This window comes from Enterococcus sp. DIV0436a (genome assembly GCF_051711605.1).
Lineage (GTDB): Bacteria > Bacillota > Bacilli > Lactobacillales > Enterococcaceae > Enterococcus_B > Enterococcus_B faecium.
In genome coordinates, this window is sequence record NZ_JBIONA010000001.1 from 2500001 (window position 1) to 2557671 (window position 57671).

A 57671-nucleotide genomic window follows, 5' to 3' on the forward strand; every position below is an offset into this window, starting at 1 on the left:
TGATGATTTGACGTCATCCCCACCTTCCTCCGGTTTGTCACCGGCAGTCTTGCTAGAGTGCCCAACTGAATGATGGCAACTAACAATAAGGGTTGCGCTCGTTGCGGGACTTAACCCAACATCTCACGACACGAGCTGACGACAACCATGCACCACCTGTCACTTTGCCCCCGAAGGGGAAGCTCTATCTCTAGAGTGGTCAAAGGATGTCAAGACCTGGTAAGGTTCTTCGCGTTGCTTCGAATTAAACCACATGCTCCACCGCTTGTGCGGGCCCCCGTCAATTCCTTTGAGTTTCAACCTTGCGGTCGTACTCCCCAGGCGGAGTGCTTAATGCGTTAGCTGCAGCACTGAAGGGCGGAAACCCTCCAACACTTAGCACTCATCGTTTACGGCGTGGACTACCAGGGTATCTAATCCTGTTTGCTCCCCACGCTTTCGAGCCTCAGCGTCAGTTACAGACCAGAGAGCCGCCTTCGCCACTGGTGTTCCTCCATATATCTACGCATTTCACCGCTACACATGGAATTCCACTCTCCTCTTCTGCACTCAAGTCTCCCAGTTTCCAATGACCCTCCCCGGTTGAGCCGGGGGCTTTCACATCAGACTTAAGAAACCGCCTGCGCTCGCTTTACGCCCAATAAATCCGGACAACGCTTGCCACCTACGTATTACCGCGGCTGCTGGCACGTAGTTAGCCGTGGCTTTCTGGTTAGATACCGTCAAGGGATGAACAGTTACTCTCATCCTTGTTCTTCTCTAACAACAGAGTTTTACGATCCGAAAACCTTCTTCACTCACGCGGCGTTGCTCGGTCAGACTTTCGTCCATTGCCGAAGATTCCCTACTGCTGCCTCCCGTAGGAGTTTGGGCCGTGTCTCAGTCCCAATGTGGCCGATCACCCTCTCAGGTCGGCTATGCATCGTGGCCTTGGTGAGCCGTTACCTCACCAACTAGCTAATGCACCGCGGGTCCATCCATCAGCGACACCCGAAAGCGCCTTTCAAATCAAAACCATGCGGTTTCGATTGTTATACGGTATTAGCACCTGTTTCCAAGTGTTATCCCCTTCTGATGGGCAGGTTACCCACGTGTTACTCACCCGTTCGCCACTCTTCTTTTTCCGGTGGAGCAAGCTCCGGTGGAAAAAGAAGCGTACGACTTGCATGTATTAGGCACGCCGCCAGCGTTCGTCCTGAGCCAGGATCAAACTCTCATAAAAAGTTCGAACAATCTTGCGATTGTTAAGCTCAATTTGTTTGCTAGCATATTGCTTGCTTGTTAAAAATGTTTGTTGTCTTGAATTGAATCAAGACGCCCTACACATTTGGTTTGTCTTACTTTGTTCAGTTTTCAAAGGTCTACTTCATCGAGAGTGTTTCCCGATTTGTTTTGGCTGCCGTAGCAACTTTTATATCATATCAGAGCGGCAAGTGATTGTCAACTCTTTTTTTAAAAGTTTTTTTCGATTTCGTTTTTCGAAATCTTTCAGCAACTCATTTATCATAACTTGTTGTTTGTTATTTGTCAAGAACTTTTTTGAAGTTTTTTTCGATAGAATCAAGCTTCGCAAGCTGTTCTTTTTTAACGACTCAGTTATCTTATCACGTCTAAAAACATGTGTCAACTCTTTTTTGGAAATTTCACAAAATGTTTCAATCAGATGCGACAACGTTGTTTAATATATCATTTAAAAAAATAAAGGTCAAGCTAAAATAATATTTTAGCTTGACCTTATTATAATTTCAACGATTGTCAAAAGTATTGTTTGCAACTGTGTTCCCTGTTTCTATTGATAGAATACAGCTTTCGAAACATAAGTTTTGAACTGCTTCGATTCGTCCAAATTCTTTTGCAGTTATTGTACAATGAGTAAAGCAGACATCTTCTATAGTTTTTTCAGGAAATGCTACCAAGTCAAAAGCCCGGGAAGGAAGTGGATAGCCTGGAGAAAGACTTGCCTGTACATTTTTGACATGTATGTTTCTGACTTTTGTCATTTGTTTTGATTCAGGTATTTCTTCAGCCACTGCTTGCCAGCTTTCTGGCATTCGTTCAAGATCATTGCTATTTTTTCTATTATATTCATTATGCCAGTCCATTATCCAAGAAAACGGAAATTGTACATCCATCATATTCAGGTTTTCTACCCTGATATTTTCAATCACTCCCCCTCTTTCTCTTGAAGATTTCATTCGAATACCACAGTCTGACTGAAAAAAATCGATATCGTGAATATACACATCACTAACTCCAGCACTAACTTCGCTACCAATAGTTACACCGTAACCTGAACGAATGTTACATCTCGCAATCTCGATTCTTGATGATTTTCGATTGACTCTTGCACCGTTACCGTCCCTGCCAGATTTAATAGCGATACAATCATCACCACAGGCCAAATCACATTCATAGATACGCACATCTGTTGAAGAATCAATATCAATCCCATCTGTACTTGGCCCATCATTATGACGGATGATTACTTTTTCTACTAATACATCGTTAGAATAAGTGATTTGCAGGTTCCAAAAACCTGATTTTTGAAAAATCAAATCACGAATGACAACATGTTCTGCATGATACAGTAAACACGCCCGCGGACGCTTAATAGCATAATCTGCAATCCAACGCAGTCCCTTTCGATCATATTCAGCTCTTGTTCCGCTTTTTTGGTCTTTCCCCCAATATAGTTCCCACCAATGCTCTCCTTGACCGTCGATTATTCCTTTTCCTTCTATAAGAATATCTTTTGCTGAGAGAACATTCAAAATCGCTGCTGGCCATTTCATTTCTACTCCAGCAACTCGTGTATCAATCTCTGGAAATGCTTCGATCTCTGTTTTTCCCTTGAGAACAGCCCCTTCTTCGAAAATGAGATGGCTCTTATCTTTTAAAAAAAGTGCGCCGACTAAATAAATACCTTTTGGAATAAATACAGGTAAGTGTTCTTTCGCACCTTGATCGATTGCTTTTTGCAGTATTATTGTATCATCTTGTTGAGTGTCGTTTGTTTTAAAGTTCAAAGCATTGATAATCCCTTTTTTTGTCCGCAATACGTTTCTCCCTATCTTTCATTGATTTTTTTCAATTCTTCACCAATAAATACAGTTTTTGAACGATTCAGTGGGTAACCTACTAGCAAAATGATTGCGGATACAAATAAGCAGAATGCTGGTAACAAGTTTGCCATCGTATAAATCCTTTCTTGTACTAAAACTGATTGGATGGCTCCACCTGTTGTAGACGATTGGTAACCAATGAGTGCCAGCATAAATCCGCCTACCGCTCCTGCACATGCTTGTCCTACTTTTCTCGCAAAAGAATTTACTCCATATACTGTTCCATCTTCTCTTAAGCCTGTCTTATATTGATGATAATCAATCACGTCAGTAATGAATGCCCAGACCATCAAATTGAATAAACCAGATCCTAAAGTAGCGATAAATAAAAGAATCAGATATACCCATGCATTTGTTATATGAAGGAAATACATCAGCAAGTACATACATGAAGAAGCAAGTAACGCAAATACGCTTGCTTCCTTTTTACCAAATAATTTTGTCAGCTTTGTAGCAAATGGTGCTAAAACTACTACTGTTCCGTAAGTAAATAAAAGAGCAACAGACATTGCTTGTTTATTATGGAAGTAATCATTGAATAAATAAGTCATATTCGTCCCAGCTAAAATCTGATTGATCACAATGAAAATGTCAACAATGACTAAAATAATCAGTGCTCGATTAGCTAACAAACCTTTTACCAACTGAGAAGCAGATACTTTTTCGTTTTTGACAACTCTTACTCTTTCAGTAGTCAATTTACAAGTTAACATATATGCGACAAATGCAATTGCAGCACATCCGATTGAAATCCAAAAGAAATGATTCCCTGAAACGACTTGTTGTCCACTCTTGTTATGGGTATACATTAAAATCGGAATGAAGAATCCTGTAGTTGATCCGCCAATCGCAGAACCAATGCTTCGGAAAGTGGACAACGAGGTGCGGTCATTAGGATTTGAGCTAATTGCTGCTGCCATTGCTCCATACGGGATATTGATTGTTGAGAGAAAAATCCCATAAACAATGTATGAAACAAAAATATAAGCAATCTTCACCGTCATTGGAAGATGTTGGACGAATGGCAAAAACAAAATGACAGTCACTAAGCAAAATGGATACTTCATTTTTCTGATCCAAGGAATAAATCGGCCAGCTTCTGTTAACTCTGAGACATCACATAATCTTCCAACCATCACATCAGCAAACGCATCCAAAATTCTCGAAAACAAGAATAACGTACCTACGATCGCCCCTGAAACGCCAAGAACATTCGTATAATAAATCATCAAGAAACTATTGACTAAACCTAAAATAAAACAGTTACCTAGATCACCGAACATGTAGCCTATCTTATCGGAAATCCCAAATTCCTTTTTTTCTTTTTTTACTGTATTTGCTGTAACAGCATTTTGTGAAAGCATTTGAATTCCTCCTCCCTCTTCTAGTAAACGTTTTCAAAATTATAACTCTTTTTTCCTTGTTTTTATATTCACAATGTTGGCTTTTTATTGCATTATCTTGACAGATAAAAAACAAAAAATAATCTAAAAACATTGATGCATAAGATTGATAACTTTTTTTACATAACAATATATACAAACAAAAAAATTCACTAACTAGTGAAAATAAGTTAGTGAACCTCATTTATTAAAGAATTAAATTACAGATGATCTTTTCCATCATACTTGAAAAACTCAAAATCAGCATAACTTCCTCTTTTTTTATTTAAATCATGCACTGCTATCCCGATAAAATTTCCAGTAAACCCTCCTGAGAGTATACACATGTTTTTTTGCGGACCTACTTTCTTCCATTCTTCAGTTGATACGTCTTTCAAATGAAACTGTGCTGTCTCTTTCTTTACAGTGACTTTCAAAAAAGTCTTCTTTTCTGTGAGTGGAATCGTCCAATCTTCTATTTGTGCTACTCCGTTTTCTGATTCTATCATACGTAGGCATTTTCCCTTGTCCTCATTCCAAGTAACATAACAATAAATATAATTGGACTCATTTAAGTACAGTACCAGTCCAGCCATCTGATTAAAATTATTAGGCATGTATTCAAATGCTGTCTCCGCATCAAAAGTAAAATCCGTTTGCCGAATAGCTAACAAATGATGTTCGAAGGTAGATTGAAGAGATTCACCGGAAATCAGACGTAAAAAACCTGGTCTACATTTTGTATCACACCAATCAGCATTTGGCAAAATGCGTCTGGCATTCCAGTTCTTCTTTAGCTCTCCTTCAAATGTATCCATAAACTGATGATCTTTTTCTTGTTGTACCTCTTCATTTGTCTCAATCATTATTTCTTCCATCGGAGTTGTCTTGCTATCTTTAAGTCTTAACCAATCGTCGGACGTCCAATACACTTCTTGAATAGCGGTTTCTCTTCCCAAAATAGCCGCACCGTTTAATGGTCTGGTACAAAGATATGTCATGTACCATCTTCCTGACGGGGTTTGTACTAAGCTCCCATGTCCTGTACATTGCAATGTAGAAGCAGGTTTGTCACTAGCTGTCAGCATAGGAAAACCAGGATCAAGCTCGTAAGGACCAGTAATATTCTTTGCTCGGCAAACTGTAACTGAATGTCCTCTTCCTGTACCGCCTTCTGCCGTCATCAAATAATAATACCCGTTACGAAAATACAAATGTGGTGCCTCCGTTTTCGCTAATTCTGTACCTGCAAATATTTTATAGATGGGACCATCAAGCTTCTTCTTCTCTGCATCATATTCTTGTAATACGATACCGCTGGATTTATTCGGTGTGTCCAGACGATAATCCCATAGTTCATTGACAAGCCATTTTTTTCCCGTTTCAAGATCATGGAACAAAGAAGGATCAAAGCCGTTACTATTTAAATAAATTGGTTCGGACCAAGGACCTGTGATCTCAGATGCAGTGATCAAATAATTGTGGACATCTTTAAACGGACGGCCTGCACTTTTGACATCTGTGTAAACAAGATAAAACAATCCATCAGCATAACTGATCTGTGGCGCCCATATACTTCCATTTGTAGGATTTCCTTGCAAAGATACTTGAGTGGTCAAAATATCCGTTGTATGTGACCAGTTGACTAAATTTTTCGACTCATATACTCGGATTCCTGGAAGCCATTCAAAAGAGGAGACAATAATGTAATACCGCTCTTTCACTCTTAATATATTAGGATCTGGATTGAATCCTCTTAAAATAGGATTTTTCACTTTGATAGTCTGCATGATTCAGGCTCCTTTTCTCATTCTTACTCGATATAAACTGAATGCCCCAGCTGCGAAATAAAAAAATGTAAAAGGAAACGCAATAAACTGAGTGCCAATCAACAATATGAATCCTGTTATAAAATACAAACCAGTGGCAGTTGTTAAGTATTTTCCTTTAGCAGTCAAAAACAATGCTACTGCTAAAAAAGCAAGTGAAATAAACAACACAACGGCAAACAGACCAGTCATGTCCTGTAATAATCCAAATGTATTTTCTAAAGACAAAGTTGGATGATCTACAGCAAGCGACTGATAACTTTTTTTAAACTCTGACGCAGACATATTACTTAAAGTAACTGCTAACCCGCCAAAGAAAATCAAAGATAGACTGCCACCGACCATTCCTAGCAATAGTTCCCATTTTCTTTTCATTTCTGAACCCCCTGCTTTTCTAAATGTATCCATTCAGGTCTTTTGATCGATGTTTCATAATTGTTATTACGTTCAGAGAATTTGACAGTCTGTTCATTTTTCTTGTCATCCCAATTATCCCAACCAGTTGGGTGAACATGCTCACCTATCTTACACGCTTCAAATAAGACATTTGCATACGGACGCCACGGTCTTCCTAAATAGACGTTTCTAGTATCAGGTTCTGCAGTCAAGGTACAGCTTTCAAAACGATACCCTGTTTTTTGATTTTTCGGCGTAGATGCTGCTGTGATGTATCCAGGATTTTTACTGGCTAAGCTATGGATATGACACTGATGAAAAACGGCATCTGCCCCACCAAATATGAAATCCACCGTTCCTTCAATCCAGCAATATTCATAGGTCTGACGACAATACTCAGGATTGGCAGAAGCCGGTGTACAAAAAGGAGTACCATCTTTTTGCAAATCAGGCAACGGACCCGTGCATAAGGTATCCTGATAACCAGATAGTCGACAGTTTTTTAAAGATACGCGATCTCCTGAATTGAATAAAGCAACAGCCTGTCCTACCTTTTCTCCTGGACCTGCTGTATTTTCGATGTGAAGATTTTCTAATACGACATTCGATCCTTCTAAGAAAAAAGTAGCACTTCGGAAAGTCCCTAACTGGCTACCGTCAAGATACTCCTGTTTTGCAAAACGATTACCGGAGATCACTACTGTTCCTGCTCCCACAAGTTTAAAATTGGATAATCTGCTTTCTATATATTCATCATATCTTCCTTCTTTTACTATCAAGACCTTTGGATAGCTATCCGGCAGGCCTGCCAAATAATCGATTCCTTCTTGGATAGTTTCAAAATCCGTCGGGGTATCTATAGCATTTTTTCCAATTATCAGTTTGTCTTTCATCCTCATAAATGCTCCCTTATGAATTGTTTCCAGATGTTTCTCATTTCTTGTGTTTCCATATGACCGCCTGTTAAAGAAAAAGAAGAAAAGTTTTCTGGACTACCCATTGATTGATACTTTTTGTCCAGCCCTTTTCTCAGCTTCAGTACGCCTTCGTCCAAGCACATCGTATCGTTTTTTCCAACTAAGCTAAGACGAGGGCGCGGAGCGATTTTTTCTTGGATTGCTAACGTTGTATAAGCTGTCAATAGATTTGGCACATAGTAATAAAACCCATGATGATCTAGGCGGCGATGTAGCAAAAGTGTTTCGATGTCCACCTGTGCCGCTAGATCAATACAAACTTTGACACGAGAATCCAATGCTGCCACCCACCAGCTTAATAAGCCTCCCATAGAAAGACCAATCGTTGCGAGCCGTTGAGTATCTGTGTCTTCCCTTGTCTCCAAATAATCGATCAAGCTGATCACATCATAAATACGCATTCCCCATAACGTTTTTCCTGTTAATAAAAATTGTTTGAACAACTCGCTTTCAGAAATACCTCCGCGTTCTTCAAATCCCCAAGCATCAATCGACCAAACAGCATATCCCATTCCTGTCAGTACTTCTGCAAAAGATGGAGAAGCTAAGTAAGGAGCACCATGGATCAATTCACTTTTCCCGACTGAAAAATCTCCGCCGTGAGAATGCAGGTAAAGGACCGTCGGAAACGGTCCTTCTTTTTCTGGATAAGCATAGAGGGCTGGTACTGTTTCCAATTCATTTAAGTACAATTGATAGTATTCAAGCATAAAACCGTTTTGTTTTTCTCGGTATAATCGTTTTCCACTAGGGGTAAGTCTGCTAGATGGAGCACCTAAAAAATCATTCAACTGCATAAGCAAAGTTTTTACGAACAACCAGTTCATCCATATTTTCTGATTGATTTGATTGGAATTTCTCAATACTGATTTCTTTCGTATTTTCTAATAGAAATGCTGGTCCCTCGTGATTTTCAATCGACATCTGGTTAAAGGAAACCTTACCCGCAAAGCCAATATAAAATCCTTGTCTGCTCATTTCCTCTATTCCTGTCATCATAGCAGGAACACCGGGAACTGCATCTTGGGCCATCGAGACATCGATATTGTCAAATGTGATTTCTTGTATGAATTGTTCCGCTAATCCATAAATAAAACCTGCAGAAGCATGGACATTCCTTGCCGTGATATTCGAAAAATGGATCCTTCTGAATGCTGGTGTCCGTTCATCTATCGGATAAGCCTTTTTTTCCCATACATACGGTTCTTTCCCTCGCGGACCACAGAAATAATAAAGATTCAGTATAAATGGACACATCACATTATCCATGACTATATTGGATACTCGAATATCTTCAACGATCCCGCCTCGACCTCGTCTAGATTTCAATCGTATTCCTCGATCAGTTTCTTGGAAGATACAATTTGAAATGGTAATATTACGAATACTACCACTCATTTCACTTCCTAATACGACACCGCCATGTCCATGGACCATCGTGCAATTTGTGATCGTGATATTTTCGCAAGCGATCCTTTCGTACGTATCTTCAGTCCCTGCCTTGATTGCAATACAGTCATCTCCCACGTCAATATGGCAATTACTAATACGCACATTTTTGCATGATTCTGGATCAATTCCGTCTGTATTTGGTGAATCCGCTGGGTTCAAGATCGTCAAGTTATCAAACGTTGCATTACTGCAAAGAATCGGGTTGATCGTCCAACTTGGTGACTGGATCAATTTAATATCTTTCACAGTAATTCGATGACAGTTATGGAAACTCATCAATTTAGGACGAGGATAAGCGAGATTATCTGGTTCATTTCTAAAAGTATGCCACCATTTTTTTCCATTTCCATCTAATGTACCGAAACCAGTGACAGAGATGTTCTCTACATTTTGAGCATAGATACAGGAAGCATAAACTTTTCGATGGACTCCTTCCCAACGTGAATGAACAACAGGATAATCTTTTGGATCGTCAGAGAATTTCAGAACCGCTCCTGCGCTTAAATGAAGTTCGACATTGCTTTTTAAAAATAAAGCTCCTGTTAGAAATTCACCTGCTGGAACAACTACGGTCCCGCCTCCGTCACTTGCTGCAGCATCAATGGCTTGTTGTATTGCTTCAGTATTCAATTCATCAATTGATGCGCCAAATGTCAAAATATCATACATATTTATAATGCCTCCACTTCAATCAATGCTTGCAAGAATGCACCAACGCCTTTTTGATCATTACAAATAATTGGTTCACTGATGTAGTAAGCATATGAACCATCTCGCTGATCTGCTCCGCCTAACCCTGCTACTTGACAGTTTTTATTCAAGTTCAGCCAGCCTTCTTTTGTTTCCAGAACAAATTCATCAAGTAATCCTTGATGTGATTTCTTCACTTGTGGAAGCCATTCTTCTTTGTTCAGCAGTCCCAAACGTATTCCTTTAGCCATTGCGTAAACAAACATACTACTGCCGGAAGCTTCCAGATAATTTCCTTTCCGTTTTGTTTCTGTTGTTACTTGATACCATGTCCCGCTGTTTTCTTCTTGATATGGAAGTAATGCAGCCAGTGTCTTTTCTAGAATTTCTTTCAGCAAAGAACAATCTGTTTCTTCATGAAGTAATTCATAGGTATCTGCTGCAGCCATCAAATACCAGCCAATCGATCGGCTCCAAAAATGATGGGATAGACCTGTTTTTGGATCAGCCCATGGTTGGACCTTCTTTTCATCCCATGCATGAATCAGCAAATTTGTTTTTGGATCGAATAGATGTTTATAACTGATTTCAAACTGTCTCAAAACATCTTGGTAATCTTTTTCTTCACTAAAATTCTGGATAAATTCAGCATAAAAAGGAGAACCCATATATAAGCCATCCAACCAAATTTGATAAGGATAAATTTCTTTATGCCAAAAAGCTCCTTCGGATGTGCGTGGATGGTTTGCCAACTGCTGTGTAAGGAGTGCTGCTGCTTTTTTATATTTTTCTTCGCCTGTTTCTTTGTACAATAAAAAGAAAAGCTTTCCTGTATTTACATGGTCGATATTGTATTCTTCAACGCTGTAGCCACGGATCGTTCCATCTTCTTGCACGAAATAGTCGATATTGTCTTTTATGAAATCAAAATAATTTTTTTCTTGTGTTTGTTCCCAAAGCAATTGGAATCCTTTAAGTACGACACCATAGTCATAAGACCATTTTCCTTTATACCACTTTTCTTCATATAAGCGAGGTGTTCTTTCCATGATACTTTTTGCTAATTTCTTTGACCAGTTTTCCATTATTTGCTCTCCTTTAAAAATTAAAATAGGATTTGGGACAAATACCAAGAAGTATTTGTCCCAATCGTCCATATTATTGTGCCGCTTTGTATGCTTCTTCGTACTCTTGTGTGATTCGATCGCCTCCTTGTGCTTTCCAGTCTTCTACAGCTTTTTTGAATCCATCTTCGTCAATCTGTCCCATGATATATTGGACAGTTGCATCAATAATGATTTTTTCGATTTCTGATCCTACTTCATTGTTCGTCGTTGAATCCAATGGTACAGAAGGATCCAATACAGCAAATTCTTCATTTTCTTTGATCAATTGATTAGAGAATTCTTTTTCAGGGTCTGTATCTTTGAAAGAGAACGTCACTTCACTAGGACGAGAGCTTGATAACGGTTGCACCTCCTGCTGCCAAAGATCCATATCGATAAATTCGATAGAGCCATCATCATTCAATTCATAATGCGTTCCTTCGATACCGCCAGTCATCAACTTATACACATCTTCTTCTAAAAGATCATCAACAAATTGAAGTAATTTCTTCAATTGTGCTTCGTCTTTTACTTGAGATTTGGGAAATGCTAGCAAGCCGCCAATACCATTTCCTTCTGACCAAACATGATAACCGCCGCCTTCACCATCTGATATCTTGTTTACAGGCACTAATTCCATATCATCTTGAATACCTTGACCCATCGTCTTCAGATTCTTGATATCCACCATTCCAGTGTAGATTCCAGTTCTTCCTTGTGCAAATTGTTCTTGCTGATCAGTCTTTTGGGTAACTGCAAAGTCTTGTGCCAAATAGCCATTCTCAAATAGATCTCTTGAAAAATTCAAAGCTTTCATATACTCTTCTGTATCAAATTCTGGAGTGAATTTGCCATTATCGTCTACAGCCCAGCCATTTGGTGCTCCAAAATAAGAAGTGAAAAGTTTAAAGCTGGTATAACGAATATCACTAGGCGCACGATCGCCAAAACCAACTGTGTCGTCCACACCATTTCCATCAGGATCGTTTTCTGTAAATTGTTTAGCTACTTCATAAAGCTCATCCATGGTAGTTGGAACATCTAGTCCTAGATTATCCAACCAGTCTTTTCGAATGACTAAGCCAGCACGAGCGTAGTCTTTTTGTATCGGTACGCCGTACAAGGCACCGTCGATACTCGCAGCTTCGATTCTATCTTCAGAAATTTGACTTAAATTTTTATAGTCTTTTAAATATTCTGATACATCCCAGAATACGCCTGATTTTAACGCATTGCGGACAGAAGAGTTTTTCAACATCGCAATTTGAAGTGTAACGATATCTCCTAGTTCATCAGAAGCCAATGCAGTTGTTAATCTTTCTTCTTTTGAAGCATCAGGAATCCAGTTGAATGTCAGTTCCGTATCGGTTTTTTCTTCGATCAAGTTCACAATCGTGTCTGTAGGCGGTGAAGCATGATGCAAAATATTTAACCAAGTGATTTTAGCTTTTCCATCTTCTGTCTCTGAAGAACTGTTACTTGAACTGCTGCCGCATGCGGCAAGTGCTAGAATTCCTGCAAAACTAAGACCTAATTTTACGAGCGTTGCTTTTTTCATAAATTTTCTCCTTCACTGTTTTAATAATATTTTTGTTTTCTTCTGTTTTTTCTGTATATGAGTTCTTCCATTCCAAATGGCAAAATATAGAATTTGCTGTCCACGTGACTGCGGAAAAGAAGAGACTGCCACCGATAAAGGTTAAAACACCTGGCATTGTTTGTATGATCATCAGATAAATCCCTACCATACTTAATATCAAAACTAATGAGTAATGAAGATGTGAGAATCCGAATAAAAATGCCATTTTCATTTTGAAAAGATATCCTTTCCAATCATAATGAGCCATGATTGGGAAAATATAGAGTGCTGAGAGCACATATATGAACGCAGCAATATACAAAGCGATCCTAAGATACCAATTGTGTATGAAAGAAAGATCCACAAGTAAAACAATCCCGATGGCGCCATATATCCAGCTCATCAGCAAGGTTTCACGATAGTTTTCTTTAAAATATGTGAAGTACGTTTTCGTCAAAGGAAACGTTTCTTTTGAGCGCAGCCATTTTCTAATCACTGCAACCATCGCATACGATGCAGGACCGAAAGTAAAAACTCCCAAACCTGCGATGACTAAACCGCCCCACAGAAAATTCAAATAAACCAACTGTAAAATACGATTTAGCCTTCCGTTTATTTTATCTAATGACTGCAGCATATCTTTCCCTCTCTTTCTATCTTAGTAAACGCCGTCTTCTCCTAGCTTTTTGGCAATCTTGTTAGCTAAAATTACCATAAACAATCCTACGACCCCTTTAAACAATCCCATTGCTGTACTGAAACTTAACTGTCCATTCTTCAATCCAGCTGTATAAATATAGGTGTCGAAAATTTCTGCAACGCTTCGATTCAATGAATTCAATAACAAGTACATATGCTCGAACCCTAAGTCTAATGTCTGACCGATTTTTAGAATCAGCAAGGTAATGATTACTGGACGAATTGCCGGCAATGTAACATGCCATGTTTTGCGTAAGCGTCCTGCTCCATCCATTTCTGCAGCTTCATACAACTGTGTATCGACTGCAGTTATCGCCGAAAGATAGATGATCGTAGACCAGCCCAACTCTTTCCAGATCACTTGGCCGATATATACTGTGCGTGTCCATTCAGGGGATGTTAGAAAACTGATTTTTTCAAATCCCATTGTTGCAAGGAATTCATTCAATACCCCTCCGTCAACATTCAAAAATACATAAGTAATCGAAACAATGATTACCCAAGACATGAAGTGAGGGATGTAAATGATCGTTTGAATCCCGTTTTTCAACCGTTTGTTCGTTACTTCATTTAATAGTAAAGACAAGATGATTGGCATCGGAAAAAACACGAAGATATTTAATCCGAACAAGATCAACGTATTTCTTAATAATGTAAAGAATGTCGGTTCTGTAAACAAACGAATGAAATGTTTGAAACCGACCCAAGGACTTCCCATTATTCCTAAAAATGGTTGATAATCTTGAAAAGCAATAACGAGCCCCCCCATAGGAAGATACCTAAAAATCAAGAAATAAAGGACTCCCGGCAGAATCATCACATATAAAAATTTATTCGTTTTGATTCCTGCAATTATTTTTTTTCGTCTTCTGAGCTTTTCTTCTTTTTTCGATAGCGTCAGTTGAAATGGTTCTTGTTTCTTTACACTTTCCATAAGCCCCTCCTTAGTTTTGTGAATGTTTGCTGCTTATGACTTCATGATAGATAACTATCTGAATTACGTATATAATCATTTTTATCGTATGTAAAAACGCTTACATATCAATGATCTTTGTGCTATGCAAAACGATAAAGTGTATTTTTTCACAAATAAACTACGCATAGCAAACCTTCTATTTTTTTCTATCTGACACTTAGCATAGGAAATGATTATATACGTAATCTTTCACCGATGATAAATTGAACATATAGAAACAGAAACATTTAATTTATTTTGAGGAGGAGCCTATCTATATGAAAAAGAAAGTCTCTATAGGAGAAAGAAGTTTTACACTTTTCAACAATACGTTTCTAATTTTGCTAGCTTTGATCTGTATCGTTCCTTTTTTAAATATCATCGCTACATCTTTTGCTTCTACACAAGAAGTCGTCGCGAAAAAGTTTATCCTTTTTCCTACTACCTTTTCTTTAGACGCGTATCGCTACATTCTTTCTACGCCGACCATTTTTAGAGCACTTGCTGTTTCGATTGGTGTTACAGGTGTCGGAACGATCGTCAGTATGTGTGCAACTTCACTGATGGCCTACGGTCTTTCCAGAAAGTATTTGTTTGGTCGAGGTTTCGTCAACTTTCTTGTTGTATTTTCTATGTTGTTCAGCGGGGGGATGATTCCAACGTTCTTAGTTGTTCGTTCTCTAGGGCTGGTCAATTCTTACTGGGCCATGATCCTGCCTGTGGCTGTTAATGCAATGAATATGATCATTATGAGAAACTTTTTCCAAGCCTTGCCGGATAGTTTGGAAGAATCAGCAAAAATGGATGGTTGCACAGATTTTGGTGTATTTTTCAAAATTATGCTGCCATTAGCGTTACCGTCTATTGCTACTATCTCGCTTTTTTATGCTGTTACTTACTGGAACACTTATATGACTGCTATTTTGTATATCAACGACTCATCTAAATGGCCGATACAGATTCTTTTACGCCAAATCGTCATTGTATCAAGTGGGATGCAAGCAGAAAGTAGTGCCGTTGATGTGATTCCACCAGCACAAACAGTTAAAATGGCTGTTATCGTTATTGCAACAGTGCCTATGCTGATTGCTTATCCTTTTGTTCAGAAATATTTTGTCAAAGGAGCACTCGTAGGTTCTGTCAAAGGGTGATTATGTACTGAACGCAAAATGGTAGTTGTGTCAGAAGTGGTCAGCTTCAAGAAATAAGAAGGCATTTACGAAAATTGCTTCTTAAATTTTTGTGAAATTTCGGCTTATTTTTCGAAGAATCTACTCCTGGAACACCGTGTATCAGAGGTTGTGAAAGAGACGTTCAGCCTTGAGCGATGATAAAAACTCTCACAAACATTGCGACGAGTAACCCACAGGAGCAATAAGAAGCGATTTTGAAAAATAGCTTCCCATATTTCACAAAATTATGCCTTATTGTCGATAGGCTGTCTCTTGAACGCCATTTATTCGTAAAAAAGAACTGTGACAAGACTTTTGTCACAGTTCTTTTTGCGTGCTTAGCCTTGAAATTTAACTATCCATAAATACAAATACTAGGGTTATTCTAACTTCTTTTATTGCTTGAATCAGTCCACAAGAAAAACAGCCTCTTGATTAAACGGCGTTTATCTTGTTGATTCTGCGGCAATAAAATCAGCCAGCAGCAAAACATGAAGTGCTGTTTTTTGCTGTCCTCTTTTATTGCTTGAATCAGATCACAAGAAAAACAGCCTCTTGATTCACAAATATTTTTTTCGATATTCTCCCGGCGTAATCGACTCCTTCTTTTTAAAGAAACGAATAAAATTTTGCGGATTTCGATATTGCAATCTTTCTGCAATCTCTTTTACGGAGAGGTTAGTCTCTTTCAACCATTTTTTCGCTACCTCTAAACGATGATTTTGAACAAAATCACCAAATTTTTCTCCTGTTTCCTTTTTAAATACATTACTTAAATAGTTAGGGTTATAATGCAACCTATCAGCGATCACATCTAAAGACAGATCACGATCATATTCTGTGTAGACGATATGCATAATATTCTCCGACAAATTTTTAAATTCATGATCAGTGATTGCTTGAGAGCATTCTGTGATTGGCAGAACTAATTGTTCTAAAACAAGTTTTTCTAGTTCTTTGGGATGATAATTGTTCAGTGCTTTTACATAAATTTGTTTCATGTTATCAAAGTTTTTTGAATCTACTCCCAATAACTGTCCTAATTGAACGAGTTCATTGATCAAGCGGACCGAAACTACTTCCCGACTCAAAGGATTTTTATTTTGTGCAAACAATGCATCAATCAATTCATGTACTAAATTCTTCACTTCCTGATTTCCAGAACGAATGGCTTCAAACAATCGATTTTGTTCTTCTATCGGATATCTAATAAGTGTTTTTTCATGAGCAGCAGGAACGATTTCCTGATAAAAAATAATTGAACTTGGACCAGTATTTACACGATAATACAGGGCTTCTTTTGCCCGATTAACCGATTGCTTGCTTTCATTCAGCGTTTCGAACCGGTTACTGATGCCTATACTGATAGTTAAATTCAAGTATTCTTTTACACGTTTTTGAATGAGTCGGCAATACTCCATGACTTTTTTGCTTGCTTCTGCATCATCTTTATCCATTCGATAAATAGTGGCTTGCATTTCTTCATTCAAAACGATCGGCAGCATTCGATTTTCCTTTGGCACAATTTCCGTGATCATGTTGTTGATCGCTAAAAGTAGCAAATCACGCTCCCCACCGTGACTATCTTCTAACAGATCGATTTGTACCAAAGCTGTGTAATAACAGTCATTTTGAGAACTATATCCAAATTGCTGCAACCGCTGATCTAGTTCTCGCCTTTCTACTCGATTTCTAAATAAACTAAGTACAAATAGCGTTTCCAGCTGTGGCTTTTGGGTAACTAAGTGTGCACTTAACGCTTCTTTTTCTCCTATGATCCGACTGACTGATTGAGCGACCAAATCTAGTTCTTTCCCACTGAATCCTTTTGATTTAAGATTCAGACGTTCCTGTATTTGAGAAATCGGACGGGCAAATCTGTCCGAAAATAAGTAGGACAGAAGACCAATGAATCCTACCAGTGTTAAAGACACTGCAACTAGCCCGATTCTCAGATTGCGGATCATTGCGCCAATTGCACTAGAGTCAACTTCTAATCTGTAAATCCAATTATTATAATCTGATTTCAGTACTATATACGTTTTATCTTTTTCTCTTATCACTTTCAGCTGATTGTAATCTAGATCCACGTCCGTTAATACAGTTGGTTGCTCTTTATTTTTTACTGTCTGAGTAGTAAAAAGGTTGCCAACTTCGTTTTCAATAGAAAGTATGTCTTCTCCACTTTCACCAACAACTTGTTCTATTGTATGTTTCTCTATCGTAGCAATTCCCAATGCATATTTTTCTTTTTCAAACATTGGCAAAGTAATCACCATTTCGATTCCTTTGTTTTTCTTTTGCCAAAATAAATTATTTTTGTAATTTATGTACTTCTGTTGATACTTTTCAACTCGCCGTTTGTATAATTAAGCGAGACAAATAAAAAAGCCATTTATGTTACACTCAAATTGTAATACCCGCTAAAGCATACAAGGAGAGTGAACATAAATGACTTATACCCATCTTACACCAAACGAGCTTGTAATGATAGAAGCATATTTTCATCAAGAAACTCCGGTTGCTATCGTTGCGAAGCAGCTTAAACGTGGACGCCAAACAATTTACAATGTCTATAACTTTCTCAAATGTGGTGGAACAGCACTTGAATACTTTGAACAATACAAAGAAAATAAGCGACGTTGTGGGAGAACCGAAATCATTTTTCCTGCTGAGGAAAAAGAATACATTGAAAAAAGATCAACTGAAGGTTGGACCCCAGACGTCATTATTGGCCGTGCAGAGCGAACCTTCTCTTGTTCAGTAAGTACCCTCTATCGCCGGTTTAAGACGGGAGAATTCAATGTTTTACATTTACCGATGCAAGGAAAACGAAAACCAAATGGTTATAAGGAAAAACGTGGAAAACAGGCATTCAAAAGAAATATTTCTGAACGTAAAAAAGATTATGTCGTTTTCGAAGAAGAATTTGGACATTTAGAGGGTGATACGATTGTCGGCATCCACCATAAAAGTGCCGTCATCACACTCGTTGAGCGACTTTCAAAAGCCATTATCGCCTTGAAACCAGAAGGCCGTAAGGCAGTTGATATTGAAAATTCGATTAATGAATGGCTTCAATCCGTACCCAAAAATCTTTTCAAATCAATTACCTTTGATTGTGGAAAAGAATTCTCTAATTGGAAAAGTATTAGTAATACGAATGATATTGATATTTATTTCGCAGACCCAGGAACGCCTTCCCAACGGGGATTAAATGAACATTCAAACGGACTCCTCCGAAAAGATGGACTACCAAAAGAAATGGAATTCAACCAAGTCAATCAAGGATTCATCTCATCCGTTGCGTCCAAAAGAAACCATATCCCTAGAAAATCACTAAATTACCAAACACCATTAGAAGTTTTTTTGAGTTACGTAAATGGAAAGTTTTGTCTCGCTTAATTTGACAAATAATAACTTCCTCTTCGGTCAGTTGACTCAACGATCCATTGATTACTCCCCATTTACCAGCCAAACTGACTAAATCATAATTATTATCATCCATAACAATCGTTTCTATAAAATTTAGTTCTTTCCTGATTTCAGAATAAGTGGAGTAATCTGTATATGTCAGCGGATGCTTGAATATGTCCGAGAAATTTTTGGTCGAACCATACGTAGAAAACGAATATTCAATCGTTCTAATTTTCCATTCAACGTTAGTTTTAACTTGCCTGAGCAAATTCTTTTTGTCTGTTAAATAACTCGATTCGATCGATTCATAGGTATTCTGGTAAATGAATAAACTAAATCCTATGACAAGTACGGCTCCTAATAAAAACATCGGTAAAAATATTTTATAAAATACTGTACTTTTCTTCATTTTCTTCCTCTCCTCCTTTTAAAATAAAAGGCTTTCATTTTTCTGTAAAATTGATACTCATCTAATTAAATGAGCATTCCCCGCTTTCAAGAATAGCATAATTAAAAATAAAAATCCAAGTAATTTTTAACGTGTGCAATCTTTTCATATCAAAGATCTATTGACTTATCGTAGTTATCGTAATATGATGAATGCGTTAACAAAAAGTGAAAAAGTAAGGAAAATGATGGAATGGTAACGATCAAAGATATCGCTAAAGCAGCTGGCGTTTCTCATACGACAGTTTCTCGTGCTTTGAATAACAGCAGTTTAATAAAAAATGAAACAAAACAAAAAATACGACAACTAGCTAAGGAAATGAATTATTCGCCAAACTATAGTGCAAAAGGTTTAGTGAATCAAAAAAAATATCTAATCGGACTATTTTTCTCAAGTTTGCATAAAGGAACTTCATCAAATTTCCTAGCAGATTCCATTGCAGGCATCCATTCAGTATTAGACACAAATTACAGTTTATCTGTTGAAAGTATCGATGTTGTTGATTTAACAGAAATCAACCTGCAACGCTACGATGGACTGATCGTTATGAGTCAAAGTGATGATGATCAGCCTTTCATCGACTATCTCAAAGAAAAAAAATTTCCTTTCGTTGTTGTCAATCGTCACATCAATGATCCAGCGGTTATCAACGTCACTGCCGATGATGCGGCCGGTGTTATGCAGGCAGTAGATTACGGTATTGGATGCGGACATACGAAGATCGCTTATATTGGCGGAAAGAAAAATTTTCGTTCGACAAAAGAACGGGAAAAAGGGGTATTGAAAAGTCTAAAAAAAGCGAGCATCCCTGTCAATCCAGCCTATTTTTTAACAGGAGATTACAGCTTAGAAAGCGGCCTCCAAAACATGGAATACCTATTATCACTTTCTGACCTGCCTACTCTGGTTTTTTGCGGCAACGACGACATAGCGATTGGTGCATTGAGAGCTGTACATTTAGCTGGCCTCCGTGTTCCCCAGAACATTTCTCTGATCGGGTTCGATGATTCTCCAGTCGTCTCCTATCTCAATCCGCCGCTTACCACCGTACGTAAGCCTTTGAAAGAAATGTGTCAAGAAGGAACAAAGCTTTTACTAGATTTGATCGAAGGCAGGACGATCGAACAATCTAAAATTGAGCTCTCCACCTTGTTGATGCTTCGTGAGTCGATCAATTACTTGTAAACTACAAGTAATTTTATATAAAAATGTTAACGTGTGCATAACACAGAAAGGAAGTTTATATGAAAAAACTGACAAAAGAATTAGTGAAAAAAAACGAAGCACCCGTAAAAGTTCTTCAGTTTGGCGAAGGCAATTTTATGCGTGGATTTATTGATTGGCAGATTCAGCAGCTGAATAACCAACAATTGTTTAAAGGTAATGTTGCAATCATTCAACCTTTAGAACAAGGTCTTGGGAATATGATGAACCAGCAAGACAATTTATATACGGTCATTTTACAAGGACTCAGCAATGGCGAAATCGTTGATACTTCCGAGATTATCACCGTAGTAGAACAAATGATCAATCCTTATGATGAATGGGATGCTTATCTATCTCTAGCAGAAAATGACGACTTGGCCTATATCGTCTCCAATACAACAGAGGCAGGAATCCAATTCGTGGAGACTGATAATTTAACAGATACTCCCCCACAGAGCTTCCCGGGCAAACTGACAGCCTTTTTATACCGACGTTTCAAATTAAACAAAGCTGGCTTTACCATCATTCCTTGCGAACTGATTGACAGAAACGGCGAACGTCTAAAAGAAATCATTTTACGCTACGCAGAAAAATGGGATTTAGAACCTGCTTTTGTTGAGTGGTTAGAAAAAGAAAATGTTTTCTGTTGTAGTTTAGTTGATCGCATCGTCCCAGGTTATCCTCGCGAAGATGCAGGTGTTTTCAATCAACGGCATAACTATGAAGATCAATTGATAGTCAAAGCAGAACCATTCATGCTTTGGGTGATCGAAGGGCCTAAAGAATTGGAGAATCAACTACCATTCAAACAGGCTGGCTTGAATGTCATCATCACAGATGATATGACTCCTTATCGTGAACGTAAGGTGCATTTGCTTAATGGACCGCATACAGCGATGGTCCCTCTTGCTTTGTTGGCGGAATTGGAAACTGTAGAAGAAGTAATGAAAGATCCTTTATTCTCCGCATATGTTGATCAGTTATTCAATCTAGAATTGATTCCTATGCTTTCTTTACCTAAAGATGAATTAGCCATTTATGCTGACCAAATCAAAGAACGTTTCTTGAATCCTTTTGCCCATCACAAATTAGAAGCGATTTCATTAAATAGTGTTTCAAAGTTCAGCACCCGTCTGCTTCCAGTGTTCAAGAAGTATATCGAAGAACAAAATCAGGTACCACCGTTAATCACTGTTTCACTAGCTGCGCTACTTCTTATGTATCGAGGCGATCAAGTAAAGCCACATGATGATGAAAAGACGATAAGCGAATTTACTGATGCTTGGTCTGATAATGGAACAGCTATTCCTCGATTATTGCAAAACGCTGCGCTTTGGGGAGAAGATTTGTCTCAAATACCGAATGTGACAGATACAGTTCAAGAAATAGCTGCAAAGATCGATCAAAAAGGTGTCCGGTCAGTATTACAAGAAATGAAAGGAACGATGGTCCATGCTTGAAACCCTTCAACCAACAATGAAATTAAATCGACGAGACAGTGTGGTCGTCGCATTAACACCTATTCCAAAACAAACACAACTGACGATTGATCAGCAAACGATCACCACTCTTGAAGATATCCCGCAAGGACATAAGATTGCATTGGGTGATTTGAAAGCTGGAGACAACGTGATCAAATATGGCTATCCAATCGGTCATGTGACGACAGACGTAACTGCCGGTCAATGGCTGCACATTCATAATGTAAAAACCAATCTTTCTGGTGAATTGGATTATCGATATGAAAAAGATGTCCATCCAAGTCATTACCCTTTTGAGAACCGAACATTTCAAGGTTACTTGCGAAAAAATGGAAAAGTAGGGATTCGTAATGATTTGTTTTTAGTACCTACCGTTGGGTGTGTGAATGGCATTGCTGAACTGATCGTCAAACAGTTCAAGGAAAAACATCCAGATCTGGGACAGTTTGACCATATTACGATTTTAAAGCATCCTTATGGCTGTTCGCAGCTTGGAAAAGATCATCAAAATACTCGAGAAATTTTAGCGGACGCAGTAAATCATCCCAATGCCGGAGGAGTTTTAGTATTTGGATTAGGTTGTGAGAACAATACAGTTCCTGAATTCAAAAAAATTTTAGGTGAATATGATGAAGAACGAGTGAAATTTCTAGTGGCTCAAGATGTTTACGATGAGATCGAACAAGGTGTGGCTCTATTAGAAGAGCTTTTAACAGCGGCGGAAAATGACCAGCGCATACCAGTCCCACTCTCTAAGTTGAATGTCGGTTTGAAATGCGGCGGTTCTGATGGTCTATCGGGAATAACTGCTAATCCTTTACTTGGTGCATTTTCTGACTACTTGATTGCTCAAGGAGGCAGCACGATCTTAACAGAAGTGCCAGAAATGTTTGGTGCAGAACAAGTATTGATGGCACGAGCGGAAAATGAAGAAGTTTTTGACTCAATCGTTGACTTGATCAATGACTTCAAACAGTATTTCTTGTCTTACGGGGAACCAGTTTACGAAAACCCATCTCCTGGCAATAAAACAGGTGGAATCACTACATTAGAAGACAAATCATTAGGCTGCACACAAAAATCAGGAAACTCTCCTGTCGTTGATGTGCTGCAATATGGCGAGAAAATCAGAAAACCAGGGCTTAGCTTGTTGCAAGCTCCCGGAAATGATCTTGTAGCTGCTTCTGCTCTTGCTTCATCCGATTGCCAGTTGGTCTTGTTTACCACAGGAAGAGGAACTCCGTTTGGCTCATATGTCCCAACGGTCAAGGTATCTACAAATACGACTCTTTTTGAACGTAAAGGTCATTGGATGGATTTTAATGCAGGCGTCTTATTAGAACAACCAATGGAAGTAATCTTAGAATCGTTTGTTCAAAAAATCATCGCTGTAGCTAGTGGAGAAGAAACGAAAAATGAACAAAATGACGTTCGAGAAATTGCCATTTTTAAAAACGGAGTAACACTTTGATTTTCATAAAACAGTATAAAAAGAAAGAAGGAAGATTTATGTTTTTATCTGATGATTTTTTATTAAAAGACGATTGGGCGAAAAAGCTTTACCATTCCTACGCAAAAAACATGCCCATTATTGATTATCACTGTCACTTAGATCCAAAAGAAATTTACGAAAACAACAATTTCAGCAATCTGACAGAAGCTTGGCTGGGAGGCGATCATTACAAATGGCGCTTGATGCGAGCTTGTGGCGTGCCTGAAGAAAAAATCACAGGAAATGCTTCTGATTTTGAAAAATTTTTAGCTTGGTGTCAAACCGTACCAAAAATTATCGGAAATCCGCTTTACAGTTGGTCACATCTTGAATTGAAGCGTTTCTTCGGTATTGACTTGTTGATAAATGAAGAAAATGCAGAGAAAATTTGGACACAAGCAAATGAAATTTTAGCAGCTCCTGATTTTCGCCGTCGGGAAATCGCAAAAAAATCGAATGTAGAAGTGATTTGTACAACAGATGATCCCGCAGACGACTTGCACTATCATCAGTTGCTTGCTCATGAAGAACCAGATTTGAAGGTTCTCCCTTCATTCCGTCCAGATAAAGCACTCAATATTGAAAAAGAAGGATTTAATGCATGGGTCACACTACTGGAAGAAGCAGCTGACCAAACGATCACCACCTATCAAGAACTGATAGAAGTCTTAGGGCAGCGGATAGAATACTTCCATCAACATGGATGTCGTGTTTCCGACCACGCTTTAGACATCTTACGCTATAAAGAAGCGGATGAAACAGTATTAGAAGAGATTTTTCAAAAAGCACGAGCTAACAAACTATTATCTTCAGATGAAATCGATGCTTATCGTACAGAAACACTGATACATTTGACCCACTTCTATCATTCTCATAATTGGACGATGCAGCTGCACATCCATGCTTATCGTAACTGTAATACACAAATGTTGGAAAAATTAGGGCCCGATACCGGCTATGATGGAATGAATGATCTTTCTTTGACTATTCCTCTGCAAAAATTATTGAATCGTGCAGAAGAAACGGATCAGTTGCCAAAGACGATCCTTTATTCATTGAATCCGAATGACTATCCTGCGATTTTAGCTTTGATGGGCTGTTTCCAAAAAGAACAGAATGGAAAACTGCAGTTAGGTTCTGGATGGTGGTACAACGATACTCGAGCTGGTATGCGCGATCAATTGACACAATTTGCTGATGGTAGTGCTTTGGGGAATTTTGTCGGCATGCTGACAGATTCAAGAAGTTTCCTGTCCTACACTAGACATGAATATTTCCGTCGTGTTCTTTGTGAATTTTTAGGCGAAATGGTCATGCGAGGAGAAGCACCTGAAGATGAACAACTTTTAGGAAGTCTAGTTCAAGCGATTAGTTATACAAATGCTAAAAATTACTTTGGCTTTTTTGCCTAATTGATTAATAGTAACAGTAACGAATCAAAAACAGGATAGCGAAATAACGGAATTCGTTTATCCACGTTTTAGAGAAGAAGACGGACCAAATTTGCTCCGTCTTCTTCTCTTGCTGTTCTGCTTCATTGCCTATAAACCTTTATGAAAGAAGAGATAACATGCCTACTATCCATATTGCCGGTGATTCTACTGCGGCAGAAAAAGATGAAAACAAGCGTCCCGAGACAGGTTGGGGAGAAAAAATCTCTGCTTATTTTTCACCCGAGATCCAGATCAATAACCAAGCAAAGAATGGACGCAGCACCAAATCATTTATCCAGGAAGGAAGGTTAGCCCGTCTAGCTTCACAGTTTCAGCCGAATGATTTCTTATTTGTACAATTTGGACATAACGACCAGAAAATCCAAGAAGAAAGAGGTACGCTTCCCTTCGGTAGCTATTTAAAAAATCTGCAGATATTTTTTGAATGCGCAAAAAAAGCGAACGTCCAAATGGTCTTACTGACATCTGTGACGCGACGAGATTACTTAGAAAACGGAACATTGAATCCAGATATACTTGGAGACTATCCAAAAGCGATGCGTGCATTTGCTGAGAAACACCATATTCCTCTTTTAGATGTGTTCTCAAGATCACAAGAATTGTTCCAGACCTTCTCAAAAGAAGAGACAAAAAAATTCTACCTGCATCTTATGCCTGATACTTGTAAAAATTACCCAGAAGGACTAAAGGACAATACCCACTTTAGTCCAGAAGGCGCTGATAAAGTTGCCCGAATAATTGTTGAATTGATAAAAGAATCCCGTCTGCCTCTTGCTAATTATTTACAAAAAGGAGTTTGAGATGTTTCCATTAAATTTAGGCATCCGTGCCCATGATCTAGATGTTCGAAATCGTGAAGAAATCGTTCAAAAAGTATCACAGCTTCACTTGTCCCATATCCAATTTGCACCACAAAAAGCATTTCCTGAACAACTTAAATTAACTGACATGACACTTGGGAGTGCTGCCTATTTTGGTGAATACTTCCAAAAAAACAATATCGAACTTTCCATTTTAGGATGCTATATCAACCTATCCAGCAAAAATCAAGAAGTTCGTGCACAAGCATTGGCAACTTTCAAACAGCAAATTGCTCTGTGCTCTGCCTATCAAGCCAAGATGATTGCTACGGAAACCGGTAGTGTCTCTGTCGGTTACACAAAAGAAAATTTTACTGAAGAAGCTTATCAGATCGCCAGAAATTCTATCATTGAATTAGTCGTTCATGCAGAAAATTTTGGCGTAACTGTTGCTGTTGAAGCAGGGATCAATCATCCAATCTATAACTATCAGTTAGCTAAACCTTTAATCGATGAAGTAGCTTCACCAAATTTAAAAATCATTTTAGATTGTGCGAATTTGATGCATAAAGAAAATCATGCTGATCAGGAAAAAGTGATCCGAGGTGCCTTGGACAATTTACATGGTTATATTACAGCGCTTCATCTCAAAGACTATATCATGGAAAATGGAAAGATCCGCATGGTACCTGTTGGCAAGGGCTGTTTAGATTTCCGCCCGGTACTGCATTATATCAAATATGAGCGTCCTCTAATGTACGCCACTCTTGAAGCTACTCCTGAGATTTATGTTCCTGAAGCAATAGAACACTTGCAGTTTATTTACCAAGATTGTTAAGGAGAAGATTATGGAGGAACGAATACAGAAAAGTTATCAAAAATATCATGCAAATGCTTTTCAGACATTGCTGCATCTTTATCAGGGAAATTATTGGCGTTTTGCCATGTCAGGACTCTTTTTTATTATCAAACATCTTCCATCTTGGTTAATGCCGATCGCTATTGCCAATGTAATCAATGCAGCTTCATCGAAAGATTCTTCTCAGTTGCAGGCCATTTATTTCAACGCTTTTTTGATGGCTTGTCTGATTGGTCAAAATATATTGACGAATTATTTTCATGTAAAATACCATAGCACTTCGATCCGTCAAGTAGAAGCTGGACTAAGAGCGACCCTTATCAAGAAAATCCAAGAACTTTCTATTCCTTATCAAAAAGAATTGCAATCTGGCCGGATCCAGTCAAAGATCATCCGTGATGTAGAAGCTATCCAAACGTTGTCCTCTCAAGTATTTGTCAGCGGATTAAATATCGCTGTCAATTTATTAGTAGCTTTAGGTATCACGCTTTATAAAAGTCCTGTTGTTTTCATATTTTTCTTATTGACTGTTCCTCTCGCCGCATTCGTTACTCTCTTTTTCCGTAAAAGGATCAGACAGTCCAACTCAGACTTCAGGCAAGAAATGGAAGAGACTTCTGCAAAAGTGATCGAAGTGATCGAATTAGCACCGATTGCTCGAGCTCATGGGTTAGAAAAACACGAAACAACTCGCTTAAATAAGCATTTTACTCAAATCTATGAAAAAGGATTCCACTTAGATATCCTGCAATCTGTTTTCGGATCAGTCAGCTGGGCTAGTTTTCAGATATTTCAGCTGATTTGTTTGATTTTCACTGGGATATTAGCTTTACAAGGGCGCATCCAACCCGGCGATGTCGTTATGTATCAGACGTATTTCACGACGATCGTCAATTCCGTTTCTGGAATGATCACGCTGATTCCTACGATTTCAAAAGGCATGGAATCTATCACTTCTATTGGCGAACTGTTGATTGCTGGCGATGTAGAAACTTATCACGGTAAGAAAAAAATCCAACATTTGGATGGAAATTTTCGTTTTGAGGATGTTTCTTTTCATTACCCGGACTCACTCAAGCCGATTATCGATCATTTTTCTCTAGAGGTGAAAACTGGAGAAACAATTGCTTTTGTTGGGCCATCTGGTTCTGGAAAATCTACACTCCTTAACTTATTGATTGGATTTATCCAGCCGTCTTCAGGGAGGATTTTCCTAGATAATCAGCCTTTGGATGAATTGGATATGCGAAGTGTGCGTAATTATTTAGCCGTTGTTCCTCAAACCACTTTGTTGTTCTCCGCTTCGATCAAAGAGAACATCACTTATGGCTTGAAAAACGTATCAAAAGAACGTTTAGATGAAGTCATCGAAGCTGCGCAACTTTCTTCACTGATTGACCAGCTTCCTGATGGTCTGGATACCTTAGTAGGCGAACATGGCAACAAGCTGTCTGGTGGCCAAAAGCAACGTATCTCCATTGCACGAGCGTTGATACGTCAGCCAAAAATCATTTTGCTAGATGAAGCAACCTCAGCTTTAGATAACCAGTCAGAGAAAAAAATCCAGCAGGCCCTGAATTACCTGACAGAAACACCCACTACTTTTATTGTGGCTCATCGGCTTTCAACGATCAAAGAGGCAGATAAAATCGTTGTGATCGATGAAGGAAAAATCGTTGAAATAGGTACTTACGAAGAACTGTTAGCTCAAAAAGGCTATTTCTATCGCTTGAAAAATGAATGACAAAAAAATAGGAGCTATGACAAGACTTTTGTCGTAGCTCCTATTTTTGAATAAAAGGTGTTCTCCTGCCAACTCCTCGGTCACAAGTCACAATAGTCATCAAACATGAGAAGCTGTTTTTTTGAAATTGTTCCTTGTAACTCAGAGCTAAACGGTAGGCTCACGACCTCTTGGTAAACGGTGTTCAAGAGATAGCCTATCGGCAATAAGAAGCAATTTTGTCATCGCTCAAGGCCGAACGTCTCTTTCACACCCTCTGTTGTTTCATAAAATAGTTTTATTCGCTGTAAAGGTCGCGAACTGGTGTCATGATGATACGGTTCAAGTCATTGATGATTGTACTGAAGCCTTGCTCTTTTTGCATCAAGTCATTGATTACTTCTTCTGATTGGATTTTCACAGCCATTTCTTGTGCTTTCATTGCATCTTCGTCGCTGAATTCTTGTCCACTCATTTGTTTTTCTTGTAATTCGATTTGCATCGCTTGGAAGTCTTTGAACAGTTTGTGTGCTTCTTCGTTTGCTTGTACTTTCTCGTACGCTTCTTTCAACGCTTTGAATTCTGGTAATTCACGGATCTCACGTTCGATTTGATTCGCGCTATCGTAGATGTTTGACATGTTATGCCCTCTTTTCTTTTAGTAGTTACTCTCTATTGTAACATGGGGTTATTCGTTTTCAAAGGGTCTACTCTCCTTGATATTTCCGCCAGAGGTCTTTAGCCGCTTCACCAATTCCCTGAACGCCTTCTTTCACCATATCGCCGAAGTTTTTCAGCCCTTCTTTTGCTTGTTCACCATATTGATTCAAGTTATCTTGCCAATTTCCAGACTCTCCATTAGAATTTCCTGTGTTTCCAACTTGATCTGCAGCTACCACTTGTCCTCCTGTGGCATAGGCATCTGCTACACTAAATCCTGTTTTTGAAGTATACGGAAGGATGCCTTCTGCCGCTGATTTGAAGACTTTCCCGACAACATTTCCACTTGTCCCTTCCAAATAGTGCAGCTTGCTGGATTCTTCGTAACCCATCCATGTCGAAATCACTACGTCTGGCGTGTAACCGATCATCCATTGGTCATTTGCTTTTGTGGCATCGAAATTAGTTTCTGTGGTTCCTGTTTTCCCTGCTATCGTATAACCTGCAGGATTCGCAGCAGCCGCTGTTCCATTTGAAAATGTACCAAGAAGCATGCTGGTCATTTCATCGGCTGTTTCCTTTGATATGACCTGTTTTGGTTTTTTGTTTGTGTTATCGACGATCACCGCTCCAGTCGAATCAACGATTTTCGTGATAAGATGCGGCGTATACATCTGACCATCATTGGCAAATGCACTGTAAGCACCCGCCATGATCAATGGAGATACTCCTTTTTCCAGTCCACCAAGGGCTAAGCCATAATACTTATCAGATTTTGCTAAAGGCAGGCCGAATTCTTCTGCTTTATCATATCCTTTTTGTAAACCGATCTCATGCAAAAGCCATACAGCAGGCAAATTCAAACTTTGTGCAACAGCTTGATACATCGGTACTTCTCCTTGGTATGTCCCGTCAAAATTATGCGCATCGTAATAACTTTGCGGTTCGTCTTTCAAGATACTGGAAGGCTTGTATCCAGCTTCCAGTGCTGGTGTATATACGCTTAATGGTTTGATCGTTGATCCAGGTGAACGACGCATCTGTGTAGCAAAGCTGAATCCTCTAAAGACATGATCTCCTCTTCGTCCTACTAGTGCTTGTACACCACCTGTATTCGGATCTAAAGCTACTGAAGCAGATTGGACCATGGCACCATCTGAAGCATTTGCTGGGAATAATGCACTGTTTTGATAAGTAGCTTCTAATTGCTTTTGATAATCCTGATCTAAAGCTGTATAGATTTTATAGCCTTTATTCATGACATCTTCTTCATCAAGACCATACTCGTTAACTGCTTCATCGATCACTGCATCAAAATAATAAGGATAACGATAACCAGAATCTGAATTATCGTATGTGTCATTAAGATACGCGCTGATATCTGTCTGGCTTTCTGCTTGTTCTTGTTCTTTTGTTATTTTTCCGTTTTCTTCCATTACACTTAGTACTGTGTTTTTCCGATCATTCGCATTTTCTGGGTGATCGATCGGATTATAAATACCAGGACCTTTCAGCATTCCTGCCAAAGTAGCAGCCTCAGACAGCGTAACATTCGTTGCATCTACTCCAAAATACTTTCTGGAAGCGTCTTGGACACCCCATACCCCGTTGCCAAAATAGGCATTGTTAAGATACATGGTCAAGATTTCTTCTTTGCTGTACTTCTTTTCGATCTCGATTGCCAAAAATAATTCCTTCGCTTTTCGATCAAACGTTTGGTCTAATGTCAGATACGCATTTTTGGCAAGCTGCTGAGTGATCGTACTTCCTCCGCCCCCTGATGTTCCGCCAGACAAGACCATTCGGACTGCTGCACGGGCAATCCCTTTGATATCAAACCCGTGATGCTCGTAAAAATTCCTATCTTCTGTCGAGATTACTGCATCTTGGATATAGGGAGAAATCGCGTTTAATTCTACATATGTTCCTTTTTGGGCGTACAGTGTGCCAGCTTCTTCGTTTTTCTTATCATAAATGACTGTCGATTGGCTTAATCCTGATTTTAACGTTTCGACATTTGCTTGTTTTGCTAAAATAAAGAGGTAGATACTTGTCACTAAGACACAGATCAAACCAATCAGCAAAATCAATTTGTTCACATGATATTTTTTCCAGATGCGCTTTCGCCATCGATGTAATTGTCCGAGATATGGTCTGATCCAACGCCAAAAACTGATCAAAGCAGCTTTTATCTTTTCTAAAATGCTTTGAAAATCCATTTGCTTCTTCTCCTGTCTATTCGATTCAATCGTCTTATTTTACCATAGTGAAAGAGTGTTTTCTTCCTGCTTAAGTTGTAGTTCAATATGTTTTTTTACGTTAGTGCAAGCAGAGTAACATAAGAATGAACAGAAAAATGTAAGTTTTTTCTTAAATATGTTTTAAAAATGGTACAATTAGTCTGCAATTGCACTGAAAGGAGTACACTTGTGAAAATCACGATCACTTTACCTATGAACCATCCTGAAACAACGATTCGCGACTTGCTTGAAAAGGAATGGTTAGTCCCTAGAAAGGTTCGACATTTTTTGCGTATACGTAAAAACGTTTGGATCAATCAACAACCTGCTTTGTTCCATCATGAAGTAAAGGGCAATGACCAGGTCACATTGTTATTCGAAGAAACAGATTATAATTATCAAGAAGTCCAGCTTGGAGATGCGGCGCACATCCGCGTTTTATATGAAGATGAGCATTTGATTATAGTGGATAAGCCTGCAGGAATGAAGACTCATCCAAATGAACCGACAGAAAACAGTACCTTGCTCAATCATTTAGCTGCTTATCTCGACACTAAACAGCAACGACCTTACGTTGTCCATCGCTTGGACAAAGAAACAAGCGGTGCCGTTTTATTTGCAAAAAATCCATTTGTCTTGCCGATACTTGGAAGAATGTTGGAACAAAAAATGATCTATCGGAGATATCAAGCCATCGTATGGGGAGAAATTGCCAAAGATATGACCATCACCAATAAAATTGGACGAGATCGCCATGATCGGAGAAAAAGGGTCGTAGATGATAAAAATGGTCAGAGCGCCTTGACACATGTCACTGTCAACAAAGTACTTTCTGAACAAACACAAGTCTATTGTGTTTTGGAAACCGGACGTACACACCAGATCAGAGTTCATTTAGCTCATAAGGGACATCCGATCGTTGGAGACCCTCTCTACCAAAATAGAACTGCTGAACGACTGATGCTCCATGCATTAGAACTGCACATGATCCATCCATTTACTCAAGAAAAAATAGTCGGTAAAGCTTTACCTGGATTATGGGAATAGAAATAAAAAAGAACAGAGTCTTATCAGCAGATAATGATAAGACTCTGTTCTTTTTGTGTAATTTGTCTGCTTACTTTTGATGTTCGTGTTCTGCTAACAGCAAACTACCGATAATCCCACTTTCATTCGGCAGTCCCCAACGAACGATATATTCACTTACTTGAGGTGTTTCCATATAACCACCCATCAATTCAACAAATTGCTGACGGATTTTTTGAAGGAGATGATCCTGATTCATTACCCCACCGCCTAAAATAATCTTTTCAGGTGCTAACGTCAACGTATAGTTGATCAGTGCTTGAGCAATATAATAAGCCTGAATAGCCCAAACAGGATGATCTTGCGGCAGATCTTGCCCTTTGATCCCTGTGCGTGCCTCAATAGACGGTCCTGCTGCTAATCCTTCTAAACAATCTTTATGATAAGGACAAGTACCTTCATAATGGTCATCTGGATGGCGTTTCACCCAAATATGTCCCATTTCAGGATGTGCGATCCCTGAAAAAATTTCTTCATTGATCACGACACCTGCACCGATTCCTGTTCCCACGGTAAGGTAAATACAACTATTTTTTCCTTGTGCTGCTCCTTGCTTCAATTCCCCATATGCAGCAGCATTGACATCCGTTGTCCAAGCAGCAGGAATATTGTAGCGTTCCTTGATTGTGCCAAGAAAATCGAATTGTGCCCACCCTTTTTTGGGAGTTGCCAAAACGTATCCGTAATTATCTTTTGTTTTGTCGATACCAATCGGGCCGAATGAGCCAATCCCGATTCCCTTCAATTCATAACGATCAAAAAATTCAAATACCTGATCCAATGTTTCTTCTGGTGTTGTGGTAGGGATACTTAATTTTTCTAAAATTTCTCCACCATCTGAAACCGCACACACAAATTTTGTTCCGCCTGCTTCTATTCCGCCATACATTCGTTTTCCTCCTCGAATCCGATTGTCCGAATCTCATAAGGTTGGATTATTGGGACAACCGCTTGCTTCGTTGGTTCTTCAAGCAGATTCAATATGACAGTTTTTCCATTGTCTTTAGTTATTTCCAATTTTTCTAAATGACTAGACATATTGAAACCTCTTACTACTACTTTATCACTAAACTTGCTGCGTTTCAAAGCTGTAATTGCAAACGTTTCACTTTTTATCGTTAAATATTGTTGTTTTGAAATCAATGTTCCTTCATGATGTTTGATTTGTTGAGTGGAAAAAGGAATCTGTGCTGCGTATGCATGCAAATAAGTAGAAAATTTTTCTTCTGGTCCATGTAGTTCAATGCTGTAATTGAACCGATGCTCACCTAAACACTGTGCTTCTGGTGTTGGAAAATATCCCCAATCGCCTAGTTCTCCCACACTGCGAAGTAGCGTCACTGCGATTTGCCCGTCTTCTGTTACTTCATATTCATTCAAACCAAAGTTTCCGACTGTTACACCGTACTCTTCATCATGAATATTGACAAATGCTTGCTGATGTTGCGGATTCGTAGGGTTTTCCCAACTTTTAGACACATGGTTTGGGCGCTTCACCACTTCAAAAATACTATCTGCTTCGTGATGTTCCACATGTAACTTTGTAGGAAACAAGACACGTAAGCGATGATCTTTCATCTGATTGTCGAGAGTCGTTTCAAAGTCGATTTTTTTACTATCCTTTCTGATTGTCATGATTGTTTTTATTTGAAGGATTCGTTTTTCTTTGGATCGTTCTGCTTTTCGATAACGAAATTCCACAACCATCTGCTGTTCTTTTTCTAAACGCTCGTCTGCAGAAACAGGGATTTCCATTTCCTGTAGAATACTTATTTTTGCTATTTCCGGTGTATCTACTAATACTTTTACTTCAGAGTTTTCTTTGTTACTGGATAGGATTGGCTGATCATAGAAAGGTTGTTTAAAGATATACTCATTTCCTATATCGCCGATATCTTCAAAAATATGCAGATTATTCAACTTTCGTTTGTTTTTGCGATCTTCCATTGTAATGGTACCATTTTTTTCAATCGTCAAATGTAGAGGGCCGTTTTCGATGATTCGTCCACTCTGATGAATCATTGTTTCCTTTTCTTCTGCTTTCGCTTCCCCTTCTACAAGCGCGAATGTTTCCCAAGAAAATGCTGGCATGTTTTCTAATGGTAAAGTCACTTTGATCATTTTTACCATATATGGCACACGGAAACGGTCTTTCGGCAAATCATAACCAAATTGGACAGTTTCTTCAGATAAAATAGCTGGTATAGTGGCCCCACTTTTTGTTTCTACATGATACTTACGTTTAGGCAAATTTTCTAACTCTTGATATAGTTGTTCAGGTATTCCTTCAGCGAATCTTTTTCTTTCTAATTCGATGGTTATTTCTGCTTCACCAGTTTTATCCATTCCTGCAGTATTTACAATGACAAATGGAAAGCTGTCTTTTGGGAATCCGGTCGTATCGATTGCTGCGGTCAGCTGTTCTAAGGAATCTTGTGCAAGATACTTTCCAACTTCATCTGCTTTTTCAAAACGAGGTATCATTTCCCGATGGACAGAATCGACTGAACAACCGCAAATACTGTCGTGAGGATGATTTTGCATTAATGTCTTCCAAGCATAATCTAATTGATCATGGGGATAGTTTCCACTAACTTCATAAGCCATCGTCGCAAGTGGTTCTGTAATATTTTCTAGCTGTCGCTGGACCTTGGTATTCCATTGTTTTAAGTAAACCCGAGCAGATGCTGTATTGGCTAAAGTGTACCAGCCATCCGTTTCTTGACTTGTCAATTCTCCTTCTACTGAGCCTAAGTCTTCTGGCACATCTTTTTGAACTGCTTCCAGATAGTCAGTAAAATTAGAATGAATAAACTCGTAATCTGGAAACAGTTCATTTGCGAGATGGATTGCTTTTGATATATCTTTTTGTACCGGTTGATGATCAACACCATTCATCATCAATAAGTGGTTCGTAGAGGCATATTGTTCTACATCCGCTAATTTTTGCTTCCAAAAGGCAAGAGCTGCTTCTTTTTCTACTGGAATCTCATTCCCGTTGCTATACCAATTGGCAAATAGCAGACCAAAGATTGCTGTTTGATCAGGTCCTTTCCACCACATTTCTGAGTATTGGGAAGAATAGTTTTCTGCTTCCAAAACTTGATTATCAAAGCCAATTGGTTTTACACCACGGCCAAACGCTGCTGCTGAAATACCAGCTTGTTTCATTAATTGAGGCGTCTGTCCCATATTTCCAAATGTATCGGGAAAATAGCCTAACATGACAGGGGTTCCCCATTTACGGCTTTCTTCCATGCCAATCAGCATATTTCTCACGTTCGATTCCGAACTGATAAGAAAATCATCTTGCAAGATATAAAATGGTCCAATTCTCAATTTTCCTTCATTGATTGCTTGTTGGATTGCCTGTCTTTTTTCTGGCCTTACTTGAAGATAGTCATCTAAAATAATCGTTTGCCCATCCAAATGAAAACTGTTGAAGGACGGATCAACTTCAAATAGCTCTAGTAGATCGTCTATCAATTCAATCAGCCGCATGTGATGCTGTTCGTAAGCCATGTACCATTCACGATCCCAGTGGCTATGAGAAATGATATATACTTTCTTTTTCATTTACGATACCTCCTACTTTTCTACTCTAATATCAAAGTAATCCATGACTAATTCGCAAAACATCATATTTGCCCAAGAAAACCATTCTCTCGTATAATTTTCAGGATTGTTCACATCGAATCCTTCGTGCATAAGGTGTGTTCCTGCGTCAGTTGCTACAAGTAAATTCAATATCCGCTCTTTTTCAGATTTGTCTGACGTTGTCATTCCTTCCATAGCTAATGCAATCGGCCAAACGTATTTTTCTGGCGTATGGGAGGATCCAATTCCTTTTGCGTACTTTCCTTCATAGAAATATGGATTTTCTTTACTCAACAATGTTCTTCTTGTTTGCAGATAATCTTCCTCTTGTTCAGAACAATATCCCAAGTAAGGTGCGGCGATCAGATTGGGCACATTACTGTCATCCATGACTGTGGCGTTTCCCATTCCATCTACTTCATATGCATAAATCGTTTGCCCTTTTTGATTAACCGTTCGTCCGTGATTCTGAATCCCCTCTTGGATCTCTTTCTTCAATTTCTGTGTTTGCTGTACAATTTCTTTATCATCGAGTATCGTTTGAAAAATTTCTTCCACATAACCTAACACGACCACCGCAAACATATTGGATGGTACCAGATATCCATAACGGCAAGCATCATCGCTAGGACGGAAACCAGACCATGTCATTCCTGTAAAAGCTGTTTTTGCACCTCGCCCGTCATTGATCAGCGTATCTTCTTTTCTTGTCGTGTCTCGTACAAATGTATAAGGAGAGTGTTCATGGTCTTGCTCTGTTTTGAACACGTCCAAGATTTTTTTGATACCTTCAATAAAAGATTGATTGAATTGATCAGTTTTTCCTGTATTTTTGTAAAGAAGATAGGCCAACTGTATTGGGTAGCATAAAGAATCAATTTCATATTTTCTTTCCCAGATCCAATCGTTCATTTTTGTATGATCTGTTTGGTGGCCAGCACCGTTAGCTTCCTCGTTGAAGGCATTCGCATATGGATCGATATTGATATAAAAAAATTGCTTTTTGACTAACCCGCTGATCATGTCAGCTAATTCCTCATCTTCTTTTGCAATCACTAAATAAGGACGAACTTGTGCAGTAGAGTCTCTTAACCACATCGCTGGAATGTCTCCCGTCAATAAAAAGGTGGTTCCGTCATTTTGCTTTTTGACTGTTGTCAACAGAGTATTGGCAAATGCTGCTGTAAAATTCTTTGCCCAGTCCGCATGGATATCCCCACATTTTTGTGTGATATCTTCCATAAATTTCTGCACCGATTTTGGTATATCTTTATAAACCACTAATAAAACCTTCTTTCTATTTGATATATCTTTAAAGATTATACTTCATACAGCCAATTATGTCTACGCTTTCAAAAAATATCTTTTTATTTACTTTTTCATCCATTATGGTATTATCTAAATATGATATATCATTAAGAGGTGTTTATATGAATCAACCATTGTACCAGACAATATTTAATGATTTGCAAACGGCTATTTTAACTGGTGAATTACCTGTAGACAGCCAACTACCAACTGAAAAAGAACTTTCACGTACCTATAAAGTAAGCAGAATCACTTCCAAACGTGCATTGACTGAATTAGAGCAATTAGGACTTATTTATCGCGTTCGCGGGAAAGGCAGTTTCGTTAAATCCGCTTCTCCGGAACAGATGCTTGCTTCTCCTACAAAAACACGACGGATTCTGTTTCTTCTTCCATATGTCGCTGATTTGTCTGTTGGTGATTTTAGCAAGGGATTGAACCCTGTGATGCAAGACAAACAGATTGATGTCATGATGACGACGCTTGACTTTCTACAAAATAAAACAGCAAAAGAGCTAATCAATGAATTTGACGGATTGATTTATTATGCTCTTGATACAGAACAACATCTTGACTTACTTTTTGAGCTTTCATTAAAGGAATTCCCTGTTATCATATTGGATAAAAAAATCTATGAATTGCCTTTTCCTACCGTGCTTTCCGACAACTTCCAAGGTGGTGTGCTCGCTACTTCTCATTTGATCGAACAGGGACATTCAAAAATCGCTTATTTATTTGGTGCACAGACTCATCCACAATCCGTACGTCAGCGTTACCTTGGTTACCTTGAAGCATTAGACAAAGCTGGTTTGGCTTTCCACACTTCGCTGGATGATAAAAGCGCGACATTAGATGAATTGCTTTCTTATATCACTAAGTATGAAGTAACTGCTTTTGTTTGTGAAAACGATGTTGTCGCTATCCAGACCATGAATCTCTTGAGACAGCATGGTTATCATATCCCTGAAGATTTTTCAATTATCGGATTTGATGATATCCAAGCAGCAGCTCTTGTTGACCCGCCACTGACAACCATCGCACAAGATTTTGAACAGTTAGGTAAGCTTGCGGGAGATGCTTTGGTCACTTGGTTAGAGACAAAAGATCGACCATCCGATAGTAAATTTCCAGTTTCATTCATCAAAAGACAATCAACAAAGGAGAAATAAAATGAATATCGGTCAAATAGATACTAGACATGCAACAGCGAATCAGCCAAATTTCTCTAATGGGAACTGCCAGCCTTATACTGGCGTTCCTTTTGGGATGAATTATTTTGCACCGCAAACTACGGATCAAAACGGCAGCTGGTGGTTTCATCCTGATGACCGCGTTTTTCAAGGCTACCGTCTTACCCATCAACCAAGTCCTTGGATGGGTGATTTCAGTCATATGCTGTTTACGCCGATCAATGGAAAACTACAGGAGAACACCCTTTTCCATGCTCAAAGTTCTTACCGCCCAGAAGAAAGTATATTTTGCCCGACTCATCTGTCGATCTGTCAATTACGTTATGGCATCTGTTCTACATTGATACCTAGCATGTATGGCGGAATCTTATCTATTGATTACAGCAAAAATGATAGCGGTTTACTTTTATCCTTTCCGGGACGCCATCAGCTCTTTGTTATAGATCCTTACACAGTGGAAGGAAAAATCACACATTTTGCTGGTTCAGAAGATCCTGATTTTTCTTTTTATTTTATATTGAGATTTGAATATCCTTTAACAATTGATGAGTTAGCTGTTTCCAACAAAAATAGCGACTCGATCCCGTTGTATTTTGAACAGACAAAAAAACAAACTATCCGATTTGGGACATCTTTTATCAGCTCGGAACAAGCAGCTTATAACCTGGAACTAGAACAAAACCAAAGCAAAGAGACTTACCTTGCTCACAGTCAAGAACAATGGCAGTTCTATTTTGATCGTATACAGCTCACACACCATGATCAACAACAATTGCGGACGTTTTATCATAATTTATATCGGGTGTTTTTATTTCCACAAACATTTTATGAAATTGATCCTAGTGGGCAAAAAATCCACTATGATACGACTAGTCGATCTATAAAACCTGGTGTTCTCTATACAAATAATGGGTTTTGGGATACGTATAAAACGGTTTATCCTCTTTATTCTTTGATTGCTGTAGAAAAATACGAAGAAATGCTGGAAGGTTTTTTGAACAGCTATAGAGAAAGTGGCTATTTGCCAAAATGGCTGTCTCCTGATGAACGTGGACTTATGCCTGGGACATTGATCGATGCAGTCATTGCAGATGCTGCTGTAAAAGATATCCGACGAGACTTGATGCCTGAATTTCTAACGGCAATGGAAAAAGGTGCTACGGTTCAAAGCAAACATCCAAATTATGGACGACAAGGAACAGAAGATTACTTGACATATGGCTATGTTCCTAATCACTACCACGAATCAGTCAATCACACATTAGACTATGCTTATAGCGATTTTTGTATTAGCCAAGTTGCCAAGGTACTAGAAGAGGAGGAAATGGCGAAGAAATATCAGCAGCAATCATTGAACTATCAAAATATCTTTGACTATGAGTCAGGATTTATGCGTTCAAAAGATAAAGATGGCAAGTTCAGAGAACCATTTTCAGCTAATCGTTGGGGACAAGATTATGCAGAAGGAAGTGCTTGGCAAAGCAGCTTTGCTGTTTATCACGATTTTTCAGGACTGATCGGAAAATATGGTGGCAGTGAGAGATATAAAGAAAAACTCATTGAGCTGTGCAATCAGCCCCCAACGTTTGACCCAGGAGGATATGGTTTTGAGATCCACGAAATGAGTGAGATGGCCGCGATAGAATTTGGACAATTAGCTATTTCAAACCAGCCAAGTTTTCACTATCCTTACTTGTTCAGTTATATAGGACAACCTGAAATGGCACAGCCACTGCTTAAACAGTTGATAACTCAGACCTTCGACGATTCTCCAATGGGTTACCCTGGAGATGAGGACAATGGAAGTATGGCCGCTTGGTATATCTTCAATAGTCTGGGATTTTATCCTGTCACGCCTGGAACCGGTGAATATGTTATCGGTATGCCATTAATTGACAAGGCTGTTTTGCTTTTGTCAAATGGAAAGGAATTGACGATTGAAGCAACGCCTAATCGGCCGCAGCAACAATTTATCCATAAAATCAAACGGATGGACAAAGAATATACGAAATTATATTTTACCCATCAAGATTTGCTGAAAGGCGGCACGATCTCTTACCAATTAGGGATCGTCCCTCACCCTAAGAAATATCAAGCAAAAGATTTGCCTTTTTCCTTATCAAACTATAATTAACAAGAGGATGTGAAAAAACTGTCCTGCATCAAGTAATAAGAACAGCCAAGCAAAAATAGCTCCTCATATTTTTCGTTTGGTTGGGCTTATTGCCGCAGATGCAAGCTTTTGAACACCGTTTATCGAGAGGTCGTGAAAAAGCTGTCCTGCATCAAGTAATAAGAACAGCCAAGCAAAAATAGATCCTCATATTTTTCGTTTGGTTGGTCTTATTACCGCAGATGCAAGCTTTTGAACACCGTTTATTGAGAGGTTGTGAAATCAGCGTTCTGACCTGAGTATTAGAGAGACAAATGGCAAAATAGTTCCTCATATTTTGCCATTTTTTGAGCTAATACCGAGGGTCAGCTGATTGAACACCGTTTAGTGGAGAGGTCGTGAAAAAGCTGTTTAGTTTCGAGTATTAAGAAAAATTTTGTGAAAATGGCTTTCCACATTTTTGCATAAATTTGGGTTCAGTATAAATTCTTGTGTAAACGGCTGTGAGATTTAGGATGCCTTTCGGGATATTTCCATTAATCGCAGAAAGAAGTATTCATCATCTGGATACCCATAACCCTTACGTCTCTCAGTCTTGATCTTATTGTTGATACCCTCAAGTTTGCCAGTTGATATCCCGTATTTGGCGAACGTGTAGATCCCTCTCAAATGGTTATTTAAGAGACGCGCAAACCAAATAAAGTGGCTATTCTCAGTTGCCTTGCAGATGTCTATGATCCCTTCAAGTCTAACGCACATTTCCACCTCGTCATGTGAGTTGTATGCCTGGTCTAGCAAGTCTTTGACGAGGTCTATTGTGAAGAAGAGCTTGTTTTCTTCCAACAGCTCGTCATACCATGCTTCATTACCGCCATAAGCCTTTATTTCTGGTGTATTGAATATTTCACCAGCAGTAGACACTAGCTTGCCTTGACGGGCATCCTCGTCCTTCTGAACTAATGTGGACCTCTTAGACATCAAGATGTAACGTGAGTTCTTAAGCAACTTAGCAGCCTCTGGAGAGCCTTCTTCAGCCAGCCGTCTTTGTTCATCCTTTCTGATCTCTGAAACCACTTTATCGTTGAAATTCTTGATAATGTGGAAGCGATCATAGACGATGTCTAGCTTGGGATAGCGCCCTTTAAAAGCTTCTTCGAAGTCTGAATTCATGTCGCAAGCCACCGCCTCAACTTTTGACATCCACTCATCGCCAACATGATCCATAAACTCGAAAACAACGGCTTTCTTCTTGCCATGGGCTAAGTAGAGAATATACCCTGTTTCCCAGTCTATGATTGCGGTGGCGTACTTATGGCCATCGTGGAGCTTAAACTCATCAATGGCTAAGTATTTTGCCTGCCTTTCAGGTTTTATGAGTGTCTTGCCATCAGTTGTAAATTTAGACAGTAGAAGAGACTTGTGAATTGACTTTACAGTCATCTTGTCCAAGCCAGTAAGCCAAGCCACTGCCTTTAGAGTAAGGCCATAGCTTAACAGTTTCTCAGTGTATTCTTTTAAAGGTTTGGTGATGCGATAACCATCAGCTTTAAAAGGGATAGACTGGCTTCTAGTGTTGAATTGGCAATCAATGTTAAGACAACGAAAACGTGCATAGGACACTCTGATATTGGTGTGTACTCCACCAATAGCGACGTGCTTAAGGGTAGATTCTAAAGACCCATTTTTAACTAGTTTTCTTGAGCAATTAGGACAGAAGGTATCACCACGCTCATCTAGCTTTCCTACAAAGGTTAATCCACCTTCATTTTGAATTGGCTCGCCAACTTGAATAAAGTCGGTAAGACCAGAATTAAAGGATAAGACACCTTTGTTAGGCATAACATCTTGAGTAGTAACTGACAGTTCTGTATAATTCATAGTAAGAAGGGCTCCCCATGTTTTTGTCGTTATTAACATTGTAAGGGACAACCCTTCTTTTTTTGTTATCTAATTTCTATTTACACAAGAATTTATACTGAACCTAAATTTGGCTTAATACCGAGAAACTGGCTTTTGAACTCCGTTTACCGAGAGGTCGTGAAAATGCTGCCCTGCATCAAGTAATAAGAACAGCCAAGCAAAAATAGCTCCTCATATTTTTCGTTTGGTTGGGCTTATTACCGCAGATGCAAGCTTTTGAACACCGTTTATCGAGAGGTTGTGAAAAAGCCGTCCTGCATCAAGTAATAAGAACAGCCAAGCAAAAATAGCTCCTCATATTTTTCGTTTGGTTGGGCTTATTACCGCAGATGCAAGCTTTTGAACACCGTTTAGTGGAGAGGTCGTGAAAAAGCTGCCTTGCCTCAAGTAATAAGAACAGCCAAAAATTAGATTTCTAGACAATTTTTTATAAGTTATTTCATTACATTGGCTTTTTCTTTTATGATTCTCCACTGTTTTCTCGGTACTCTTTAGGGGATCTGCCGACGATTTTCTTGAATAATTTAGAGAAATACGTGGTGTTGTTGTAGCCAATCTCACTTGCTATCTCATTGATGTTTTGATTACTGTGCAAAAGCAGTTGTTTCGCTTTTTCCATACGTAAATGGTTCAAATAAGCTGAAAAACTTTTTTTCGTTTCTTTTTTGAACAGCTGTCCTAGATACATGACATTTAAATGCAGGTTTTCTGACACTTCTTTGAGTGTAAGTGGTTCTTGGTAATGCTGGTGCAGGATTACGATTACTTTTTCCACATTGTCACTGTACTTTTTCTGTCTCTGATGCTTTTTGATGAATGACAGAAGTAGCTGCTGAAGTTCTTGCACCGTTTTTGCCTGATGGATTTTTTCGATTCCTTGTAAATATTCCTCATCTTCCAGATCAATTAATTCCCGTTGAATCTCCATAAACAGTAAAAAACTGGAATATCGTATATCTTCCGGCATCATGGCTGCTAACTGAAACTGTTCAAAAAAATCAGTGATCATTTTTTGAGCGACTTCCAATTGTTTATTTTGCAGCACGCGTCTGAAACTTGAAAAATCGATGGTTTGATCTTTTGTTTCTGCTTGTACTGCGTAAAAAACATGCTCGTCTTTATCTCCATAAAATTGATGCAACTGTAGATTGTCTTTCGCTTGTTGGAATGTTTCAGGGATTTTGTCCAAAGAATCTGTCTCTTCCCCGATACTGATCAGCCATTCCTGATCAGGAAAGTTTTCTTGAACAAAACAACAGAAGCCATCAACTTCATCTGCCTCCAACAACAACGTGATCAATACACGGTCTCCGTAATTTCGTTGATAGTAAAAGATTTGTTGCCGTTCTTGCAACCATCTATTGATAAGAGTATCATGAGTTCTTGCCAGTTGAATCAATACTATCCTATGCTGCTTCTCACTTATTTGTCCTATTATTTCTTCTTCACTTATTTCATCCAATTCTTCATTCAACCATTGACTGAATAACAGTTCTTGATAGATTTCTTGTTGATTTTTTTGTTCATTTTGCTGATCTAACCGTGTTTTGATTTTCTTGAGGCTTTCAACCAATTCGAACTTATTCACGGGTTTCATCAAATAATTCACGGCGCCTAATTGCATACCTCCTTTCAAATAATCGAATTCTTGGTATCCTGATAAAATCATAAATTCAAAATTATGACGTTCTTTTTGAGCCGCTTCAATAAATTCCAGTCCATTTATTTCTGGCATTGTCACATCCGTTACTACTAAATCAATCTGTCGCTGTTCAAGTACAGCTAGTCCTTCTTTGGCATTCTCTGCTGTTGCTACTATTTGAAAGCCTAAACTTTGCCAATCAATTATCTTTTTTAACCCATTCAAAATCATGTATTCATCATCTACCAATAACACTTGATACACGCTCATCCCTCCTTGAATGTAATAGAAACGGTCAGTCCACCTGTCTCATTATTCTCAAGCGACATATAATAACTGCTGCCGAAGCTGGCACGTAAACGTTCATTCACGTTTTGCAGACCGATAGAACCGTGAAGTTCCACTTTAGGATGAGACAGTTTTTCTTCAATCTGTTTTAGCCGTTTTTCAGTCATCCCTTTTCCATTATCTTTGATGATGATCCTTACCCGTTTGCCTTCCTGCAAGACTTTGACACTTAGCGCATTATCGAATCGAGTAAAATCAATACCGTGTTTAAAATAATTTTCAACTAATGGCTGGATCACAAATTTAGGTACTTCGATCTTTTCCAAATCAGGATCGATCATAAAATGATAGGCTACTCGATTAGGATAACGCATTTGATACAAATAGACATATTTTTCGCAAAAGTCCAGTTCTTCTTTTAAAGTGATCGTTTTCTCTTGATTCGTATTGTTTCGAAGCAAAGCGGAAAACGCATACACAACATCTGCTAATTCTTCACTTCCTTCGCTGATTGCATACATTCGGATATATTCTAATGTATTATATAAAAAGTGTGGATTGATCTGTGCTTGAAGCGCCCGCATATGTGCGTCTTGCTGTTTGATTTCTAATTTGTAGATGTCTTCTACAAACTGATTGATGCTATCCAACATTTCGTTGATACCGATTGAAAGTTCCTTCAGTTCATATTCCGTGTTTGTTATGTCGATCCGCGTCTCTAAATTCCCTGCTGCTGTTTGATCCATGGCCTGCATGACGATAGATACTTGCTGTGAATATCGTTTGAATGTTTTATAAAGAAAGATAAGCAGTATATTGTCTAAAATAATGATACCAATGATCAGCGGGGCAAGATTTTTTCCCGTTTCGATTTTTACACTTTTTTTATCTAGTACAGCTAATATACGATAATCATCAGACAGTTCTTGGTGTTGAACAAAATTGTTTTTTTCCAGATCGTCAATCGGCAATTGTGAATTTTTCTTCAGACTCTCTGTGATGATCATTTCTTGTCTTTCAAACGTTTCTTTAGCTATTTTATTATCATGGAATGTGTATAGTCGATTTGTCGTTCCAGAAATCATGTATAAAGAGAGTCCATTGAATGACGTTAGATTTTCTAAAATCATATCTAGTTCTTTCTTTTGAAAACCAATAAAAATACTTCCTGACTCAGCTCCTCCTTGTGTGATAGGCAACTTGATATAAAAAGCGTCTAGTAATTTTGGTGTCCCCTTTTTTATTTTCCCACCTTTGTTTTCTCTAGAAGATTCATAATACTCCGGTAGTTGATTCAACACGATATATATCGCACTTAGTTCTTCATAATTTGCGTAGAGATCTTTGATTTGATTTGGGAAAGAAACTAATTCATCGGTACTGTTTTGCTGTTCGTATACATACATCAGATACTGATCTATGGGTTTTGTTAAGTAGGTCGTCACATTTTCGATCTTTTCGGAATTCCCTACAAGCTGGTTTTTGATGATCCTACTCAAGGTTGTTTTATCATTCAGCATTCTGCTTGTGCTTTGAACGGCATCACTTGTCATGTTTTCTGCCTGTTTTTGATTTTGTTCCCAAGTATGGATACTAAAAATAACGGTAGCAGTCATCGTTACACCGATCATGATAACCGCGTATTTCCGCAACAGACGATTTAGTAAGGTTCCTTTTGAAAATAGAATCCGAAACTTATTCATAACTTTCCAACTGTTTATCTAATTCTTCACGCCAGTGTGTTGTCATCGTACCATTCCAAACCGTCAAAAGACCAATGACACCAAACAGGATCAATCCTTTGAATTGCCAAGTCACGCCTAAAATTATACCGCTACCAATAATTATTTTTAGAAAAGACGAAAAGCTGGAAAAAACCGAAATAAAACTTAGCTTTAGCAGATTAGGAACAGAGATCGTATATTCACTATCTAAAATCATACTGTATTGATAAGTAGCAAATAGGCAGAGCAAGGCAAAAAGTAAAATAAAATCAATAGCTAAAAAAATGAGCCCTTTGATTTGAACAGATAAATATAAATTGTAACTCAATAAAGCAGTACCAGATAAAAATAAACTAAATAGCAGATTGCCTCTTAAAAAATTTCTTTTATATATATTCCAGCCTCTTTTTATTGTGATTTCTTTATACTCGAATCCGTACAAATAAAATAGTTCATTGACTGTTTTCCATGCCGCACCTAATCCAAAGATGATCCCGCCGGCAAATGTATATATCCAGAAATACAAGGTTAGTTTTATAACGACCCAGATCCGAATAAATAACTCTTCCAAAACCTTCCCTAACATATCTTCTCCTCCAAACATTAAGTTTATACTTTCTCATTATACAAAAAAAGGTTGGGCAATCAGCACCTTGACCTGATTATTAGAGAAACAAACGGAAAAATAGTTCCTCATATTTTGTCGTTTTGTGAGCGAATACCGAGGGTCAGCTGATTGAACACCGTTTACCAAGAGGTTGTGAAATAGCCGCTTAGTTTCGAGTAGTAAGAAAAATTTTGTGAATATGGCTTTCCACATTTTTACATATATTTAGCTTAATACCGAGAAACTGGCTTTTGAACACCGTTTATTCGGAACAAGAGGTTGTGACACGTCTTTTGTCACAACCCCTTTGTCTTTATTCATTATTATTCTTGTCGGAACTCATCATATTGTTTTTGCATTTCTTTCAATACCTTATCATAGCCAGCCTTGTCCAAAGCGTCTTTCAATTTCGGTAATGTTTCATCTGGATCAACAGTCCCTGTATTCAATCCATCTAAATATTGATTCATGACATTAGAAATATTACTTAATTCTGTTTTGACACTGTCAGTGTTGAAGCTGAATCCTAAAATCGGTGAAGTTTCTGCATCAGCAATCGATTGATCACGTTTGGCAATCATGTCATCCGTAATAGACTCTTGTGTATATAGAATCTTGTTGTTTCCTGTATTCCAAGCAGACATATGTGTATTTGGCTGATAACCATCTAGCAATTTGATTTTATCATCTGAACCATCGACTTTTTCCCATGCTTCTCCTTCGATCCCCCAAACAAGCCCATTCAATAATTCTGGATCACTGTTAAGCAGCCCTAGAAGTTCTACTGATTTTTCTTTATTTTTTGAAGTATTTGATACGACAAAATTTGCCATTTGTGCTTGAGCTGTAGATTTTAGTGGAACAGTAATTGCTTTTGAGACAAGTTCTTGTTTTGCTGCATTTGTCAAAATTGTATCGCCATAATCATACGGTCCTTGTGTTTCTCCACGCATTAGCCAAGTATTTCCTTCTAGTGGATAATCCTTATTGCTCGTTGCAGCGTCACTTGGAATGAGTCCTTGTTTGTACCAGCTATGCATTGTACGTAACAGTCCGATATACGTTTCATTATCGTATTGGTTGATGATTTTCGAATCATCTCCATCCAGATCAATAGCAAACGGTAACGTATTCCCTAAAGGATAATCAAAGTTCCCTTGGACTTTGAAGCCTTGTCCAATGGCAAAAGCTGCCGTGTTTGGTTCTTTTTCATGGAATTCCTTCAAGACTTTTTCTGCATCAGCGTAAGATTGGATTCCATCAATTGAAAGATCGTATTTATCTAGTAAAGCTTTGTTAAAAGTAAGTACTTGTTGAGCAAAGACATTTCCATTGACTGGGAAAGCATATAATTTTCCATTGACCAGATTTCCTTTAATATATGCTTCATCTAAATCATTATAAGCTTTTTCAGCGTACTTAGGCGCTAATTCAGTCAAATCAGCAAAGGCTCCTTTTTGGGCATTGGAAACATAGTTGTTCGCAAAGGCGATATCATAATTTTCCCCGGAAGAAATGATGACGTTCATTTTCTTTTCGTAATCGCCCCAGCCAATGTAATTGATATTGACTTTTACACCGATCTCTTTTTCGATTCGTTTGTTTGCTACTTCCATCAATTGATCGAAATTATCTGGTTTATCTCCGATTTGATACATCTGCAAAGTGTCCGAATTGCTAGCTTCTGCCTGGTCTTTAGAACCAGAACCTCCGCATGCTGCTAATGTTCCCAACAACAACGCTGAAACACCTGTAAAGGCTAGTTTCTTCCATAACTTCATTTTTCTTCCTCCTAATTTTATGATTTATATTTTTGTTTCTTTATTCTTTTACTCCGCCGATTGTTAGACCTTTGACAAAATGCTTCTGGAAAAATGGATAGCTGATCGCAATAGGCAACGTCGAGATGACTACGATCGCCATTCTGGCAGATTCTCCTGGAACTGAGGCTAATCCGCCTGTCAATTGGCTTCCTGCTCCTGCATTTTGTGTCAGATATTGAATATTACTTTGGATTTTCATCAAAAGATACTGTAGTGGAACTAGCTTATCATCTTGGATGTATAGTAAAGCATTGAACCAGTCATTCCAGTAACCCAATGCGGCAAATAAACTGATTGTCGCAATACCTGGAACAGCTAACGGTAAAACAATCTGAACAAATATTCGCAGTTCGCTAGCTCCATCGATCCGTGCCGATTCAATAATCGAATCAGAGACCGAACGTTTAAAGAATGTGCGCATCACAATAATATTGAAGGGACTGACAGCCATTGGCAAGATCAATGCCCAAATCGTATCTTTTAACTGAAGAAGATTTGTCATAACAAGATAATTGGCCACCATCCCTGGTGAGAACAACATCGTAATCAAACAAAAAACGGTAAAAAAACGACGGAATGGAAAGTTTGACCGTGAAATCGCATAAGCATATAAAGAAGTAGCCGTGCTATTGATCAGTGTACCTAAAACAGTAACAAGTACAGTGACGAAAAGCGCTTGGAAAATTTTATCCTGCATCTGGTCGAACAAGTACGTATAACCAAATATACTGAACTTTTCTGGCCAAAAACTGTACCCGTGAGTCGACAATATGGACTCATCGGTAAAAGAGATGGCGATAACAAATATAAATGGCAAAATACAGGAAATAGCAAAGAGTGCAATCATTATATTAGAGAAAAAATTAGCCGTCTTATTGAAAGAGCGGACTTGGACTCTCTCCACTTTCTTTTTTTTCATTTTTTTCCTCCTTAGAATAATGCAGAATCGCTATCAAAACGTCGGGCGATCGTATTTGTGATCATCAACAAGACAAAGCCGACAACTGATTGGTAAAGTCCTGCAGCAGCCGTCATACCAAAATCTCCTGTGGATGTCAGGCCATTGTAGATATACGTATCCAAAACTTGAGTCACATCATATAATGCACCGGAATTCCTAGGAATGTTATAAAACAGGCCAAAATCAGCTCGGAAAATGTTTCCTACGGCTAAAATCGTTAAAATCGTCATTAGTGGAATAAGTTGTGGTATCGTCACATGTTTGATCTGCTGCCATTTGCTAGCTCCATCAACCATAGCAGCTTCATAATAAGTCGGATCGATTCCCATAACAGATGCAAAGTAAATAATGCTGTTATAACCAATCCCTTTCCATGTACCAATGAACACCAAGATAAACGGCCAATATTTCGGTTCATTATACCAATTGACAGCTTCTCCTCCATGTCCAGTGATCCACTGATTGAATATTCCTTTGTCAGGACTTAAAAAAGCGTAAACAAAGTAACTGATAATGACCCAAGATAGAAAATAAGGTAGTAAGGACATCGTTTGATAAACTTTAACGAGTCGTTTATTTCTCAACTCGCTCATAATGATTGCAAATACGACTGAGATCAGCAGATTCAAAAGGATAAATGCTACATTATATAAAATTGTATTTTTAGTGATGAGAAATGCTTGATCCGAAGAAAATAAAAATTTGAAATTTTCCCAACCCACCCAAGGACTTTCCCTCAAGCTAGCCAAGAACCCATCTGCTGAAATATGAAAATTTTTGAATGCTACGACATTCGCCATTACAGGTATGTAAAAGAAAAAAATCATCCAAAGCATACCCGGTACAGCCATCAGGACAAGTGCTTTATAACGCCATAGATTCATAAAAAAATGATTGAACCCCTTTCGTTTTTTCATCTAAAAACCCCTTTCGATTCATTCGCAACATAATTATAGCGCTTTCAATAATGAGAATAAATAAACAAAGTATAGGGAAAATGAAACAAAGTATAGGAGAGGTTGTGAAATCAGCGTTTTGGCCTGAGTATTAGAGAAAAAAACGGGAAAATAGTTCCTCATATTTTGCCGTTTTTTGAGCTAATACCGAGGGTCAGCTGATTGAACACCGTTTATCAGAGGTTGTGAATTCAGCGTTTTGGCCTGAGTATTAGGGAGATCGTGTCCTTACTATCTAACTCTGAGTCACAAGGAACAATGGGGACTGTGACAAAAGTCTTGTCACAGTCCCTTATTCCGAACAAACGGTGTTCCAGAAGTAGCTTCTACGGAAATAAGCCGAAATTTCACAAAAAAGCCATCCGAAAGTCAGACGGACAAGTCTGCTTTTCAGATGGCGCTACAACTACTCTGCTTATTCTTTTAGCTATCCATTCAATTATTTTTCTCTCACTTGTTCTAGCTCTTCTTTGGTCATGGGTCGATATTGCCCTTTACTCAAATCTTTAGGCAGCCAAAATTTTCCCATACGGATTCTTTTTAAATATAAGACTTCTTTTCCTACTGCTTTGACCATTCGCTTAACTTGGTGAAACTTTCCTTCATGCAAAATCAGACGGATAATTGAAGTTTCTGTCTCTTGATCTACTTGATCAATTTGGAGTTTTGCCGGCAATGTCTGCTCATCGCCATCAATAATCAGTCCTTCTGCAAATAAACGGATATCTTCTTCTGTCATTATACCGCTAACCTCAGCTAGATATTCTTTCTCCACATGTTTTTTAGGTGATAGTAACTGATGGGCAAACACCCCGTCATTCGTTAAAATCAAGAGGCCCTCTGTGTCTTTATCTAATCGGCCGACTGGAAAAAGATCTTCCCGATAATCCTGGTCTTCCAATAAATCGATTACGGTTTGATCATGATTATCCTGAGTAGCAGAAATGACTCCTGCAGGTTTATGCAAAATGTAGTAAAAATCTTTTTGATACGTAATGATTTCTCCTAAATAAGTAACCGCATCTTCGAATTCATTTACTTGCGCTTTATCGCTTTTCACCACTTGTCCATTGACTTCGATCGTTCCTTTTTTGATCAATCCTTTGACTTCTTTGCGGCTGCCAAGTCCCATATCTGCTAAAAACTTATCTAAACGCATGCGTTTCCCCCATTTCAAAAGAGCATCAATCTAGCTCTTCTGATTCACTTATTTTATTTTTAATTTATGTCGTAAACGCGCTATTCCTGGTCCTAGTAGTCTTTCTGCCAAGCGGATTTTCAAAGCTAAATAACCATACACTAAAGCCCCTATACCTGCTACTACAAGAATCAACAATAGAGACTGGAATTTGCTATCTTCGTTTAAAAAAGCACCAAAAATCATCTTTGTGATCCACGAAGCCAAAAGCATAATCAAGGTAAGAATAAAGATCAGCAATGTCCTGCGCCAGACAAAACTTGGTTTAAAGCGGGCTACTTCATGGATTCTCTTTAAGATCAAGGTACAAGACACAGCAAATCCGATCATTGTCGCCAATAAAGGGCCGTATACTTCAAATAAACGAATGGCTGGGTATTGAAGAAGGAGTTTCACTAGAAACCCAATAACCAAATAATTAATTGCCGCCTTGTTTTCAAACATTCCTTGCAGCATGTTGGAAACTAGCATATATAGTCCTAGGAAGAGTCCTACAAAACTTGCTTGGATCAGTACATTACTTCCTAGAGAATCCGGTGTATAAAATAATGTATTTAGCGGATAGGCAAGTAACATAACACCAAATGTCGCCGGAAACATAAAAAATGAAAACAACTGTAAATTTCCGCTTGTCAATTTTGCCAGACCTACTCGATCTTTCAACGTAACAGCTTCTGTAATCAACGGTAACCCAGTAGACGCGATCGATGTTGCCAATGCGATAACTACCATCGTCAACTTATCTGGATTGGCACTAAAAATCGAAAAAAGATCCAGTAACTGTGCATTGGAATACTCGGTGGATGCAGACATGATCTTCATAAAAGTGAACTGATCGACTAATTTGAAGATCGTTACCCCTGAACCCACAATAATAAACGGAATCGCTTCTTTAACGGTATCTAACAACAATTCCTTCGTTGCAATATTTACTTTGTTTTCGCTGTAGTGAATAAACGCCGATGTATACGCTTGATGTTTCTTCAAAAAATACAAAAGGACAAGAATACTTGCTAGCATACCGATAAATGCCGCGAAAGTTGATTGCGTGACCGCCGTCACATAGTCACCATCCATGACTTTCATGATGATGAATGTAGCCAATAGCATATAAAAAATACGTGCCACCTGTTCTACAATCTGCGACAGCGCATAAGGCATCATTTCTTGATTGCCTTGAAAATACCCTCGTATCACACTCATACAAGGAAAAACCAATACAGCGATACTCAAAGAACGCATCGTTGGAATCAGTTCTTCTCCGCCACCAGAAGCATGAGCTAGCCAAGGAGAGGCGATGTACATGAACAAAGCAAACAATAGGCCTAACCCGCCCATCATCTGTAATGCACGGATAAATAATCGTCGTGAAGTGCCATATTCATTCAATGAATTATAGCGTGCAGTTTGTTTTGCAATCGCAGCAGGTATTCCTGCTGTAGAGATCAGTAGAAACAATGCATATATATTGTATCCCATATTGAATAATCCATTGGCAGCCTTAGCATTTTCGCCCATCCAAGCATACCAGGGAATGATATAGACAGCGCCTAGCAATCTTGAAATGATATTACTGGCGGTCATCCAAGCAGAGCCTCGTGCCATTTTTTCTTGCGGTGTTAATTGATCTAATGCTGGTTTTCTTTGATTATCCATCGGTCAGATTCCAACTTTCTACAAAACATTACTATCATTTTAATTGGTAAAACAGAAACTGGCAATCGATTTTATATAACTTTTATAAGAACAATTGTTTTTTTGAATTCGGTTTCGTTTTTTTGGTAAAGTAAAGAAATATACAGCCTTTTATGGCTAACATTTATAGGAGATATCAATGACACAAGAAATAAAAAAACTACCCGTTATATTTTTAGGTCTTTTCTTTATCACAGTTGGATTGAATTGGTTCTTGCTCCCTCACGATATAGCTTCCGCCGGAGTGGGCGCCATCGGACATTTAGTTGAAACGGCCTTTTCTATCCAACGCTCAGTTACTGTTTGGAGCATCAATCTTATGATGCTGCTTCTAGCCGCTGTCCTATTAGGAAAATCAGTATTTTTTAAGACTGTAGCGGGAAGTCTGCTTTTTCCTGTTGTTTTAGAGATTGTTCCAAAAGTGGAAATGATCTCCTCACATTTCTTTTCACTGATTTCAGGAAGTCTTTTGTTCAGTCTTGGGGTTTACACATTGTACACAGTCGGGGCCTCAAATGGCGGTATAACGATACCGCCGATTATTTTCCACAAATTTTTTCGGCTTCCAATGCCGCAAGGACTTTTACTTACCAATAGTCTTATCGTCTTTTTGAATTATTATGTTTTTGGATTGTTGGAGACACTATTCGTTCTCCTATCTATTACAGTCAGTTCATTGTTTATGAAAATACTCATCCGCTTGTCCCCTGTGTCAAGAAAATTTGAATAAAGCTGGATTTTGTCATAGCGGAAACAAACGATATATTAAAAAGAGTGTGCTATAATAAACCAAGAAATTGAATGAAGCGAGGGATCAATCAATGAGCTTCTCTTTAGAAGACATCCGTCATTTACTATTAAAAGAAAATCTATTAAAAGAATTTGTTTCAACAAGAGGCTGGCATCTTGATGTACCAGAAAAAGCTGAATTTCTTCAGTTAAGTTATGATTCAAGAAAAGCTGATGCTTCTACTTTGTTTTTCTGTAAAGGAATGAATTTCAAAGAAGAATATTTGGATTCAGCAATCGAACAGGGTATTCAATATTATGTATCAGAACAACCATACGAAAATTCAGCAGTAGGAATCATCGTAACGGATATCCGTAAAGCAATGGCGCTTCTTGCTATGGCTTTTTACGACTATCCGCAAAATAAATTGAAAGTGATCGGATTCACTGGAACAAAAGGTAAAACAACTGCTGCGTACTTTACAAAAGCAATCTTGGATCACACAACAAATAAAAAAACAGCATTGCTTTCTACTATGAATACAACGTTAAATGGCAAAACATATTTCAAATCCCATTTGACAACGCCTGAGTCATTAGATTTATATCGTATGATGTCAGAAGCAGTTGAAAATGGTATGACTCATCTAGTGATGGAAGTTTCTTCACAAGCTTACAAAACACAACGCGTATACGGCTTGACTTTAGATGTCGGAATCTTCTTGAATATCTCGCCTGACCATATCAGTCCGATCGAACATCCGACATTTGATGACTATTTCTATTGCAAGCGACAATTGATCTTGAATTCAAAAACAGTTGTTTTAAATCATGAAAGTGACTATTTTGATTTACTTAGGGAAACAGCCGATCTATTCCAGATTCCAACGATCACTTATGGTCGTTCGGAAGAAAGCAATTATCAAGTGATCCGTTCAGATAAAGGTACTCACGGTTTTACTTTATCTTCTCATGAAGATCGCTTAGCTATCTGCGATACTGCTTATGATATTTTGCTGGCTGGAGGATTCAACCAAGAAAATGCAGCCAGTGCGATCATTGCCGCAGCACTAACAGGTGCCTCCAGTCAAGATGCACAAGACGGATTAAAAGAAGCTCGTGTACCAGGCCGAATGGATCAATTGATCCAATCCAATGGAGCGCATGTCTATGTGGACTACGCACATAATTATCTAAGCTTGAAAACATTGCTGGAATTTGCCAAAAATGAACATCCAGATGGCCGTGTAATTGTTGTATTAGGCAGCCCAGGAAACAAAGCAATCTCCCGTCGACATGATTTTGGAAAAGTGCTATCAGAAACAGCTGACATCGCCTTTTTGACGGCAGATGACCCAGCATTTGAAGATCCGAAAAAAATCGCGGAAGAAATCAATGAAGCAATTACTAATCCAGATTTGATCGTTCATTATGAAATGGATCGTCCTGAAGCGATTCGACGCGCTTTAGCAGAAAGCGCTCCGCAAGATTCAGTCGTTATTGCGGGAAAAGGCGTGGATCCCTATCAAAAAATCAATGGTGTAGATGAACCTTATGAAGGGGATTATGCAATCGTGAAGCGGTTAATTGAAGAATAATGGTATTTATATACTAGTGGTTTCCCATTTCTAAGAAAAAAAGGGACTGTGATTTTTTGTCACAGTTCCTTTTTTCTTAGAAATCATTTTAACTTTTCACTAGCTAATTCTGCTGCCTTTTCTCCTTCTTCATTTAATAATTTATTATCATAGAATTTGATAAATGGGAACCAGATAATGAATGCGATGATTGCACAAATGACTGCTAACACAGCCGCTTTCCAATCACCACCACTACCAACAAATGCTCCGATCCCGACTGGTGAAGGCCACGGCATCTGTGCAAGCATCGGTTTGACGATTTCCAGCCGAATGGCAAAATAAGCGAGTGTAGCAGAAGCCATCGGAGCTAAGAAAAACGGAACCGCTAAATAGGGATTGTAGACGATTGGCATCCCGAAAATGATTGGTTCATTGATATTGAATAATCCTGGTACAAGTGAGGCTTTTCCTAACACTTTCAGCTGATCAGATTTCGCGAGGAATGCAATAAAGATGATCAATCCTAAAGTCGCACCTGATCCACCAACGGTTACATAAGAATTGTTGAATTCTCCTGCCAACGGATAATTTGCGCCTTGTGCGTTAGCTGTCATATTAGCTAATACGATCGGGGTCAAGAAAGAAGTGATGATATTCGCTCCATGGATCCCTACGATCCACAATGCATGGATCAAGAAATAAATCACCATGACACCAAGCCATGTATTCGTCAACTGCGTAACAAACCCAAATGGGATAGCAATCATTTTGAAGATATCCGTTCCTAGTGCAACTAATAATCCATTGATGATCATCACCACAAACGCAATGACAAATGTTGGGATCAGAGCAGTGAAAGAACGAGAAACTCCTGGCGGAACAACATCTGGCATTTTTATGACCCAATTTCTCTTGACACACATACAATACAATTCGACCGCAATAATCGACATAATAATAGCTGTAAAGATTCCTGAAGTTCCTAAACGTTCGACAAAAGAGCCCATCCTAATACCATTTACTACAGTTTCTGTCTCATTGATAGAAGCAATCAAGCTGATTTTACCATCAGTCATGATCAATTCAGGGATACACATAAAGAATGCAAAAACAGATAGTAATGCCCCCGTGAGCGGATTAACATTTAATTTTTGTTCATCTCGTTCAATTGACGTTAATTCATAAGCAAACACAATGGCAAAGTAAATAGATAAAATCCCCATCGTCATTGTATTGACGATCATGTACAAGTCACTAACTTTGAAAAAAGTTGCATTAAAAAATCCTTCTAAAAATGGGAACGGTAATGGCAAAATATTTAAAACCAAAAACAACGAGCCTACAATCGTGAAAGGAATAGAAGCCATCCCCGCTGCCATGACAGCCCGAACGATTTTAAGTTGCGCAATTTTCCCCATAGGTCCCATCAGGTATTTCTGCAAAAAATCAAACATTAGTTATTCTCCTTTCCTAAATATAACGCTTTTTCATATTGTTTAATACGGATATACTGTTGGTCTTGGTTGAGTGAAATTTTCTTTAAACGATACTGTATAAATACACTGGTAAAAATACCGCTTACAACAAGAATGAAAACAAATAACTGTCCTCCATTGTTATTTGCCATAAAAGGATACAAGAATGTAAATCCTGAGGTAAACAACACTGGAATCAATAATAAATTAAAGACACTCTGGAACAAAAAATACCACTTTGTCCATGGAACGTTCGTTTGGTGTTTTCGATAAAGCTTTACTTGTTCTCCTACTGCAGGCAAAATAGCTAAAATCAGAATCATCGGTAAACTACTTCCTAAACTTTTAGCTGATAGAAGCAGAATCATCCATTGCATGTTCATGAAAAAGAAAAAGGCAGTCAGGTAACGTACGATTAGATAACGATTGAAATACATGTTTTTCAAACTAAGTTGCTTTTTTTCTAATTCGATTTTCCTTTTTACTGTATCCTGCACAATGATCCTTCCTTTCTATTTATTTTTTTGATACAAATAATTCATTTCCTGTGCAACTTCCAATAATGTCATCGTCGTCATCAGATGATCTTGTGCATGGACCATGATAATTTCCATTTCTATTTTTGTCCCGCTGGCATATT

Annotated in this window: 43 protein-coding genes, 1 rRNA gene and 1 pseudogene (2 of these 45 running past the window's edge); 14 read left to right on the forward strand and 31 right to left on the reverse strand. The window is 38.5% G+C overall.

The window, feature by feature from the left end; translation table 11 throughout:
* The 12 genes from IGL15_RS12325 to IGL15_RS12380 form a co-directional block, all read right to left on the reverse strand.
* Positions 1–1222, reverse strand: a 16S ribosomal RNA gene (locus IGL15_RS12325) (it extends 338 nt beyond the left edge of the window).
* A gap of 523 nt (positions 1223–1745) precedes the next feature.
* Complete coding sequence (locus IGL15_RS12330) at positions 1746–3056, reverse strand: glycoside hydrolase family 28 protein (protein WP_104765265.1); 1311 nt, start codon at positions 3054–3056, stop codon at positions 1746–1748.
* Between the two features lie 11 nt (positions 3057–3067).
* Positions 3068–4486, reverse strand: a complete 1419-nt coding sequence (locus IGL15_RS12335; RefSeq protein ID WP_049142572.1) for an MFS transporter — start codon at positions 4484–4486, stop codon at positions 3068–3070.
* A gap of 239 nt (positions 4487–4725) precedes the next feature.
* On the reverse strand, positions 4726–6294 hold the full coding sequence (locus IGL15_RS12340; protein ID WP_049142571.1) for a glycoside hydrolase family 43 protein: 1569 nt from the start codon (positions 6292–6294) through the stop codon (positions 4726–4728).
* Positions 6295–6297: 3 nt separating this feature from the next.
* A complete protein-coding gene (locus IGL15_RS12345; RefSeq protein ID WP_049142570.1) occupies positions 6298–6708 on the reverse strand; it encodes a DUF4064 domain-containing protein in 411 nt (136 codons plus the stop codon).
* Positions 6705–7628, reverse strand: coding sequence for a pectinesterase family protein (locus tag IGL15_RS12350; RefSeq protein ID WP_002307988.1), 924 nt, complete (start codon positions 7626–7628; stop codon positions 6705–6707). Before IGL15_RS12350 ends, IGL15_RS12345 begins: the two co-directional genes overlap by 4 nt.
* Entirely contained in the window at positions 7625–8503 is an 879-nt protein-coding gene (locus IGL15_RS12355) for a dienelactone hydrolase family protein (protein ID WP_104765266.1), read from the reverse strand. The genes IGL15_RS12350 and IGL15_RS12355 overlap by 4 nt, the downstream gene beginning before the upstream one ends.
* On the reverse strand, positions 8490–9827 hold the full coding sequence (locus IGL15_RS12360; RefSeq protein ID WP_002286021.1) for a glycoside hydrolase family 28 protein: 1338 nt from the start codon (positions 9825–9827) through the stop codon (positions 8490–8492). The genes IGL15_RS12355 and IGL15_RS12360 overlap by 14 nt, the downstream gene beginning before the upstream one ends.
* A 2-nt stretch (positions 9828–9829) precedes the next feature.
* Positions 9830–10933: a glycoside hydrolase family 88/105 protein gene (locus tag IGL15_RS12365; RefSeq protein WP_002307984.1), complete on the reverse strand. Its 1104-nt coding sequence runs from the start codon at positions 10931–10933 to the stop codon at positions 9830–9832.
* 73 nt (positions 10934–11006) lie between these two features.
* Positions 11007–12512, reverse strand: coding sequence for an extracellular solute-binding protein (locus tag IGL15_RS12370; protein ID WP_002307983.1), 1506 nt, complete (start codon positions 12510–12512; stop codon positions 11007–11009).
* Positions 12478–13170 (reverse strand): YesL family protein, encoded by a 693-nt coding sequence (locus IGL15_RS12375; protein WP_002331079.1) that lies wholly within the window; start codon positions 13168–13170, stop codon positions 12478–12480. Before IGL15_RS12375 ends, IGL15_RS12370 begins: the two co-directional genes overlap by 35 nt.
* A 21-nt stretch (positions 13171–13191) precedes the next feature.
* Positions 13192–14166: an ABC transporter permease gene (locus IGL15_RS12380; RefSeq protein WP_002286009.1), complete on the reverse strand. Its 975-nt coding sequence runs from the start codon at positions 14164–14166 to the stop codon at positions 13192–13194.
* Positions 14167–14465: 299 nt separating this feature from the next.
* Here IGL15_RS12380 and IGL15_RS12385 point away from each other — a divergent pair, with 299 nt between their 5' ends.
* On the forward strand, positions 14466–15338 hold the full coding sequence (locus tag IGL15_RS12385) for a carbohydrate ABC transporter permease (RefSeq protein ID WP_002297754.1): 873 nt from the start codon (positions 14466–14468) through the stop codon (positions 15336–15338).
* A 581-nt stretch (positions 15339–15919) separates the two neighbouring features.
* Here IGL15_RS12385 and IGL15_RS12390 read toward each other — a convergent pair.
* Positions 15920–17638, reverse strand: coding sequence for a helix-turn-helix domain-containing protein (locus IGL15_RS12390; protein WP_438767831.1), 1719 nt, complete (start codon positions 17636–17638; stop codon positions 15920–15922).
* A 172-nt stretch (positions 17639–17810) separates the two neighbouring features.
* Here IGL15_RS12390 and IGL15_RS12395 point away from each other — a divergent pair, with 172 nt between their 5' ends.
* A complete protein-coding gene (locus tag IGL15_RS12395) occupies positions 17811–18764 on the forward strand; it encodes an IS30 family transposase (protein WP_000222572.1) in 954 nt (317 codons plus the stop codon).
* A 6-nt stretch (positions 18765–18770) separates the two neighbouring features.
* Here IGL15_RS12395 and IGL15_RS12400 read toward each other — a convergent pair.
* Positions 18771–19185 (reverse strand): annotated as a pseudogene (locus IGL15_RS12400) (AraC family transcriptional regulator); the annotation flags it as partial.
* A 231-nt stretch (positions 19186–19416) separates the two neighbouring features.
* Here IGL15_RS12400 and IGL15_RS12405 point away from each other — a divergent pair.
* The 7 genes from IGL15_RS12405 (at position 19417) to IGL15_RS12435 (ending at position 28260) form a co-directional block, all read left to right on the forward strand.
* Positions 19417–20409, forward strand: a complete 993-nt coding sequence (locus tag IGL15_RS12405; RefSeq protein WP_002332384.1) for a LacI family DNA-binding transcriptional regulator — start codon at positions 19417–19419, stop codon at positions 20407–20409.
* 59 nt (positions 20410–20468) lie between these two features.
* Entirely contained in the window at positions 20469–21890 is a 1422-nt protein-coding gene (locus tag IGL15_RS12410; protein ID WP_104765669.1) for a tagaturonate reductase, read from the forward strand.
* Positions 21883–23382, forward strand: a complete 1500-nt coding sequence (locus IGL15_RS12415; protein WP_104765668.1) for a UxaA family hydrolase — start codon at positions 21883–21885, stop codon at positions 23380–23382. The genes IGL15_RS12410 and IGL15_RS12415 overlap by 8 nt, the downstream gene beginning before the upstream one ends.
* Before the next feature lie 38 nt (positions 23383–23420).
* Positions 23421–24815: a glucuronate isomerase gene (gene uxaC / locus IGL15_RS12420; RefSeq protein ID WP_002286000.1), complete on the forward strand. Its 1395-nt coding sequence runs from the start codon at positions 23421–23423 to the stop codon at positions 24813–24815.
* Positions 24816–24973: 158 nt separating this feature from the next.
* Positions 24974–25657, forward strand: coding sequence for a rhamnogalacturonan acetylesterase (locus IGL15_RS12425; RefSeq protein ID WP_002294493.1), 684 nt, complete (start codon positions 24974–24976; stop codon positions 25655–25657).
* Between the two features lies 1 nt (position 25658).
* Positions 25659–26495, forward strand: coding sequence for a sugar phosphate isomerase/epimerase family protein (locus IGL15_RS12430; protein ID WP_104765667.1), 837 nt, complete (start codon positions 25659–25661; stop codon positions 26493–26495).
* 10 nt (positions 26496–26505) lie between these two features.
* Complete coding sequence (locus IGL15_RS12435) at positions 26506–28260, forward strand: ABC transporter ATP-binding protein (RefSeq protein WP_104765666.1); 1755 nt, start codon at positions 26506–26508, stop codon at positions 28258–28260.
* A 277-nt stretch (positions 28261–28537) separates the two neighbouring features.
* Here IGL15_RS12435 and IGL15_RS12440 read toward each other — a convergent pair whose 3' ends face one another.
* Together IGL15_RS12440 and IGL15_RS12445 are read right to left on the reverse strand one after the other, a co-directional pair.
* The gene (locus tag IGL15_RS12440) at positions 28538–28879 is read right to left on the reverse strand and encodes a YlbF family regulator (RefSeq protein WP_002285994.1); all 342 of its coding nucleotides are present in this window, start codon (positions 28877–28879) and stop codon (positions 28538–28540) included.
* A gap of 67 nt (positions 28880–28946) precedes the next feature.
* A complete protein-coding gene (locus tag IGL15_RS12445; RefSeq protein WP_104765665.1) occupies positions 28947–31118 on the reverse strand; it encodes a PBP1A family penicillin-binding protein in 2172 nt (723 codons plus the stop codon).
* 210 nt (positions 31119–31328) lie between these two features.
* On the opposite strand from IGL15_RS12445, the gene IGL15_RS12450 reads away from it, so the two are divergent.
* Positions 31329–32186 (forward strand): RluA family pseudouridine synthase, encoded by an 858-nt coding sequence (locus tag IGL15_RS12450; protein ID WP_002332379.1) that lies wholly within the window; start codon positions 31329–31331, stop codon positions 32184–32186.
* Between the two features lie 70 nt (positions 32187–32256).
* Here the strand turns inward: IGL15_RS12450 and IGL15_RS12455 are convergent, their stop codons facing one another.
* Genes IGL15_RS12455 through IGL15_RS12465 form a run of 3 tightly spaced genes read right to left on the reverse strand, consistent with a single transcriptional unit; the run spans position 32257 to position 37103 of the window.
* Positions 32257–33114: an ROK family protein gene (locus IGL15_RS12455; protein WP_002285988.1), complete on the reverse strand. Its 858-nt coding sequence runs from the start codon at positions 33112–33114 to the stop codon at positions 32257–32259.
* Positions 33099–35801 (reverse strand): alpha-mannosidase, encoded by a 2703-nt coding sequence (locus IGL15_RS12460; protein WP_104765550.1) that lies wholly within the window; start codon positions 35799–35801, stop codon positions 33099–33101. Before IGL15_RS12460 ends, IGL15_RS12455 begins: the two co-directional genes overlap by 16 nt.
* A 12-nt stretch (positions 35802–35813) precedes the next feature.
* Complete coding sequence (locus IGL15_RS12465) at positions 35814–37103, reverse strand: glycoside hydrolase family 125 protein (protein WP_002294491.1); 1290 nt, start codon at positions 37101–37103, stop codon at positions 35814–35816.
* Positions 37104–37252: 149 nt separating this feature from the next.
* Here IGL15_RS12465 and IGL15_RS12470 point away from each other — a divergent pair, with 149 nt between their 5' ends.
* Both IGL15_RS12470 and IGL15_RS12475 read left to right on the forward strand, forming a co-directional pair.
* Positions 37253–38299: a GntR family transcriptional regulator gene (locus IGL15_RS12470; protein ID WP_104765549.1), complete on the forward strand. Its 1047-nt coding sequence runs from the start codon at positions 37253–37255 to the stop codon at positions 38297–38299.
* 1 nt (position 38300) lies between these two features.
* Positions 38301–40454 (forward strand): GH92 family glycosyl hydrolase, encoded by a 2154-nt coding sequence (locus IGL15_RS12475; protein ID WP_104765548.1) that lies wholly within the window; start codon positions 38301–38303, stop codon positions 40452–40454.
* A gap of 489 nt (positions 40455–40943) precedes the next feature.
* Here the strand turns inward: IGL15_RS12475 and IGL15_RS12480 are convergent, their stop codons facing one another.
* The 9 genes from IGL15_RS12480 to IGL15_RS12520 all read right to left on the reverse strand — a co-directional run bounded on the left by IGL15_RS12480 (position 40944) and on the right by IGL15_RS12520 (position 53208).
* Positions 40944–42311, reverse strand: coding sequence for an ISL3 family transposase (locus IGL15_RS12480; RefSeq protein WP_043921381.1), 1368 nt, complete (start codon positions 42309–42311; stop codon positions 40944–40946).
* A gap of 502 nt (positions 42312–42813) precedes the next feature.
* On the reverse strand, positions 42814–44265 hold the full coding sequence (locus IGL15_RS12485; RefSeq protein WP_002304851.1) for a response regulator transcription factor: 1452 nt from the start codon (positions 44263–44265) through the stop codon (positions 42814–42816).
* A complete protein-coding gene (locus IGL15_RS12490) occupies positions 44262–45986 on the reverse strand; it encodes a sensor histidine kinase (RefSeq protein ID WP_010730514.1) in 1725 nt (574 codons plus the stop codon). The genes IGL15_RS12485 and IGL15_RS12490 overlap by 4 nt, the downstream gene beginning before the upstream one ends.
* On the reverse strand, positions 45979–46593 hold the full coding sequence (locus IGL15_RS12495) for a DUF624 domain-containing protein (RefSeq protein WP_002297732.1): 615 nt from the start codon (positions 46591–46593) through the stop codon (positions 45979–45981). Before IGL15_RS12495 ends, IGL15_RS12490 begins: the two co-directional genes overlap by 8 nt.
* Positions 46594–46937: 344 nt before the next feature.
* Positions 46938–48395, reverse strand: coding sequence for an ABC transporter substrate-binding protein (locus IGL15_RS12500; RefSeq protein ID WP_002285974.1), 1458 nt, complete (start codon positions 48393–48395; stop codon positions 46938–46940).
* 40 nt (positions 48396–48435) lie between these two features.
* The gene (locus IGL15_RS12505; protein ID WP_104765210.1) at positions 48436–49356 is read right to left on the reverse strand and encodes a carbohydrate ABC transporter permease; all 921 of its coding nucleotides are present in this window, start codon (positions 49354–49356) and stop codon (positions 48436–48438) included.
* 11 nt (positions 49357–49367) lie between these two features.
* Positions 49368–50315 (reverse strand): ABC transporter permease, encoded by a 948-nt coding sequence (locus IGL15_RS12510; RefSeq protein WP_002285971.1) that lies wholly within the window; start codon positions 50313–50315, stop codon positions 49368–49370.
* Positions 50316–50793: 478 nt separating this feature from the next.
* Entirely contained in the window at positions 50794–51513 is a 720-nt protein-coding gene (locus tag IGL15_RS12515) for a pseudouridine synthase (protein WP_002332372.1), read from the reverse strand.
* Between the two features lie 48 nt (positions 51514–51561).
* Positions 51562–53208: a putative polysaccharide biosynthesis protein gene (locus IGL15_RS12520; RefSeq protein WP_002332371.1), complete on the reverse strand. Its 1647-nt coding sequence runs from the start codon at positions 53206–53208 to the stop codon at positions 51562–51564.
* A gap of 178 nt (positions 53209–53386) precedes the next feature.
* Between IGL15_RS12520 and IGL15_RS12525 the strand changes: the two genes are divergently transcribed.
* Together IGL15_RS12525 and IGL15_RS12530 are read left to right on the forward strand one after the other, a co-directional pair.
* Positions 53387–53977 carry a YitT family protein gene (locus IGL15_RS12525; protein WP_002285964.1) on the forward strand — a complete coding sequence of 197 codons (591 nt, stop codon included), beginning with the start codon at positions 53387–53389 and terminating at the stop codon, positions 53975–53977.
* Between the two features lie 91 nt (positions 53978–54068).
* Positions 54069–55574, forward strand: a complete 1506-nt coding sequence (locus IGL15_RS12530) for a UDP-N-acetylmuramoyl-L-alanyl-D-glutamate--L-lysine ligase (RefSeq protein ID WP_002297725.1) — start codon at positions 54069–54071, stop codon at positions 55572–55574.
* 83 nt (positions 55575–55657) lie between these two features.
* On the opposite strand, the gene celB is transcribed toward IGL15_RS12530, so the two are convergent.
* The 3 genes in view from celB to IGL15_RS12545 are tightly spaced (at most 15 nt apart) and all read right to left on the reverse strand, a layout consistent with a single transcriptional unit that may run on beyond the window.
* Positions 55658–57010, reverse strand: a complete 1353-nt coding sequence (celB, locus tag IGL15_RS12535; RefSeq protein WP_104765209.1) for a PTS cellobiose transporter subunit IIC — start codon at positions 57008–57010, stop codon at positions 55658–55660.
* Positions 57010–57528 (reverse strand): hypothetical protein, encoded by a 519-nt coding sequence (locus IGL15_RS12540; RefSeq protein WP_002297723.1) that lies wholly within the window; start codon positions 57526–57528, stop codon positions 57010–57012. The genes celB and IGL15_RS12540 overlap by 1 nt, the downstream gene beginning before the upstream one ends.
* 15 nt (positions 57529–57543) lie before the next feature.
* Positions 57544–57671: the 3' end of a PTS cellobiose transporter subunit IIA gene (locus IGL15_RS12545; RefSeq protein ID WP_002285954.1), read on the reverse strand. The gene runs 199 nt beyond the window's last position; 128 of the gene's 327 nt are visible here — the last part of the coding sequence; the start codon falls outside the window, past its right edge; the stop codon is at positions 57544–57546.

Coding starts and splice junctions, on each gene's coding strand:
- IGL15_RS12435 (WP_104765666.1), top strand. CDS start 26,506: ATGGAGGAACGAATACAGAAAAGTTATCAAAAATATCATGCAAATGCT.
- IGL15_RS12525 (WP_002285964.1), top strand. CDS start 53,387: ATGACACAAGAAATAAAAAAACTACCCGTTATATTTTTAGGTCTTTTC.
- IGL15_RS12500 (WP_002285974.1), bottom strand. CDS start 48,395: ATGAAGTTATGGAAGAAACTAGCCTTTACAGGTGTTTCAGCGTTGTTG.
- IGL15_RS12485 (WP_002304851.1), bottom strand. CDS start 44,265: ATGAGCGTGTATCAAGTGTTATTGGTAGATGATGAATACATGATTTTG.
- uxaC (WP_002286000.1), top strand. CDS start 23,421: ATGTTTTTATCTGATGATTTTTTATTAAAAGACGATTGGGCGAAAAAG.
- IGL15_RS12530 (WP_002297725.1), top strand. CDS start 54,069: ATGAGCTTCTCTTTAGAAGACATCCGTCATTTACTATTAAAAGAAAAT.
- IGL15_RS12390 (WP_438767831.1), bottom strand. CDS start 17,638: ATGGTGATTACTTTGCCAATGTTTGAAAAAGAAAAATATGCATTGGGA.
- IGL15_RS12480 (WP_043921381.1), bottom strand. CDS start 42,311: ATGAATTATACAGAACTGTCAGTTACTACTCAAGATGTTATGCCTAAC.
- IGL15_RS12415 (WP_104765668.1), top strand. CDS start 21,883: ATGCTTGAAACCCTTCAACCAACAATGAAATTAAATCGACGAGACAGT.
- IGL15_RS12345 (WP_049142570.1), bottom strand. CDS start 6,708: ATGAAAAGAAAATGGGAACTATTGCTAGGAATGGTCGGTGGCAGTCTA.
- IGL15_RS12370 (WP_002307983.1), bottom strand. CDS start 12,512: ATGAAAAAAGCAACGCTCGTAAAATTAGGTCTTAGTTTTGCAGGAATT.
- IGL15_RS12515 (WP_002332372.1), bottom strand. CDS start 51,513: ATGCGTTTAGATAAGTTTTTAGCAGATATGGGACTTGGCAGCCGCAAA.
- IGL15_RS12520 (WP_002332371.1), bottom strand. CDS start 53,208: ATGGATAATCAAAGAAAACCAGCATTAGATCAATTAACACCGCAAGAA.
- IGL15_RS12455 (WP_002285988.1), bottom strand. CDS start 33,114: ATGTATGGCGGAATAGAAGCAGGCGGAACAAAATTTGTGTGTGCGGTT.
- IGL15_RS12445 (WP_104765665.1), bottom strand. CDS start 31,118: ATGGATTTTCAAAGCATTTTAGAAAAGATAAAAGCTGCTTTGATCAGT.
- IGL15_RS12490 (WP_010730514.1), bottom strand. CDS start 45,986: ATGAATAAGTTTCGGATTCTATTTTCAAAAGGAACCTTACTAAATCGT.
- IGL15_RS12385 (WP_002297754.1), top strand. CDS start 14,466: ATGAAAAAGAAAGTCTCTATAGGAGAAAGAAGTTTTACACTTTTCAAC.
- IGL15_RS12395 (WP_000222572.1), top strand. CDS start 17,811: ATGACTTATACCCATCTTACACCAAACGAGCTTGTAATGATAGAAGCA.
- IGL15_RS12425 (WP_002294493.1), top strand. CDS start 24,974: ATGCCTACTATCCATATTGCCGGTGATTCTACTGCGGCAGAAAAAGAT.
- IGL15_RS12460 (WP_104765550.1), bottom strand. CDS start 35,801: ATGAAAAAGAAAGTATATATCATTTCTCATAGCCACTGGGATCGTGAA.
- IGL15_RS12340 (WP_049142571.1), bottom strand. CDS start 6,294: ATGCAGACTATCAAAGTGAAAAATCCTATTTTAAGAGGATTCAATCCA.
- IGL15_RS12360 (WP_002286021.1), bottom strand. CDS start 9,827: ATGTATGATATTTTGACATTTGGCGCATCAATTGATGAATTGAATACT.
- IGL15_RS12470 (WP_104765549.1), top strand. CDS start 37,253: ATGAATCAACCATTGTACCAGACAATATTTAATGATTTGCAAACGGCT.
- IGL15_RS12375 (WP_002331079.1), bottom strand. CDS start 13,170: ATGCTGCAGTCATTAGATAAAATAAACGGAAGGCTAAATCGTATTTTA.
- IGL15_RS12380 (WP_002286009.1), bottom strand. CDS start 14,166: ATGGAAAGTGTAAAGAAACAAGAACCATTTCAACTGACGCTATCGAAA.
- IGL15_RS12495 (WP_002297732.1), bottom strand. CDS start 46,593: ATGTTAGGGAAGGTTTTGGAAGAGTTATTTATTCGGATCTGGGTCGTT.
- IGL15_RS12365 (WP_002307984.1), bottom strand. CDS start 10,933: ATGGAAAACTGGTCAAAGAAATTAGCAAAAAGTATCATGGAAAGAACA.
- IGL15_RS12335 (WP_049142572.1), bottom strand. CDS start 4,486: ATGCTTTCACAAAATGCTGTTACAGCAAATACAGTAAAAAAAGAAAAA.
- IGL15_RS12405 (WP_002332384.1), top strand. CDS start 19,417: ATGGTAACGATCAAAGATATCGCTAAAGCAGCTGGCGTTTCTCATACG.
- IGL15_RS12510 (WP_002285971.1), bottom strand. CDS start 50,315: ATGAAAAAACGAAAGGGGTTCAATCATTTTTTTATGAATCTATGGCGT.
- IGL15_RS12355 (WP_104765266.1), bottom strand. CDS start 8,503: ATGCAGTTGAATGATTTTTTAGGTGCTCCATCTAGCAGACTTACCCCT.
- IGL15_RS12350 (WP_002307988.1), bottom strand. CDS start 7,628: ATGAGGATGAAAGACAAACTGATAATTGGAAAAAATGCTATAGATACC.
- celB (WP_104765209.1), bottom strand. CDS start 57,010: ATGTTTGATTTTTTGCAGAAATACCTGATGGGACCTATGGGGAAAATT.
- IGL15_RS12440 (WP_002285994.1), bottom strand. CDS start 28,879: ATGTCAAACATCTACGATAGCGCGAATCAAATCGAACGTGAGATCCGT.
- IGL15_RS12410 (WP_104765669.1), top strand. CDS start 20,469: ATGAAAAAACTGACAAAAGAATTAGTGAAAAAAAACGAAGCACCCGTA.
- IGL15_RS12430 (WP_104765667.1), top strand. CDS start 25,659: ATGTTTCCATTAAATTTAGGCATCCGTGCCCATGATCTAGATGTTCGA.
- IGL15_RS12475 (WP_104765548.1), top strand. CDS start 38,301: ATGAATATCGGTCAAATAGATACTAGACATGCAACAGCGAATCAGCCA.
- IGL15_RS12505 (WP_104765210.1), bottom strand. CDS start 49,356: ATGAAAAAAAAGAAAGTGGAGAGAGTCCAAGTCCGCTCTTTCAATAAG.